Genomic DNA, 57,671 nt, shown 5'->3' on the forward strand with positions numbered 1-57,671 from the left:
GGGCTCGAAGGTAACGGTCGTCGAGTTGACCGATGGATTGCTGCCTGGAGCCGATCGAGATTTGGTGCGACCGTTGCATAGTCGCCTGGAAAAATTGTTTGCCTCAATTTTGCTGAGTACAAAAGTTGTTGCTCTGGTAGACAAGAAAGATTACATAGAAGTCCAACTGCAAAATGCTGATGGCAGCAAAGAACGGGTCGAATCATTCAGCCGTGTGCTGGTATCTGTCGGGCGGCGACCCAACAGTGACGGCATTGGCCTGGAGAATACCAAAGTTAAACTTGACAAACGTGGTTTTGCTCTGACCGACGAGTCGCAGCGCACCGACGATCCACATATTTTGGCTATTGGCGACGTGGCAGGTGAGCCAATGCTGGCGCACAAAGCTGCACATCAAGGCAAGGTTGCTGTCGAGGCATTGCACGATGAACCCGTGGTATTTGAACCCCGCGCCATTCCGGCGGTAGTATTTACCGATCCTGAAATCGCCTGGGCAGGGCTAACAGAAGAACAAGCGAAACGCGACGGTCGGCAAGTAGAAGTAGTGCGCTATCCTTGGGCGGCAAGTGGTCGCGCTGTTTCATTAGGCCGCACTGAAGGCCTGACGAAGTTTCTTATTGATTCCGAATCAGAGCGGTTGTTAGGCATTGGCATTGTTGGCGCTGGTGCCGGCGAATTAGTGGCTGAAGGGGTGTTGGCCATCGAGATGGGCTGTACTGCTAGAGACGTTGCGGAGTCCATTCATCCCCATCCCACATTGAGCGAAACCGTCGCCTTTGCCAGCGAGGCTTTTCTTGGCATCGCCACGGAAATCTACCGCCCGCATGCACTCGAACGCTGAACAACATGGTTCTTCTCCGGCTTCTCGGCGACGCTTGGAAGCATTTGTGGTTTCTGAAGCAGATCGAAATTTCTCTTACGCCAACCTGGGGGAGACTATTCGTCTGGCCTACCCGATGGTTCGGAAGGTACAGCGGCGTTTGGCGGTCCAATCGAAACCTGCGATGGTTAAGGCCGTGACTAATTGCATTCGACCGAGCATAGTATAATTAAGAATCGAAGTCGGGAGGCGCCTTGTAATGCGCGTGAACTTCCCCCTTTACGAATTTCCCTAAGTGCTAGATAATGTGGGAGATAAGTATAGGTGAAGCAAGTGGGTCTCAACTAGGAACTATTGGCTTATGGCCCAAGAAAAAATCGGATCGAATTCGGCAGGAAGCATTGTTGGGGACAACGGCTTTGAAAATGGCGCTTCTGACAAAAGTAGACCAAGTAACGGCGCTTCTAGTGGCGAAACCGGCTTACAAGCCGAGGAGAAGTGGCTGGACGATTCGGCCCAAGAAGCGTCGTCGTCAGTAGATGAAACCGAGGGATCGATTGCCGAAGAATCGCTAGCCGAAGCTCCCGCGGAGTTGCAGGGAGAACCACCATCGGTTAGCGCGGAGGTCGATTCCGACGTAGCAGAAACTCAAGAGTGGCTGGAATCGCTGCGCTATGTGCTGGAAAGCAAAGGTCCCGAGCGAGTTAGTTTTCTGTTGGCTAAACTTAACGAGGTGGCGCATCAGGGAGGAGTGGCACTGCCATTTAGCGCGACCACACCCTATGTAAACACCATTCCTGTCGATCGCCAGCCGCCATATCCTGGTAACCGCGAGATTGAGCGCCGAATTAAAAGCATTATTCGCTGGAATGCCATGGCGATGGTGGTACGGGCCAATCGCGAACATGATGGCATCGGCGGACACATTTCGACCTATGCTTCGGCAGCCACGCTTTACGAAGTAGCATTCAATCATTTCTTCAAAGGCCGCGGCGACGATTTCTCGGGCGACCAGGTTTACATTCAAGGGCACGCTGCTCCCGGAATTTATGCGCGGGCGTACCTGGAAGGACGCTTGACCGAAGATCAACTCACTAACTTCCGCCAAGAATTGCAGCCGGAAGGAGGACTCTCGAGCTACCCGCATCCGTGGCTCATGCCCAGCTTTTGGGAGTATCCGACGGTTTCGATGGGATTGGGTCCTATCATGGCAATTTATCAGGCTCGGTTCAACAAGTATCTGGAAGATCGTGGCATCAAAGACACACGCTTGCAGAAGGTGTGGTGCTTTGTCGGTGATGGCGAAAGTGACGAACCCGAAACGCTTGGCGCGCTAACGTTGGCCTCGCGTGAAAATCTGGACAACCTCATTTTTGTCGTGAATTGCAACTTGCAGCGGCTCGATGGCCCGGTGCGCGGCAACGGCAAAATCATTCAAGAATTGGAAGCAGTTTTCCGGGGTGCTGGCTGGAACGTTATTAAAGTCGTTTGGGGCGATGATTGGGACGCGCTGCTGGAAAAAGATGATAGTGGCTTGCTGATCAAACGCATGGGCGAAGTGGTCGACGGCGAATATCAAAAATACGTGGTCTCACCAGGCAGTTACATTCGCGAGCAATTTTTCGGGAAATATCCGGAATTGGCCAAGCTTGTCGAAAACATGTCGGATGAAAAGCTAGCCAAGCTTCGCCGTGGAGGCCACGACCCGGAGAAAGTGTATGCTGCATTCAAAGCGGCGGTCGAAACCACCGGGAGACCCACCGTCATTTTGGCCAAGACCATCAAAGGTTACGGCCTGGGTGAAGCCGGCGAAGGCCGGAATATTACGCACCAAGTGAAAAAGGTTAACGAACAAGAATTGCGTGAGTTCCGTTCGCGGTTCGGAATTCCAATTTCCGACGACGAGGTTGCCAAAGCTCCATTCTATAAGCCGGCTCCCGACACGCCGGAAATGAAGTATCTTCATGGTCGCCGGCAAGAATTAAGTGGCTATGTTCCCAGCCGGCCGACAAAGTTACCCACGATAAAAACCCCGTCCTTGGAAGAATACCGCCCGTTTATTGAAAAAAGCGTGGGACGCGAAGTTTCTACGACGTTGGGCGTCGTGACGCTGATGGCGGCACTCCTAAAAGACAAAGACATTGGCAAGTACATCGTACCCATTGTGCCCGATGAATCACGCACGTTTGGCATGGATCCGCTTTTCCGACAGTGCGGCATTTACGCTCATGCCGGCCAATTGTACGAGCCAGTCGATATGGACCAGGTGCTTTACTATCGTGAAGCCGTAGACGGCCAAATTCTCGAAGAAGGCATTACCGAAGCGGGGTCGATGTCGTCATTCATCGCCGCGGGCACCGCATATTCCGCTCACGGCGTGCCTATGATTCCGATGTTCATTTACTATTCGATGTTCGGCTTCCAGCGCATCGGCGATTTAATTTGGGCGGCCGGTGACATGCGCGCGCGGGGATTCATGTTCGGTGGCACTGCCGGTCGCACAACACTTAACGGGGAGGGCTTGCAGCATCAGGATGGCCACAGCCACTTATTTGCCATCGCTTATCCGACGGTGAAGGCCTACGATCCTGCATTCGTGTATGAAAGCACCGTTATCATTCTGGATGGCATGAGGCGGATGTATCAGGAAGGTGAAGACACGATCTATTATCTCACGATTCATAACGAAGGCTACGAAATGCCGGCGATGCCGCAAGGAGCAAAAAAGGGAGAGATTGAAGAGGGCATTATCCGCGGCATGTATAAATTCAAAACCGTAGAAGCCGGCGACAAGAAATTACACGTGCAATTGCTCGGTAGCGGGGCTATTTTACGCAGTGTGCTCCATGCACAAAAACTATTAGCTGAAAAGTTTGACGTGAGTAGTACGGTATGGAGCGTAACCAGCTACAAAGAACTACGGAAGCAGGCCCATGCCTGCCGCCGTTGGAACATGCTGCATCCCAATCAGCGGCCGAAGGTCAGCTACATCGAGCATTTGTTCGATGGCTTAAAAGGTCCATTTGTTGCCGCTTCCGACAACGTGCGAGCGGTCGCAGAACAAATCGATCCATGGGTTCCCAGTGGATTGTTCGCGCTCGGCACGGATGGTTTTGGCCGTAGTGAGACTCGGGCGAACTTGCGGAGACATTTTGAAGTCGACTCTCAATGCATTGCGGTTGCCGCGCTATATCGGCTTGCGGAAATGGAGCAGTTCGATCGAGCAAAAATCGCCGCTGCCATTGAAGAGTGGGGCATTAACCCGGAGAAAGTTGATCCGTTATTTGCGTGAGAAGCGGCGTGTGCTTGCCTACGGGCCTGGGAGCCTTACCGAGATTCGATTTTTGTGCGTTTTGATTCCTGATTCTAATTATTTTGGCCATTTCAGTCACAAATGTCCGACTTCAAACTACCCGATTTGGGCGAAAACATCGAATCCGGCGACATCGTTTCCGTGTTGGTTAACGAGGGAGACATTGTCAAAGCCCAGCAGGATGTTGTCGAAATTGAGACCGACAAAGCTGTTGTGTCGGTCCCGACCGATACGGCTGGCAAGGTGACGAAAATTCATGTTTCCAAAGGACAAACGGTGAAACCGGGGCAAGTAATTCTTTCCTTGGAAGCGTCGACTGAAGCTTCTGCGCGTACCAAGGACCCGGCCGCATCCGCAAAGGCGTCTTCAGCGCCTTCAAAAGCTCACGCTACGTCCTCCAAAGCCCCCACGCCATCGGCTAGGTCGACTTCCCAAAAACAACATGAGGCGACTCCAGCGGGCAGTCCTGCAAAACAGGCAACATCGCACAAGCCCAGCCGTACCTCCTCACCAGATGGCAATGGTTATTCACCATCGGCAGTGCCTGCTCCATCGACCAAACAGGTAGAAATTGCCCCCACGTCGGCCGCTGCTGATGAAGCCGATGGCCACGCCAGCCCAAGTTCAACGACTGCACCGGCGGGACCTGCCGTGCGTCGCTTGGCTCGCGAACTGGGTGTGGATTTAGACCGTGTGCAGGGGACCGGCGCCGATGGCCGCATCACTCGGGAAGATGTAATCACCGCGGTGCGGCATGCCAACGAGGTAGTTGCCACATCAGCTATGGCGACGGCATCCCCATCCGGTCCGATGGAACGCGACAATTACGGCGCCATTCGTCGTGAGACGATGACTAAAATCCGTAAGACGATTGCCGCCAATATGGCGCGCTCTGCGACGACCATTCCACACTTAACGAATTTTGATGATGCGGACATCTCGGAATTGGAGCGGCTTCGGAAAGAAAGCGCGGTGGCTTACTCTAGCTCAGGAATCAAACTCACCTCGCTGGCGTTTGTGCTGAAGGCAGTATCGCTGGCGTTGAAACAACATCCCGTGCTAAATGCTTCGCTCGATATGGAGACCGGAGAAATCATTTATAAGCAATACGTCAATTTGGGCGTGGCAGTCGATACCGATCGCGGGTTGATTGTGCCCGTGCTACGCAGTGTGGATGCTCTTTCCATACCGCAAATTGCGCAAGGCATTCAATTGCTGGCTGAAAAGGTGCGTCAAGGCCAGCAAACATTGGACGATTTGCGGGGAGGAACCTTTACGATTAGCAATTTGGGTGCTGTCGGGGGGCAGTATTCGACGCCGATTATCAATTATCCCGAAGTCGCAATTCTGCTGGCAGGTCGTTCTCGAAAAGTGCCGGTTGTAACCGCCGACGACAAAATCGAGCCCAGGCTAACAATGCCCCTGAGCTTGTCGTACGATCACCGCCTTGTCGACGGCGCCGCCGCCAGCCGATTCTTGAACGAGGTCATTGGCTATTTGGAATCATCTGGGCGATTACTATTGGCGCCTTGATTCGTCTGGGTGATAGGGCTTGGGTCTTTTACTGCAGCTTGTCTTTCGTGGACATGTGCCCAGCGCGGGTACATCATCACCACCACGGCCAAAATAATCAGCGCATATGCCGCCCAATCGGTCGCGCGTACAACATCTTTCAGCACCAGCGCGTTAAAAATCACAAATGCGGCGATTGTAATAACTTCCTGTATGATTTTGAGCTGCGGCGCGGAAAATTTAGCGTTCCAGGCGCTCTGCAGCCAACCGTCGCTGTCTGTGAGAGTTTGCTCGTTTCCATCTGCGTGTCCATAGCGATTAGCCGGTACTTGAAAGCAGTATTCGAAGAACGCGATCGACCAGCTCAGGAGAATTGCCACAAACAATGGAGTACTCCTGAATTTCAAATGGCCATACCAGGCGATCGTCATGAAGGTGTTGGAGCAAATCAGCAAGGCAATGGTCAGCATGGCGTCTCCCCTGGAAATTCCTTTAATTCGTTGCGGCAATAATTTGGTTGAATTTAAACAATTTGCAGCCTAAAAGCAGCAGCCGAGATTTAGGGCTTTTCGATGACGCTTATTCGCCCGGCTGCACGACAAAAATGTTGCAAAAACGAAACATTTCCGACGCATTGAGCGTGCCCAAATCAATGGAATTCGTATAATTGATGGGACGGGAAATAGTGCGAGCATTTCGGCATAGTAGATGCACTGGGAGGGGAAGATTTCCAAAATCCATCTTCTCTTCATCAGATACGCAACCGTTTGTCATCGGAAAGACAACATTTCTCGCCAAGGAGTCTTGTCATGAGGCCGCGGTTCCACCAGGCATTTTGTACGACACTGCTCTCAGTTGTCGCCTTCGCCTTTTCGTGGACTGTCGCTTGGTCCACTTCGTCGCACGGGCAGTTAGAAGCTGCATCAACCGTAGCCCAGGACAGCAACCCCGTCCCTGGCGATATCGTCGCTCCATCCTTGGCCCCGCCGCTGCCTGTGCCTACAGAAACCAATACCAATGCCGACGTGCCCGCCGGGACGGAAGTGCTTGCCCAAGGACCGGTGCATGAAGCATTTGCCAAGCCGATGGAATTAAACCCGCTGCCTGGTCCAGTTGTGAAAAGGCGGCCGCCCGATCCCATTCGGGAAATTCCTCCCGCGCAGCAGCCAGATGGCGAAAACATCGTCTGGATTCCCGGTTATTGGACCTGGGATGACGATAAGCAAGATTTTATTTGGGTAAGCGGCGTGTGGCGGAATGCCCCGCCCTATCAAACGTGGGTGCCAGGCTATTGGAGCGAAGTGGAAGGGGGCTACCAATGGACGCCCGGTTTATGGACGGCTGCCGCTCAACAGGAGGTTTCCTACCTGCCGGCGCCACCGGCAACTCAGGAAAACGGTCCGTCCAGCCCACAACCCGGTGCAGACCAATTTTGGATTCCCGGCACCTGGGTATATCAGAACACTGATTATGCGTGGCAACCCGGATATTGGACGGTCGCCCGGCCGAATTGGATTTGGGAGCCGGCCCATTATTGTTGGACACCTGGAGGGTATGTGTTTGTCGACGGTTATTGGGATTACGATCTAACGCACCGAGGCTGTTTGTTCGCGCCGGTTTATTTCGCGCAGCCGGTCTTCGCCCAACCGGCGTTTGTACACACTCCCGCCGTAGTGTTTAACGTGGGGTTATTCAACGATTGGTTATTCGTTCGGCCGAGATTCGGCGCGTATTATTTTGGAAATTATTTTGGCGCCTCTTACGTCAGCCTTGGTTTCTCACCATGGTTTGCCGTTGCCATTGGCGGCCGACCGCATTTCGATCCGCTGTTCTCTTACTACAACTGGCATAATTCACTTGCCGACCGCAATTGGTTAGTTCATACGCAGCAACATTACGAACTGCTTCGCCGAGATGCCGCGCTTCGGCCGCCGGGCACTTTTGCCGCCCAACAGCAGTGGTTGAAGAATAATCCGAATGCCGGCAATGCGGCGCTGGTCTCGCCGCTGCGGGAAGTTGCTAAAGATCCGGCGAAATCAGATTTCAAATTCCACACGGTGACAATGGCTGATCGTCAGGCTTTGGCGGTAAAGGGAAATGAACTGCAGCACTCGGCCGTGCAACGGTCCGATTTCGAACGCAAGACAGCAACGAACTCCTTCAATGCAAACAATACTGATTTGCAACCCAACAACCGCGGCAACTTGGGTTTTTCCAAGAACAACGTGGCAGGAGCAAATCCTAGAGAAACAACTGCTGGAAGCGAAAACGGAAACGCTACGACCACAACGAAGTTTAAGCTGCCCACTGCGGCTGCTTCGAAAATGACAACCGCCGGCAACGTGTCCAGTGGTGGTAATTCATCTTCGTACTCCCAGGGGTCAGAAAAATTTTCGCCAAACAACTTTGGAAACAATTTCTCAAACACAAACGATGGGCGTGGGCAGAAGCTCGACGGCGGCGAAAAAGCTTTTGGAAATCAGCAAGAGAAATCCGGCTCTACTTTTGGAAACAACAATCTATATGGTTCAGGTAGCACTAGCTCGTCAACAACGCAACGATTCAACCGGCCCAGTTTGATCCAACCGAGCAACGGGATGCAATCGGGGAATGTGAATTCCGGCGCTGGAAGCCAAAGCTCAGGCGCTGGCTCGAATCAGTACCAATTGGGAACTCAAACTTCGCAACGAATGCAGCTGTATCCTGGGGCCGGCGGGCCCGTCAACAATCCGACGAACGGCGCCGGAGCAAATCCCTCGGGCCGCGGCGCCAGCGGATCGGGGACGGGATCGGGTGGCGGATCGAACAACAAGGACGATTCCAGTAAAAAGAATAAAACTTCGGATACCACTTCCCCGTACCCACACACCGATTTTGAAGGCGCCAAGCCTTCGCTGGTTGATGTGCGCGACGTGCTGAAAAAGGATCGCGATCGCGTCCAAAATGCAATTGCGCCCGTCGACGACCCGACCAATCCGAAAAAGACAGATGATTTTGATGTGGCTGCTGATAGCCACAGTGGGGATCATAATTCGAGCGGAACTTCAAAAGATTCTGCCAGCGGGAAATCCAGCGGTCCGCAGCTTTACCATTTGCCCGAATTATTTCATCCCGCAAACGCCAAGGATTTCTTTCGTAGTCCTCTGCTCTCGGGCGCCCCGGAGAGTGAATCTGCGCCGGAAAGCGAATCCGGCACGCCAGACAGTAAAAATTCAGACCAGGGTACTTTGGGGAACGATCGGAATGTCGCCGGATACCCTCCCGGCGGTCCATCGCTTGGCACTGGCGTACCGCAGGGCCCCGCTGGGACGTCGACTGCAAAACAACATAGCGCACCGCCCACACGAAATCCAGGACTTGTAAAGTACGATTACCAAACCTTATCGGAACGTGGGCGAACGCTTAGCACCCCCGGCGTGCGAACCTCTTATGCAGCCACTTCCTCCGGCAGTCAGCCCTACGATGACACTGTCGGGCCATCGCCCCTTCAGCACAACATCGGCAGCCCCACAAATTCAATTGGCCCTGGCATGGAGAACCATGTGCTTTATGGTCCGCTTGGATCGCCGAGCTCATCGGCGGGATTGCCTGCTCCTTCTGGCATGCCGATGGGGCCATTAACGACCGGCAGCGGCAGCAATAGCAGCTCACCGTACAGTTCGGGCAGCTACATTCCCAGCAACACACTCCCCACAATGCAACATTTCGATTTGCACCTGCCTAAACCGACGAATAAAACTCCGCCTTCAGACGCCGGTCAACGAACGTACGACCCGGCCCACGGGGGTTACGGAGGCTAAGCGGTGCCTCCATCGGATTTTCTTGTAGCTTATTTTCAATAGCTCTGATTGCTCTTACCGATCAATCCCAGCCCACTGAGTAGCTGCGCAATCTTTCGTTCGATCTCCGGTCTTTCACACTGCTGCGTTTCGCTGAGAGGCTGTCGGCCCTGGCCTAGCTTAAATCCCCGCAATTGCACGCCAATGCGAAATCCGCCAGGAAAATCGGCCGCATTCACGAGAGCATCAAATAACTCCACTAAACGTAATTGCAGTGACCGGGCTGCATCAATTTGACCGGACTTCACTAAATCGTAAATCTTGCGAGTCACTTCCGGCGCTACGCCGCTGGTGGCATTTGTTCCTCCTTGGCAACCCATCATCAACATCGGCGCTAGCGCCGCTTCCCAGCCCGACAAAAACACAAAATCTGGCCGTGCTGGTTGCACTGCTGCCATCATGCGTAGCATTCCAGCCATGTCGCCCGAAGAATCTTTGATCCCTACAATGCGCGGGAACTCCGCCAGCCGTTGCAATGTAAGCACGTCAATTGGGCTGGCGAACATCGGAATGTTGTACAACGTGATGTCGATCGGCGTCTGCCGAGCAATCTCGCGGAAATAAGCATATACCGATTCCGCACTCAACTTGTAGTAATATGGCGCGACGATGGCCACGGCCCGCGCGCCGTATTGCAAATAAGTTTCGCAAGCGTGTATCGTTTCCCGCACATTAGCTTCCGCCGCGCCGGCCAGCACTATCGCTTTGCCTCGAGCTTGTTCGCACACGATTTGGACAATTCGCCGTCGCTCTCCCGGCGTGAACCGTGTGAATTCGCCGGTCGATCCGTTCGGGTACAGCCCATGCGCGCCGTGTTCAACCAGCCAATCAACGTACCGCCGCAGCTCCGCTTCGTTGATTTCGCCCGCATCGTCCAGTGGAACCATATTCGGCACAAACATGCCTTCGATCTTTTGGGGCTCGGCGTGTTTCGGCGTGACGCTAGTTGATGACATCATCGAATCTCCGCTTCCGGCTTAACAAAACCTGCGACTTCAGCTATGATTCCCAGCCCGTGCCAGGCATTGCCCACCGGCGCAACGAACGTTAGCTGCTCCTGCGTGACCGCTTGGGCAAACGACAACTGCCGAGCGTGCAACGCAATGGCCTGTAGGCGTAGATCTTCATATTGCAGGCCAAATGCAAGGCGGCTACCGTATTGAGCATCTCCTAGCACCGGATGTCCACGGCTGGCTGTTTGCACCCGCAGTTGATGCATGCGACCAGTTTTCAGTTCAATTTCCAGCCACGAACCATGTGGCGTGTTACCCAGCGTGCGGTAGTGCAATACCGCCCGTTGTCCCTCCGGGTGGTTTTCCTCTACGACTTCCACGCGCGCCTCGCCCGGAATTTTTCGGAGCCAATCGATCCACGTTCCCGCGGCTGGTTCCACAATTCCCTCCACGGCCGCCCAATAAAGCTTTTTGACCGATCGCTGTTCGAACTGCTTGGAAATTTTCCGCGCCCCTTTTTTGGTTTTCGCCATCACAATCACGCCCGACACTGGCCGATCTAGCCGATGTGGCACTCCCAAATAAACGGTCGGCGCTTGACCGCTTGGGTCGCATTGCCAGTACACCATATCGGCATTAACGCGTGCCTGGAGAAGAGTCCGCACCTGCAGTTCGAGCGAATCAATGCCGCGCGGCGCTTGCGTCGACAGTCCTGGTAACTTGTTGACCACCAGGCAATGATCGTCCTCAAACAGAATATCTAGTTCCGGCAACATGAATTACATTATCATCTGCGCGGCATCAAATAAAAAAGCCCACGGATTGTAATCTGTGGGCTTGAGTGTTTGCACTAGATGTACACGCGACTGACTAAACCAGCCAATTTCACACTTGCCCGGCCGCCGGTACTACAAAGGGAGCGCGGTAATCGCGGGTCCGCATTTGGTTGGCCTTGTCGTTGCCGACGAATTCCATAGTTTGCGGATTCATTTTCAGGAAATTACCGCATTGGAACATGGTTTTGTCGTCGATCGTCACGCCGTTTTCTTTCAAGTGTTCGACCACCCGATCCAGCGTGTCCTGAACGTTATCGTTCGATTTGACCGCCTTGAGCCGGTTGATGACTTCATCCTTCGCAACCTTTTCCCCCAGCCGATAACTGGTATTGCCCATGTGGACTAGGCAGGCGCTAAGCACGCCCTCTTCCACATCGCAGTGCAGGTCATCCTTGTTGCGGCTATGCACGGCCTTGATGAAGTTGACATGGTGCTGCGGATAGCTTCCGCCGCTGAAGGCCTTAATTTCCTTGCCGTCTTTGTCGAAGGCTTTGCCGTTGGTGTAGCTGGTCATGGCCACGTACCCATCGGTGCCTTCGAAAATAATGCCGATGTCAACTCCCTTCAGCGGCTTGAACTTTACGTTTGTCAGGCCGCGCGTCTCGAATTCCAACGTCTTTGGCCCGAAATCCAACAAAACGTTAATCGTGTTGGGTGTTTCGCCGGCGTCGATATACCCAAAGCGGCCACCATAAGCAATGACCCCATTGGCGATTTGATTTACTCCCAACCCCCACCGGGCGACATCCATTTCGTGAATGCCCTGGTTGCCCATGTCGCCATTGCCATAATCCCAGAACCAATGCCAGTTGTAGTGCACAGGTCCCTTTTCGGCGGTGTAATAGCGCGATTTTTCACGATAGGGTGCAGGGCCCGTCCACAAGTTGTAATCGATATTCTTGGGCACGTCGTGCTCGCCGGCGGGGCCTATGGACATGCGCGATTTATAGCAAATGCCGCGGGCCAAATTTACGTCTCCAATTTTGCCCGCTTTGATGAAGTTGATGGCGTCAATCGTGCCGGTCATCGATCGGCTTTGCGTGCCGATTTGGCAAATGCGGTTGTGCTTGCGGGCCGTTTCAATCATCCGCTGGCCTTCCGAAATGTTGTAGGCGGCGGGCTTTTCCGTGTAGACATCTTTGCCAGCCTGCATTGCCCAAATGGCCAGTAGTGCATGCCAGTGGTTGGGGACTGCGGCGGAAACACAGTCAATATCTTTATTGTCGAAAGCTTCGCGGCAATCTTTGTAGTATTTGGGCCGTGTGCCGCCAGTCTTCTTGGCAATTTCATCACAACGCTTGTTTCCAACACTTTCGTCGACGTCGCAAATGGCGACGATATCGGCCTGGCCTTTATTGGCTTCGTCTAGCAAGTTCTTAATATGCGAATCGCCTTGGCCGTTCACGCCGCAAATGACAAACCGCAGTTTTTCGTTCGGGCCTTTTTCGGTGATGGAAGTAGATGTATTTTCGGCCGCCAGCAATTTGCCGATGGGTCCGGCCGCGCCAGCAGCCGCTGCGGCAATCAACGAATCGTGAAAGAACTGACGTCGAGTAAGTTCCGACATAGCCGAGTGCTCCTTCCAAAATATTAATACGCTGTGACTCGCGTTCCCCCACGCAAGCGATAAATAAACGCCGCAGCCTGTGAGCTTGTAGCATAACTTGTATGGGCACGATTGGCTACTATTTGCGCAAAAACGTAGTGATCCTCGATCTTGGCAATGGGATGCCCGGTGGCCGGGCTGAGGCCCCTAGGCCCCCTAGAATTTTAGGCAAACCGCTTGAGAATGCGGTCGAACAGTTGGGGGACCCAATAAGCGCCCCGCACGAACCAGCGTGCCCTAAAACCGGGGATAATTTCCCGCTTGCCGTGCGCCATGCCGCGCACAATAGCCCGGGCCGTAACATCGGCCGTTAATGCTCCCTTCAACGACCAAGGCACTTCGCCTTGTTTGCCGACGAGGTTATTCCAGAATTCCGTGGCGGTTGAACCCGGACTTACCAGAAGAACATCGATTCCGAGCGGGGCTAACTCAATCCGCAATGCCTCGCTCCAGCCGCGCAAAGCAAATTTGCTGGCACAATAATCGCTATTTTGCGGCGTAGCCCGATGGCCGAGGATGGAACCAATGTTGACGACAATCGGTTGCCGTCCCGATTTCAGCAGCGGCAACGCCTCGCGAGTAAGCTCGACGGCTGCAAAGAAATTGGTTTCAAACACTTGCCGAGTGAATTGTGGATCGCCTGTGGCAAACCGCGCCAAGGTGCCGACGCCGGCGTTGTTCACCAGAATGTCCAACCCGCCAAATTTTTCCTGCATCGCCGCCAAGGCTGTAGTTCGCACCGCCGGATCAGTAACATCGCCCACCACAAATTCCGCTCTACCAACGCCGTTGCTCAGTTGTGAAATTTCTTGCGACACTTCGCGCAGCTTTTCTTCGCGACGAGCCAACAGCATCACGTTGGCGCCATGCCGTGCCAATTCCAAAGCAATCGCCCGCCCCAAACCACCTGATGCTCCGGTAACAAGTGCTCGAGCGCCAGAGATGGAACGGTGCATGGCGGAGCAAATCGAAAGGCGTTTAGCCGCGAGCCGAATGGGGAGGGCTGTGGCCGGAGGTGTGATTTAAATCGCCATTTCCGCCGACAATCGCATTCACGACGGCCTTTCCATTTCCATTCTTGTGCGGCCGAATTACCGCCGTGTCGTCATGCAGCCGACCCAAGTGACGTTGCGAAATGCGGCAGTGAACGACAACCCGCGAGTCGTTGTATCGTTGCGATAACACTTCGCCGTAAGCGGCTAAATACGCGAGGAGCTTTCCGTTCTCCACGCCGGTTTCCACATCGATATCGACGAATTCCCGGCTGAGCGATTGGCTAACGATCTCGGCCAAGCGGTCCAATCCAATCCTCCGTCTTGCGCTAATTGGTACCGCATTGGGATACCGGCTTAACAACATTTCCACTTGACCACGATCGGTGGCCGCATCGATTTTATTCAGCACCAAAATCGTGTCTTTCGCATGAATGCCCAACTCTTCTAGTACGCCATACACGGCGGTGATTTGTACGCGAGCCATGGGGCTACTGGCGTCAGCCACGTGTAATAACAAATCGGCCTGCCGCGCTTCTTCCAGCGTGGCTTTGAAGCTGGCGATCAAATGGTGGGGCAAATCGCGAATGAACCCCACGGTGTCGCTCAACAACACTGGGCCCCAGCCGGGTAATTGCCAGCGCTTGGTGCGCGTGTCGAGCGTTGCAAACAGCTTGTTGACGGCCAGCACGTTGGCTTCGGTCAATGCGTTCATCAGCGTGCTTTTGCCGGCATTCGTGTAACCGACCAGCGAAACCGTCATGCGATCAACCCGTGCCGCCACCTGCCGTTCTTTGCGGCGATGGATGGTCTGCAGTTCGGCGCTCAGATCGTGAACACGTTTTTCCACCAGCCGGCGGTCCACTTCCAATTGCTTTTCGCCAGGACCGCGCATGCCGATGCCGCCTTTGATTCGCTCCAAATGCGTCCACAATCGCTTCAATCGTGGCAACGAATATTGCAATTGCGCCAACTCCACGGCCAAGCGGGCTTCATACGTTTGAGCGCGGCCGGCGAAAATATCCAGAATTAGTTCCGTCCGATCCAGCACTTTCAGCCCGATAATTTGCTCCAGATTGCGCGTTTGACTAGGAGCTAAATCGTTATCGAAAATAACCACATCGGCATCGGCTGCGGCAGCCAGCCGCTGAAGTTCGTCAACCTTTCCCCGGCCCAAGTAAGTGGTTACATTCGGGGCCTCCCGCCGCTGCGTGAGTGTGCCAATCACGCGGGCTCCAGCCGTCATGGCGAGCCCTTCCAGTTCTTCCAACGGGTGTTCCTCGGTTGAGCGCCCATTCATTAAGACGCCGACGAGAAACGCTGCCTCGCTGGCAACGCTGTCCGTGCGAGTTAGTTCAATCACGCTTTGATTTGCCTCCAGGGTAAGATCGGAATCAAACCGCGAGGCAATCGCCTACTTGCACGAGATGAGGTGGATTTCGATCTTTGCATCGAGCCTCGCAGGAATAGTTTTAGGACAACATTTTCCGTCCAGGGTTCGGCAGGCGGGTGCTGTTGCCAGATCGCCTACCTCCTATTTATTTTAATCGGTTCGTTGGGCTGACAAGCCGCATTATATCGAGCCGACAACGAATTTTGGTCAAGAATTTTGAATAAAAGAAGCGATCTCGGCAATGATTTTATACCCCTGGGGGCAATCTAAGTGCTTTCATCTCCCTCAAACAGCAAGCAATAACTTTCATATCGCCGGACATCGAGCCATCCGTCGGCAACGGCATTTTTCACTGCACAATCGGCCTCGTGGCGATGCGTGCAATTGGGAAATTTGCAGTGGTTAATAAAGGGCCGCAGATCGCGGAAATAACCCGCCACTTCTGCGGGAATGACATCCCACAACTGAAATTGACGTATCCCAGGAGTATCGACCACATAGCCGGTACTGCCTGCCAGCCGCAGCAGTTGCGCGGCAGTGGTGGTGTGCTTGCCTTTTTGCGTTTCGGCACTCACGGCTGCCACACGCAAGTCCAAGCCGGGCTCAATCGCATTGAGTAGGGATGTTTTCCCTACCCCGCTTTGACCAACCACAACGCTGAACTTTCCGTCCAGTTCTTCCCGGAGTTGTTCGATGCCCAAGCTTTGTGTGGCCGAAACCATTAGCACCTGATATCCCATTCGACTGTAGACACCAATCAACGGTTGCAGAGAAGCCAGCTCAACCAGGTCGATTTTGTTAATGCACACCACCGGCCGGAATTTTCCTTTTTCCGCACAGATTAGAAAGCGATCGATCAACCCCGGCTTCATCCGTGGTTCGGCAGCACTGGTAACGATGAGCATTTGATCCACGTTCGTGGCGATCACGTGCTGTTTGCCGCGCACGGTCCGACTAAGCAAAGTCCGGCGGGGCTCAATTCGTTCGATGTTTCCGTCAGGCATTGTGCCTTCGGGTGCGGCGGCGCCCGATTTCGACAAATCTGCAGGACAAAATAGTACCCGGTCGCCGGCAGCGATCACGTGCCGCTGGTCGGTCGATAGAGTTCTCAGCAGCCGGCGGGTGGTACAACGGAAATAGGTGCCGTCTTCCGCCTCCACCATGCTCAGCAGGCCATGCACACTAAGAACACGGCCCGGCCGACAAGTTGCCAAATCGATTTCCGGATGCACGGTAAAGCCAGCGGTTTCTTCCTCGGCTTTTGAACCGACGACCGTACGCTTTCGGGAAAGCTCTCCCTTGCCGCTGATTCGTTCCTCGTGTGGCTCGTCGAGCTGGTCGTCGTAATCTTCGCGCTCGAAGCGGCGAGTTAAATCCGTGGAGCGCTGGCGAGGTGTGCGATTTTTCCGAAAATCAGCGCGGATTTTACGTTTAGACATGCAAAGCGATTAGCGGTTGGCAATCAGCAATTAGCCGGCAAGATATTATAGCGTTTGCTGGTTAGTCGCTGATTGCTAGCGGCTAACTGCTTTCTCACACCGGCTTGTTCTTGTCTTTGATTTGGCCCGCCGCATTGTTCATCACGTCGAATCGCTTATGCTCGTCTTCGTGCGAACGAATGGGGGTTTTAGCCAGTCCGGCCCGTTCCAACAACGATTTGCCGAAAATTTGCTGTGGGAGGTTGAAATCTTCCGCCGGCGGAGGGCCTTTGGCCCCCAATTCAACTGGTGAGTATTTGATTTCGTACTCGTGCTTGGCGATGGAAACTTTGTCGCCGGGGTCCAGTCGCTTTTCTTGATAGCGAGTGCCATTGACCTTGATGCCATTGCGGCTACCCAAATCTTTCACGTACCAATAACCATCGATCAAATTTAGCTGGCAATGATGGGCCGAAACATTGGGAAACCGCAGCACAATGTCGCAGCTTTCCCGCCGGCCAATCATTAGTTCGGCCTTAGCTAATGTTATGTCATCGCCGCCGCCGACGGGAATCAATTCTCCAAGCATGAAAACCTCTTGAATAAACCGGGATCGGCCCCTGTGCTTGATCCCTGTTTCTGGTACTCGGTAGGATACACCATGGTGATCTGGGACGCCTTGCCTAAAACTGTCGAACGACGCTGGGTTGGGCTTCCTTTGAATTTATTCACGCCTACCCGCAGCGGTCAACTGAAATGACGCTAGTCGACCCCAAAAAATTATCCAATTCGGTGCTGACATCGACTGCAAAGAGCGTGCCTGCAGAGGCTTGCGACGCTTCCTCCTCAACGATACAACCGGCATGGCGGCAAAGCGGCCTGAGGTACAACGCCTACAGTTACTTTCTTAAACAGAAATTTGGCGGGCGGGTGCAAAAAGTTAGCATCGATGCGGGTTTTACCTGCCCTAATGTCGATGGCACCGTGGCCCGGGGAGGCTGCACATTTTGCGATAATCGCAGTTTCAGCCCGAGTCGCCGGTCGCCGCGGATGTCGCCTCGCGATGTCCAGGGGCAAATCAGCGAGGGAATTCGGCGCCTGCGGTGGCGGTACGATGTCGATCGCTTCATCGCTTATTTTCAGCCGGCAACGAATACCTATGCCCCGGTGGAAGAGTTGCGGCCCCTGTATGAAGCGGCCCTGGAGCATCCGCTTGTCGTCGGCATGGCCATTGGCACTCGGCCAGATTGTGTCCCCGACGCTGTTTTAGAATTGCTCCAGGAGATTGCCACCCGCACGTATTTGTCAGTCGAATATGGCTTGCAAACCATTCATAACCGGTCATTGGACTGGATGAACCGCGGGCATCATTATGACGCGTTTTTGGATGCCATCGAACGCAGCCGTGGCCGCGGGTTCGAAATCTGCGCCCACCTCATTCTCGGCCTGCCGGGCGAATCGCACGATGACATGTTGGCCACAGCCCGCGAAGTGGCACGGCTACGGTTGGATTCCATTAAGTTGCACAATCTGTATGCGGTGAAAAATACGCCGCTGGCTGAACAAGTAGGGCGGGGAGAGGTTCGATTATTGGAACGCAATGAATACATTCAAATTCTCGTTGATGTTCTAGAAGTGCTGCCTCCGGAAATGATTGTGGAACGCATTAGCGGCGACGCGCCACCCGACTATTTCATCGGTCCCGCATGGTGCTTGGATAAATCGCTTCTGCGCACGGCGCTCGATGCCGAACTCGCCCGTCGCCACTCTTGGCAGGGAAAGCTTCACTGCGCGGTAAGCCGGTAGCTGGATTCATTCTGTTTACAAGGCCAAATGCTCTACTTGACGAGATGCTTGCCAGCGGCGACAGTGTTATTCCCGCGGCCGATAAATTCACTTAGGTCTGACAACATTTCGAATTGATTGAAGGTTGAGCATGAAATTAGCAACTCCGACCATTCGTGGTTCACTGATGGCTGTCGCGGTGCTGTTGTCGGCTGGCTGCAGCGATAAGTCCCCGCCGGTGAATGACGCGAAGACCCCGTCCAATAGCGGTTCGCAGCAGGATGATGCAACTACGAAGAATATACCTTCAGCAGCCGATAGCACGGCGTCAAACACGCCCGCACCGACCTCCAGCAGCCAGTCGGCTGATAATGCTTCCAACTCCCAAAACAGCGATACCCCTGAGGCAGCCTTCAAACGGTACAAAACCGCAATGGCGAGCAAGGACTACAAATCGGCTTACTCGCAAATGACTCCTGAATCGCAAGACATCATGCTGGGGGCCATGGCTATGACACTTAATATGATTGCCGCCATCGATCAGTCGAAAGAACCTGACATCCGCAAAATTCGCGAAAAGTACGGGCTAAAGAATTTGGATCTTTCCACCGTTGGCCCCAATACTGATCAAAACGCTATGTTCAAACAGCTAATCGCCGAGGTGAAAGACAAGCCTGCATGCTTGGCCGAAATTATTACCTGGATCGATAACAATGCGCACGATAAGGAACAAGCTGATCAGGCCGCCTTTGGATTGATCGGTGATGGCGAATTGATAAATGTTAAAATCGACGGCGAAAATGCCGCCGGAACCGTCCAATCAAAGACGGGGGGAACCGAGAAAGCTGATCAAGTGAAGTTCAAAAAAGCCGATGGCAAGTGGCTGATCGATGTCACTTACTTATTGCCCGCCGAACCACCAGCGGTGAAATGAACTGCCCCAGCCGCCGGTTCATCTTCCGGTGCCTGTCCGTGACCACCCTTCGAAAGGAATGTTTCCATGCGAATCATGTTTCGGGCGATCTATTATTCATGCGTGGCAGCGGCAGCTTTGTCGCTGGCAGGCTGCAGCGGCGGGGCTAACGGCAGCAGCGCAACACCGGAGGCCGCATTTGAAAATTTCATGTCCGCAATGAAAAACAAGGATTACAAATCGGCCTTTGCGCAAACCACTCCTGAGTCGCAGGATGTTATGATCGGTAGTTTTGCAATGTTTGTTCCGATGGCTGCCGCCGCCGATCCACAAAATGGACCCAAGTCGGCCGCAGAAATCAAAAAAATTCTGGATCAACATGGAGTCAAATCCATCGATTCCAGCCAGCTCAAGCCCACTCAGGATCCCCGGTCATTGTTCAAGCAAGCGACGATCGAGGTGAAAGACAAACCTGCTTGTTTGGCGGACATCATCAATTGGATTTCAACGCAAGATAAGAATCCCTCCCTGGGGTTCGATAAGTTCGGTACTGCCACGCTGGCGGATGTCAAAACCGAAGGAGAAACCGCCAGTGGGACGATGAAGTCCAGCACCGGCCCCGCATCACAATCGGAACCGATGAAATTCAAGCGAATTGACGGCGTCTGGCTGATCGACCTAGCTGCCATGATGCCATTCCCTCCGCCCAATGGTTCTTAATCGCCTTGAATTTGGCGAACTTGGCAACGCGGATGGTTGTCGGTATCGTACAATGGAACAGTTCGGTAGCGGACCGGGTAGTCGCCGGCCTAATAGCTGTAGGCGGTAGGCTGTCGGCGGTAGGCGCGGAAGTGAAATGCCGACCGCATGCTGCCTACTGCCTACATGCATAGGCGGGAGGAAAGTCCGGGCTCCACAGGACATGGTGGTGGGTAACGCCCACCAGTCGCAAGACTCGGGATAGTGCCACAGAAAGCAAACCGCCAGGCGGGAGCAATCCTGTCGGGTAAGGGTGAAACGGTGCGGTAAGAGCGCACCAGCAGGTCGGGTGACCGGCTTGGCTTGGCAAACCCCACCAGGAGTAAGGCCAAACAGGAAGTAGTCTTTCTCATTTCTCCCTCTCCTCTTGTGGAAGAGGGACGGGGTGAGGGGGAGCGGACCGGTCCGGTTCGGCATAACTTCCGGGTAGGCTGCTAAAGGTACGGGAGCCGAAAGGCACACGTGTCGCAGATTGCGAGCAATCGTAATCGTAGAGAAATGACTGCCACTGGCGCGGTGGGCTTCCATGCCCTACGCGCCAAGGACAAAACCCGGCTTACAGGTCCGCTCCGAACTGCTTTTAAGTCGGTTATTCATCGCCGGGCTACGGGTGGGCAAGCCCACCCGTGGCTCAGGCGACTCTCTGAACAACTGGCTGGATATCCAAGCCCGATGGTTTCATGTTGGCAGTGGTTTGGTCGGAACGACTGCCAGATCATCAACTGCGTCTGTTCACAGCCCCGCCGTGGCCGGCTCTTGGACAGGCTGGCGCACAACATGAGGTTTTGAATTGCCACTGGTTCCACCGGGTGCTGTCCCGGTCTTGGAGGCGGCCAAATCGCTATCAAGCCATTGGACCAGCTTCGAAATGCAAAGTTGGTTCATGCTGGTGCACTTCTCGTGGGCTTCCACCTGCAGGAACTCGTGCAGGCTTTTCGGCAGCCGAACGGTAATCACGCGGGTAGGCTCTTTGTCTTCGGGAACCGGCGGTCCTTCAACGCGGAGCTTGGCTAGCATCTGCTGGATTTCCGCATACTGGTCGGTCTTCTCGAACTCGGTCAGGGCTTCAGCCGTTGGGTACATCTGGCGGACGATGCCCCCCAGGCCAAGCACTTCGCGGAAGAAGGTCACCCAGTCGGGATTCTGGTGAAATAAAGTTTGGGCAATGCGAATCACTTCCTGCGGTTTGTTATCCATGTCGTCCTCCTCGGACACTTGCGGGTTTGAAAGACTCCGTTCTCCACGTCCACACTGGCGGGGATTTAACGGAATGATTCACTGCTGTCAAAGCCAATTGCCGATGTCATTGCATTGCTAGCACTTACGGCAATTCTAGCAGTGCTGCCGAAAGCCCAGGCATGCCTGCCCAAAAACGTGCAATGGAGTGATTGCACAAAAACTAAGCACTCCGGATTTTCCAGCACCGCAAAGTGTCTCGTCCGAAAACTGCAAATAACCGTTAAAGTAGGTGAACGGGGTGAGCCGGGTTTGCATTAATGTGGCTTAGGGGTGCCATTGGCTAACTCGGCGTTTATTTGGTGTCCGTACCCGCTCCATAACCTGACCATTGTCCGGACATCCAAAAAGTTGCTTGTGGAGCATCTAAAGCCACCCATATCTTTGGCAGTCACAAGTAACCACGATTTTTATCAATCTTGGACTACCGCAAGCTTTCGTCTGGCCGAGTAGTGGATTAGGATAATTTTTCTCGTCACCGCCCACTGCGCGTTATCAAAGGCTCATCCCGAACAACGCTATATCTGAGGTGCGTTCATGCTGTTGCGTGCAGCTAGTTTCCGTCCGGCATTCGCTGTTCTGCTATGCCTGGTTTGTTTGAGCAAGTTGGCCGAGGCCCAAACCGATGATTTGGCCAAGACCTTGAATCTCACTTCGAACTCGAAGTCGCTTCCCTTATGGAGCAAACCGGCAGCCGGAGCGATTGCTGATTTGACGCAAGTGGTTCATGGGGCGAACACGTCCATCTTTATTGTGGGCAAGCCTGACGAGGGTTTCGGCACGGCGTTTTTAATTTCCAAGGAGCACCGTTTGCTGGCCACCAACGCCCATGTGGCCGACATCATGAGCAAAGGCAACGGCGACATGATGGCCATCGAAAACGGCACTTCCCATGTGTTCAAGGTAGTGAAGGCGTATTACCATCCGGGCGTGCGCCGCAGCATGCGCGGCGTTACGCTGCGCTCGGTAGATCCAAACAAAGGGGAAGTCGATCCACGCTCGCCCGATGTCGCTGTTTTGCAATTGGCGTCCGGCGGCGAATTGCCTGACGAACTGGCCATGGCAACCCGCGACGAGTTGTACGAGCTTTTTGCACAGCCGGTCGGCATGCTGGGTTTTCCGGGTCACGACACAATCAGTTGGCCAGGCGTCGGTCAAAAGGCGGAGGCGACATTTCGGGAAGGAGTTGTCAGTCGCATTACCGATTTTCTGAACGACGTAAATGCACCGCTGGAGCGACAGCAATTTATTCAGCATTCCATGGCCAATTGGTTCGGCTTCAGTGGTTCGCCCATTTTTCTAACCAATGGGCATGTCGTGGCGCTGAACAATTCCGGCCGTACGGAAACTCAAAACGGAATGTCGACGGCGCTGGCATATGGCGTACGTGTCGATTGCTTATGGGAACTGTTGAAGTCGAACCATTTGCTTGATCAGGTGAACATCCCGCCCGAAGCAAAATTGGTCGACGTGGAGCGTTTTTCCGAACCCGATCCGACGGTCGAGTTGCTGAACAAGGTCAATCGCTTGCTGGACGATGCACGAATCGATTTAACGTATTCTCGTTACTTGCAAGCCGGAGAAAAGTGCAATCAAGCGGCGCATTTAATGCCGAATTACGCGCGAGTGTACCAAACGCGCGGCGGCGTGTACGCAGACTATTGTGCCGAAACGTATAAGTTCAAGGATCCGCAAGGATTGTACTACGATCAACTTGCCTTCAACGATGCTAGAAAAGCAGTCGAGCTTGATCCGGAGAATAGTGACGCATACCTCGATCTCGGCATGTTTACCAGCAATTTGGTGAATGCCAAAATCGCGGACGGGTATCATCATTTCGTTTCGGCGGTGGTCGAAATTGCCGATAAGATCATCGACGCGCCAGGCGTGCCTTCGTATACCAAGGCATACGCTTACACCGTTCGAGCAGAAGGAAGAGGTTACACGCCCGAGACGTTAAGTGATTTAAAAAAAGCGGACGCATTAGATCCGTATGACGACCAAATTTATTGGTCGGTCAACAATTACTACCAAAATAACGACGATGACGCCCAGGCCGAGAAGTTCAAAGATCTCAGTCGTAAGTTGCAGGAAGCCCGCGCCAAAAATCTAGAGGCCTGGCGATTGGCAACCAGCTCCGACGATTCCAAGCGCGACGGCAAGAAAGCAATTCAACTGGCCACGGAAGCATGCACCGTAACGAATTTTAATCGGTACGATTATCTGGCATCGTTAGCGGCCGCATATGCCGAATCCGGAGATTACGATCATGCCGTCGAGTATCAACAAAAGGCGCTGAAATTGGCGCCCGAAGATTATCGCGGCGAACACGCCAAGCGGCTGAAATACTTTCAAGATCACAACACGTTGCGACAAATGTAGCACTAAGCGGCGAAGCACACCCTGTCCAACGGGCTTGCAGGCGGCGGAGCACCCCCTTCGATTTGAAGTCGGCAGAATTCAACCAACTAGCCGTTAGGGGAGCACAGCATTCGATTCGCCACCTTCGGCACTGGATAATGCGCGCCAAATATTGGGGTCGATGGTATCGGTGGCGAAATGCGTGGAACCGTCACAAAAACTAACATTGACCCCGCCCTGGTGTTTACTGCGCGCCGCAAAAAATTGGCCGTCAACATTGACTCGATTTGCCGGATCGCCTCCTAAGCAATTGCAGGGCGGAACGCCATCCAACTCTTGGACAGTGAGTATCGCATAGGTTCCAGCCCCCGTTCCTCCGGTGCAGGGCATACGGTTGTCGGTGTCTCCCCTGGGATCGTTTGGCAACAGTATGCCTTCAAATGTTTGTCCGCCGAGCGCAGTTTCAATTTCACTAATCGGCCCTCCCCAAATGCTAGAGGAATTTGGTTCGCGCTTGATTGTGCGTATTTCTGCCATCAGCAGCGTGTGGCTGGTGCCGTCAGAGATTTTTGCAAGCGGCCTACTTCCGGGAAGATTCTGCCCAGCTTGATTCTTTTTACCGCGGAGGATGGAAGGCCCGAATGGCGCCCCTTTAAACGTGGCCGCCGGAATCAGCGGCAGTGAGGGTGTGGCTGGAATGATCGCTTGATTGGTTTGACCGTAATTTGTGTTTCCGAAGTTTACTGCATAGTTGCCTCGCCAGCGGGCAAATAACATAAAATTCGCGGGCGTCGCTCCTTCGTCCAGAATCATTCCGTCCGAGGGGCATTCGAATAATGGAACCTTAACGGTTCGCGCCGTGTAATTCGACGCATCAGTAAAAGACTTGTCTGTATGAATGGCTTGCGCGAGGGCTTTTTCTTCAATGAACGGGCAGAGATAGGAATACCAACCGTGGTCATCCCACCAAGAAGACCCCGCCCCTTGCACCGGATCAGTCCCAGCAGGCTGACCCGGCGGTTCATCACCCCACCAAAATTTTGTCCCCGGCGGTAATTTCTTTTTTGCGTTGTCGTAATTCGTCATCGCCAAGGCAGACTGCTTGAGATTATTAGAGCATTGCGATCGCCGGGCGGCTTCGCGCGCGGCCTGCACGGCAGGCAGCAATAGCGCAATCAGAATGCCGATGATGGCAATCACCACCAACAGTTCGACTAATGTAAACCCGCGATCGGCATTTCGCTGCATGATGTTCCCCGTAGCAATCCATCGTTTGCGGCAGTTAAATTAGTAACGGCAAATACGTTGTGGCGATAAGGTTTAACGCAGTCGCCCCTGGCTGATTTTCTGCCAAACGATTTCCCAAAAGACCCAGAAATCGACGAATGAATGTGCGATTCTGGCCAACGAGCATCCCCTAACCAGTTTCAGTGTAATAAAAAAGTGCGAAGCAAAGCAATGATTTTTTACACCATCGAGCATTCGTTTTTTTCCAGCCGATGAGGATCGCCCAATGGTAATTCCGGCTAAAAGGCCTATCCAGGATGCGGTCCGTTAATTGACAGTCGGCTATGTCGCCAGTACTCTAAATATATAGTAGGCAAAGCCTTTTCGCCCTGTGGGAGGATTTGACGATTGGCGAATGGGCCAGCTTTTCAGCGCCTGCAGGGAGAACCCGGAACGCTGCCTGCTGTTCACGGCGCATCGGTTTAACTAGGCTAAGGCGTTTGCAGCTTAAATGGCTCAATCAGCGCAGGGCAATGCGCCCGCAATCGCACAGCCAAGTCAAGTTCCTCACGGTTTTTCCGGACAGGTTCGGTTCGGTCTATTAAGTGCGGTAACGGAAAGATTATCCCCAGAAACTGATCGTAAGCATGCCAAATTTTGCTGAAATCCTGATTCGCAAGCGGGTCATCAGCCAGGAACAATTGGCTGAAGCCAAAAAGCTCGCCAAGGAATCGCGCAAAAGCGTGGGGGAAGAGCTGATTCGCCTGGGTTATGCCAGCGGCGACGACGTGATGCGCGCCATGGCCCAGGAGCATGGCTTAGATTTCGTCAATTTAAACGAGGTGGTAATCCCGCCATCGGTTGTCGAATTGGTGCCCGAATCGGTCGCCCGCGAAAATGCTGTGTTGCCGCTGGCCGAGGATGACGGGACGCTCAAAGTCATCATGAGTGATCCCTTGGATTACGATACGCGGGAAAAACTGCGATTCATTCTGAACCGCAACATCGAAATTGCCCTCGCGCCCCGCGATATGATTTTGGAAGCTATTAACAAGCATTATGGCCAAATCGACGGTGAAAGCGCCGACTCGATGCTGCAGGAATTCACCGATACGGCCATCGATTTCACCGAAACTGCCCAAGAATCGGGCGCTGCCGGGGCCGAAGAAGTTGTTGACGAGGCCAGTGCCCCGATCGTGCGGCTCGTGCAATTGGTTATCAGCGAAGCAGTGCAGTTACGGGCCTCGGACATTCACATTGAGCCGTTTGAAGATCGGCTGCGAATTCGCTACCGAATTGACGGCGTTTTGGTCGAACGGGACAGCCCCCCTAAAAGATTAGCAGCCGCTTTGCTTTCTCGGTTGAAAATTCTCTCAAAATTGGATATTGCCGAGCGGCGGCGGCCCCAAGACGGACGCATCAAAATTACTGCCGGCCAAAAGGAAGTCGATTTGCGCGTTAGTGTGCTACCGACGAACCATGGCCAGTCCGTGGTGATGCGGATTTTGGACAAGGATAACATCCGGGTTGGCGTGCGGCAGTTGGGCTTGTCGGAAGAAGATTTTCGGCAGTTCAAAGGACTCATTAAACGCCCTAACGGCATTATTTTGGTTACCGGACCAACTGGTTCGGGAAAGACCACTACTCTGTATGCCGCCTTGAACGAGCTGAATCGGCCCGACACCAAAATTATCACTGCCGAGGACCCGGTGGAGTATTACCTGCCGGGAATTAACCAGGTCGAGGTGCGGCACAACATTGGATTGGATTTCGCCAAGATCATTCGGGCGATGCTGCGTCAGGCCCCTAATATCATTTTGGTTGGCGAAATGCGCGATGCTGAGACAGCACAGATGGGAATTCAGGCATCTTTGACGGGACACTTGGTTTTCAGTACACTGCATACGAACGATGCGCCCGGTGCTATTACACGTATGATCGACATGGGCGTTCCGGCTTATCTTGTTTCCAGCAGTATCATTGCCGTGTTAGCGCAACGCTTGGTGCGGGTCATTTGTCCAAAGTGCAAACAACCATTCAAACCATCTGAATCGGTGTTAAAGCAGTCTGGAGTCACGCCGGAAATGGCTGCTACGGCAACATTTATGAAGGGAAAGGGTTGCAATAACTGTCAGCAAAGCGGCTATCGAGGGCGATTAGGGATTTACGAATTGATGTTGATGTCTTCAAAAATCCGCGAACTGGCGTTTGAAGGGGCTGCTACCCAGGTGATTCGTAAGACCGCGATTAGCCTAGGGATGACAACCCTTTACAACGATGGGCTAAACAAGGTGATGAAAGGGATTACGACCCTGGAAGAATTGACCCGAACTGCCAAGCAACATGAGATCTAGCACAGTGGTTCGTAAAGTTGTGAACTGGGTATTTTCGATCTTTTCTCGACGCATCCGAATCTTGCAATCGCGGTAGTAAATCAGCTGCCAAAGGCCCGTAAGTTCAACGATAGAAACGGTTTTCGGCGGGTGTTCATCAATAAACATTTATTAACTACACATCCACGACCATCAGGAATTGTGTTTCGGAACAGGTGATCATTGAGCTGGCTTGTTGAATCATAATCGCCATTTGCCGCAGCCATTCCCGTGCTATGCAGCAAGTTGCGAAATTTGAGTTCGACAGCAACCAGGCGAATAATCTTGCTGGCAGTCTGACCGGACGGTGCTTTCCCCGAACCTTATCATGCGCAGTGGGCCTGCGAGCCAATGGGGGAAGCCAGTCCACAGGTGGGGGCTTGGCGGACGGTTAGGTCGGAAAAGCGGACGGACCTAGAAGAGCTGTCTTTCGGTGCCGCAAAGTTATCGCCTTTAGAGTGCTGCGAAGCTTAGCCTTTGGCGCTGTTATGACGCGGTCTTTTGGGCCCGGAGCCGCGCCAGTCGTCATGTTCCCAATCTGGCGCAATCACTTTTCTCGACCATGAATCCCTTGGAGCTGCCATGGGCACACTGTTAATTGACAAACTATTACATGCCGTCGTCAAGCAAGGCGCCAGCGATTTGCACATCGCGGTGGGGCAGCCCCCTGTGCTCAGGTTGCACGGCCGGATGAGGAAGCTGGAAACCAAGGTGCTGGAGCCGGACGATACGGTGGCCTTGATGAAAAGCATTGCGCCCGACCGCTGCCAACAAGAACTGGCGGAAGTAGGCGGGTCCGATTTCGGCATGGCCTTTGGCGACTACTGCCGCTTCCGTTGCTCCATTTTCAAGCAGCGCGGCAATGTCGGCATGGTGCTACGGCAAATTCCCAATAAGCTCCTGAACTTTGAACAATTGGGCACGCCGCCGGTCATTAAGTCGCTGTGCCATCGGCCGCGTGGTTTATTTCTAGTAACGGGACCGACGGGTTCGGGCAAAAGCACCACGCTGGCCAGCATGGTGGATTACATCAACGACAATATCGATCACCACATTATCACCATCGAAGACCCGATCGAGTTCTATCACTATCACAAAAAGTCGACGGTCAACCAGCGTGAAGTGGGTGTGGATGTGCCAAGTTTTTCGGAGGCGATTCGTCGCGCCCTGCGGCAAGATCCGGACGTTATTTTGGTCGGCGAAATGCGCGATTTGGCGACCATCGAAGCCGCCATTACCGCGGCCGAAACCGGGCACTTGGTGTTTGGCACGCTACACACCACGGGCGCTCAGGGAACTGTGAACCGCATTATCGACGTGTTTCCGACCAATCAGCAGGAACAAATTCGCGTGCAATTGTCGACCGCCATCATTGGCGTATTGTCGCAAGCGCTGTTGCCCAAAATTGGCGGGGGACGAATTGCCGCATACGAAATGTTGGTCGTCGATGCCGCCATTGGCAACCTGATTCGCGAAAACAAAACATTTCGCATCAATTCGGCCATTCAAACCGGCGCCAAGTTGGGGATGCAGTTGCTGGACGATCACTTATTCAAACTGTGGCATGAGGGGAAAGTCGTCGAGGAAGAAATCATGGCCAAAGCCCATAACCTGGACGAGTTAGTCAAACGCATCGCCAATGCCAAGCGAGGATTGTTCGATGACGAGCAAGATGTAGAAGGCCGGACATAGCAATCGGATATCAGAAAGGTGAGTATCGTCTGTAGAATCGCACACACCGGAGAAGTCCACGCGGTCAAAAAAACGAATTGAACACTTCATTCCCCAACCTTGGAACTTTCACCCCAGAATAATCTCTCATGGCCATTCGCCGCATCGGTCAAATTTTTGTCGATCTCGGCATGATAACCGACGATCAATTGGAAACGCTGCTGGAAGAACAAAAGCGGCGGCCGGGGGAGTTATTGGGCAAAGTTGCCGAATCGCTTGGTTATATTACCGAGGAGCAGTTGGCCCAAGCGCTGGGTGAGCAAATGGGCATGCGCGTGGTCAACCTCGGCGAGCTAAATATTGAGCCTGATGTGCTGGCAAAAGTCACCGAGCCGATGGCGCAACTCTACCGCATTGTGCCCATCGAGTTTGAAGACGATACGCTCACCATCGCCATGTGCGATCCGCAAAAGCTCACCATTCGGGACGAGCTGCGTACGCTCCTGGGCTTCGATATTAAAGCGCGTGTGGCGACCGAGCGTGACGTGCTCAAGACGCTTGAAAAATTTTACGCCTCCGGCAGCGAGAGCGTCGAAAGCCTGGTGGCAGACCTGGAAGACGATGAAGATTTAAGGAAAGCCGCCGATGGCGCGGCCGATGGGCCGTTGGATTTGACGAGCGTGGAAGCCATGGCCGACAGCGCGCCGGTTCGCAAGCTGCTAAACATGGTGCTGCTAATGGCCATTCGTGACCATGCCAGCGACTTGCACTTCGAACCCTTTGAAGATGAATTCCGCATTCGCATCAAAGCCGACGGTGTGCTATACGAAATGGTTCCTCCACCACGGCACTTGGCATTTGCCATTACCACGCGGCTGAAAGTCATGGCCGATCTCGACATTGCCGAACGCCGCCTGCCGCAAGATGGCCGCATCGAGTTGCAGGTAGGCGGGCATCCGGTCGATATGCGCGTCAGCGTGTTGCCCACCATGTTCGGCGAAAGCGTGGTGCTGCGGGTGCTCGATCGCTCGGTGGTTCAATTGAACTTGAATAAAGTCGGCATGGACAGCAAAACCGTGAGTGAATTCCGAGCCGCCATTAATAAGCCCAACGGCATTGTGCTGGTGACGGGTCCTACCGGTTCGGGAAAAACCACCACCTTGTATGCGGCTCTGAGCGAGCTGAATACGGTCGAAGATAAACTCATTACGACCGAAGATCCTGTGGAATACGACATCGACGGCCTGGTGCAAGTGCCCATTGATGCCTCCATTGGAAACACCTTTGCCAACTGCCTGCGAGCGATTTTGCGGCAAGACCCCGACACCATTTTGGTCGGTGAAATTCGCGATGTGGAGACGGCCGAAATTGCCGTGCAAGCATCGCTGACCGGCCACATGGTGTTCAGCACGCTGCACACGAACGATGCTCCCAGCACGATTACTCGGCTGCGCGACATGGGGGTGCCGCCGTTTTTGATTACCGCCACATTGGAAGCGGTGTTGGCGCAGCGTCTCGTGCGGCGAATTTGCGCCCAGTGCAAAGAGGAAGTGGCTCCCACTCCCGATGTATTGGCCGAACTGGGCCTGAAGCCCGCCGATGTAGTCGGCAAAAAATTCCATCGCGGCAAAGGTTGCGATGCTTGCAATCGCAGCGGTTATCGCGGCCGAGTGGGGCTGTTCGAAATGATGAACTTGAACGACGACATGCGCGACATGATCATGCGCAACGCCTCCACCGACGAATTGCGGAACGCCGCCCGGGGTAACGGCATGGTCACCTTGCGCGACGCGGGCGTTCAAGCCATTTATGAAGGCACGACCACTGCCGAGGAAGTCATCCGTGAAACCATTGTAGAAGCGTAACTTTTCGAGCCCATACACCTGAACTCCAACGACTGCAACTCTTTCTTCCCGGTGCCTTATGCCCACTTTTCAATTTGAGGCGATGGATTCGAGCGGGCAAGAAATTAAGGACATGATTGAAGCCCCAACCGAGGCCGAGGCTCAGGCCACGATTCGGCAAATGGGCTATTTCGTCACCCGAATTGCGGTGAAGAAGGAACGGAAGCAGAAGGCTGAAAAAAGGGAGGGGAAAAAGAAACGCGGCTTCGCCATTGGCGGGGTAAGCAGCAAGCTGCTATCCACCTTTACCCGTCAACTTTCCATCTTGCAGGACGCCGGTTTACCGATTTTGAGAAGCCTCCGCATTCTGGAGGGCCAACAAAAATCGGGACGCATGAAAAACAGCTTGATGGATGTCTGCGACGAAATTGAAGCTGGCGCCACGCTCAGCGAGGCCATGGGCAAAAGCCCCAAGGCCTTTGATCGCTTGTACGTGAATATGATCAAAGCCGGCGAGGCCGGCGGTGCGCTCGAAGTCATTTTGCGCCGCTTGGCGGAATTTCAGGAACGGTCGCAATCGCTGAAGCGAAAAGTCAAAGGCGCCATGGTCTACCCGATTGTGGTCGTGACCGTGGCGGTGCTGATTTTGGTATTCATCATGATCAAAATCGTGCCGGCGTTTCAAAAAATCTTTGAAGATTTCAAAACGACGCTGCCCACGCCGACCATTCTGCTGATCAAAATTTCTTACGCCACGGTTCACTTTTGGTATTTGATTCCGCTCATTCCAGTCAGCGTTTGGCTGACGGTCAAGCTGATCCGGAAATTCAGCTACGGACGCGTCGGCTGGGATTTGTTCACGCTCAAAGCGCCGGTATTCGGGCAACTGGTGGAAAAGAACATTATGGCCCGCACCACGCGCACCTTGGGAACCCTGGTGGCCAGCGGCGTGCCGATTTTGGAAGCCATGAACATTACCCGCGAAACCGCCGGCAATGCCATGTTCGAGCGGCTGTACGGGAAAGTCATCGAATCGATCCGCGAGGGAGAAAGCATCGCCAAGCCGTTGCGCGAGCATTCCACGCCGCCGTTTAATTTCATCACCGTGTTATTTTGGTTCGCGTTTGTGGGCGGGCCCATCGGCGTGCTGCTGTACCTCACGAAGGTGAAGCAGCGCGTGGTCGATGACTTGGTCGTGAACATGGTCGACGTGGGCGAAGAAACGGGCGAATTGGACACCATGCTATACAAGGTGGCCGACACCTACGACGAAGAAGTGGCGGTCCTCACCGAAAGCTTGGTTAGTTTGTTGGAACCCCTCTTGATTGTGTTCCTAGGATGTATGGTCGGTTTCATTGTGGTGTCGTTGTTCCTGCCGTTGGTCAAATTGATTACCGATTTGTCGAGCGGCGGCGGCAAAAAACACTAAAAGTAGTGAGGTTGGAGGATCGAACATTTAGCCCCGGCGGCCACGCCGGGACAAAGAGATTTAGCCCCGGCGGACACGCCGGAAAAAAGAATGCAAACTCAGGGCGCAACAGTCGATTTTCAAATGCCAGATCAACTCTGGAACGAAGAACTCGAAAGGACGGCACTTATGTCAACGTGCCACAAACTCGCTAGGCAGCGTGCGAAAGGCAGCGGTTTTACGCTGACCGAAATGCTGATTGTGATTTCCATCATCGGCATCTTGGCCTCGTTGATTTCGGTGGCCGCGTATCAGGCGTTGCAGGCGGCCAAGCGCGCTCGCACACAGACGGAAATCAGCAACATGGCCAGCGCCATCGAGCAGTTCAAGCAAAAGTTCGGCGATTATCCGCCGTCGTATTTGGACCACCGTGATCAAAACGCCCTAGCCCTGATGAAGCGCTTTTTGGCCAAGGCGTTTCCGCGCTGTAATCCGAGCGTCGAGGCCGCTTACATTCCCTGGCAAAATGCTAATACGGTTTCGCCCAGCCCGGTGTTGTATCCGTTTTTGGATAATACGGGAGCGCTTAATTTGTGGGACCCCGGTTTAAACACCAGTCATGTTGTTAGCGCAGCCGATCATCCGATGACTGCCCCACAATCGTTCGTGTTTTGGCTGACGAGCATAACCAAAGACCCGGTTCATCCACTGTCGGCGCCGACGACCGATCGGCAAGCGTTTTTCGATTTCGATACGGCTCGGCTGTCGCGCGTTTCAGCCACCGCGCCAGTCTGGAACGTGCTGACGCTGACCGGGCCGCCAGCGGCGAACATTGCCCTGGTCAATAATTCCCTATGCCCAGTTTACAATCCTGGCGTGTACTTTCCGCGCGATGGCAACCAACAAGCCTATGTGTACTTTGAAGCCCGTTGCTATTTATTTCATGCGTTATTTCAGCCATCTAACTATCCACCTCCTTCTCCTCCGGCGCCTGCGCCGCCGCTGAATAATCCGCCGGTGCCGTATTTATCGCAAACGGCGCCTTGGGACTTGAACGCCAACGGCAAGTTAGATGTTGGCGTTCCCGCGACCAGTTTCACGCCGGAAGTTACTACCGATGCGTCTTTCAACATTCTGTCGGGAATCAACGATTCCAATAAATCGTTCACCGACTTTCAAAAACTGTGCGTGAATCCCAATTCATTCCAAATTATTTCCGCGGGTGCGGATAACGATTTCGGCACGGTGAATGTCGCCAATTCGGCCGGCTCCGCGCCGGGGGTGCCCGCCACGCCGGCCGCCGTTAATTACACCATCAGTTCTTCTGCCACCGGCCCTGGCGCATATTTGATTTACTACAAGTCGTACCCGGATGGCCAAGGTTACGACACCACGTTTAACGCCGATGACGACAACATGACGAACTTCACCGAAAAAACGCTGGGACAAGCGAAGCCCTAGCGAGGGCGCAGCATGCAGAGATTAGGATGCAGCAGCAGAGAGTGAACCATGCAGGCAACAAATCACAAACTGTTATGCCGAAAACTCCGACGCCGTCGGGTTTTTTCAGCACTGCCCCCTGCGCCCTACTCCCTGTGCCCTACTTCCTGCGCCCCGCGCCCCGCTTTCACCCTCGTAGAGCTACTGGTGGCCATTACGATTATGGCCATCTTAGCGTCGATGGCGCTGTTTGCGCTGGCCAGTGCTTCGGAAGCCGCCAAAGGGGCCAAAACCCGCGCCCTCATCGCCAAGCTGGATGTCTTGGTCATGGCGAAATACGAATCATATCGCACTCGGCGCGTGCCGGTGGACGTGCAGCAAGTAGCGGCCTTTCGGAATTACACGCCGTCGATTGTCGGCTGGGCTCAAGCCCGGCTGGATGTCATTCGCGAACTGATGCGCATGGAATTGCCCGATCGGTTTACCGACATTACTGATGCTCCGGTCACGAAAATGAAAGACAGTAGCGGTAATGTCACCACCATGGCTCGGTCCTCGGCCAGTGTTGCGTATTTGGCGACGATGCCCACTGCGCCCTCGCGAACCTACGAAAGCGCCAAGTGCTTGTATCTGTTTGTGGCCAAAGGCACCGACGATCCGGACGTCATGCAGCAGTTTTCGCCGGAAGATATTGCCACTGACACCGACGGCATGAACTACTTTGTGGACGCTTGGGGCGAGCCTATTTTCCTGCTTCGCTGGGCGCCCGGTTTTCAATCGCCGCTGCAGCCGTGGAATGTCAATTCCACCGACGCGCTAGGCCATTCCAACACCAACAAAACCTATCCCACGGTGAGCGATCCCATCGATCCCATGCAAGTTTATAAACCGGGAGCGGGAGATTTGTTTAACAACCCCAATGCAACCACCGCCGGGCAGATTTATCCGCCGCTGTTCCCGCTGATATTTTCCAACGGGCCCGACAAAATTGGCGACATTTTTCTGACGGGCGCCAGCCCGCCGTTTCAATATTCCACGACGTCACCGCCGAATAATCCGTTCGCTTTGGTGAGCGGTGGATTGTTGGGCGCGCCGACCGACTTGCCCAGCGACTTCACCCCGGTTGGCGTGAACACCGGCGACGGCGTCGACAATTCGGTCGACAACATTTCCAACCACGATTTAACGGAAAACCAGTAAAACGCTGTTTGCGAAACATGAATCAGGCTCGAAAACAGTGGTCTGTCGCAGGCAATCAGCAGTCGCTGGACCGCTTTGGGCCGGCGTGTTCTCCGATCGCAAATCACCCACCGCAGTCCGCTGCTCGTGGTTTTACCCTGACCGAGCTTTTAATCGTGGTAGCGATTATCGTCACGGTATCAGTCGCCACCGTGCCGCTCGTGAAGCCATCGCTCGATAGCCGGCGCATTCGGGAATCGGGCCGGATGGCAAGCACGCAATTTGCCTCCGCGCAAAGCGAAGCGTTGGCCAATGGCCGCTCGGCCGGCGTGTGGCTGGAGCGCATGTTGAACGAGCCGACGGCCTGCATGGATATGTTTCTGTGCGAAGTGCCGCTGCCTTATGCCGGCGATTCAGAAACATCGAAGGCCACGATTACGGCCCTCGGCCCAACCAACGCCTCTGTAAAATTCCAAAGCTCCGCCAGCAGCGATATCGGCTGGTATGGCTTATTGAAGCCCGGCGATTTAATCCGCTTCAACTACAGCGGACCGTATTACCAGCTGGGTGGTCCCACGCAGCAAGATCCGCCCGGAAACGTCGTGTTGAAGGAGTTGAATACCACGGCCTTTACGCTCACTTCCACCAACGCCGCCGATATGACGATCCATGTTCCTCCCTCAGTTTCTGGGAGTTGGGAAACGCCATATCAGGTGTACCGCCAGCCCGTGAAGGCCTCGCACACGCCGGTGCAATTGCCCGCCGGCGATGTCATCGATTTGTACTACTCAGGTATGTCAGGCATGGCCATCTCAGGCGTCAGCGATTCGTTCGGCAACAGCTTGTCGAGCAACGCCTCACTGCCGGTGATTGTTACGTTCGATCAAACCGGCGAATTAGAAAGTTTGTACTACAACGGCACCAAGCACAGTATTACCGGGCCGCTGTATTTTCTGGTCGGCAAGCGCGACAAGTTAGCTTCGCTACAGACCGACACGTCGAACGACAACTTGACCGACATGGAAAATCTGTGGGTGGCAATTAACCCACAAACGGGCTTGGTCACCACTGCGGAAGTGGCATCGTCAGCCTCCAGCGTGCAGGGGTCGCGAGCCTTTGCCACGTCGGCCCAATCCATGGGAGGCAGATGAAATGCAAAAGGCAAAAGGCAGAAAGCAGAATGTGCAAAATAGTATGCCCGACGTGTGCAGTTTGCCGACTGCAACACGGTCCGCTGGCCGATTGCGTTTTCTGCCTTCTGCCTTTTGCATTCTGCCTTCGCGGCCCTGCCGCGGCATCAGCCTGATGGAAGTGCTCATTTCCATCGGCATTATGGCGGTGGGATTGTTAAGCATTGCTTCCTTGATTCCCGTGGGCGGCGTCCAGGCGAATCGGGCGAACATTGAAGAACGCAAAGCCACGCTGGGACAAAACGCTTACCGCGAATTCCAAATTCGCGGCATGGCCAACCCGCAAAATTGGGTGCGTTTTACCGGCGCAAACTGGGGCAGCTATTTGCCGCTGAATAATATCCAGCAAACAGGGTTCGCAGATTTTGCCTCGCTGCCGCCGCTGGTCATCGATCCGCTAATGCTGGCCGCCGGACACGCAGCGACACTGGCCTCATTTCCCGCAATGTATCAGGCCTATGGAGGCAATCTTCCCGGTCCGCGCATCTCGCGGATCGGCGTCAGTTCCACCGAGGCTGCAGATACCAGTGGCGCCATTTCGCCCAGCCGCCCGTTGGCCGAAGGCATGTTGACCGCGGCTGACGATGTGCTGGTCAATCGCACCAACGACAACAGCCAGCCGGGCACCAGCGCGATGATCTATGCTGATCCTCCGACGAACTCTCTGCCGCTCAAGCGCGATTACGGCGGCTTGTTTACCTGGCTGGCCGTGCTGACGCCAAATCTGCCCTATACCACGCTGCCCGGTTCAAGTCCATCTGGCAGCATCAACATTCACTCGCCGCAAGCCATGGACGAGTTGCTGCTGTCGATTGTGATTTTCAATCGCCGCATAGTAACTGCTGCCCCCGCACCGGCGACGAACGAGCAAGGTCAGGAAGAAATGGTGGCGGTTCACTGGGGACAATCCGCGACGCTCGATTCCACGCAGCAAATTGGCGGCGGCGAATTCACGCTGACCGACAACAATGCCACGGGCAACGCCACGGGCCGGCTAGGCATGGTCCAGCCGAATCAGTGGATTATGCTTTGCCGGTATTTGCCATATACGTTCACTTACACCGATAGCTCCTCAGGCCTGACCCAGTCAAAGAATTACCCCTGGCTTCAGGCCAAGTGGTATCGAGTGGTGGCGGCGGGAGATACGCTTGCGCCGACATCGGCGGGGAGCCCGTACACTCGGCAAGTAACCTTGACCGGGCCGGACTGGGAAGCCGATCCAACCGCGGCCAACAATGTGACTGCATCGCTGCAATATGTTTCGCCGTCACAGGTGAGCTGGCCCTCGGCAATTCCCAGCAACTCACAGAATTTCACCACGTATGCCATTATTTTGGACGGAGCCGTGGGAGTATATCAGCGCGTAATTCACTTGGAGGGCGCATCCGCGTGGAGTCAATGAAGTTCGAATTTGGATTACGAAGTCCCGGCCAGCGCACCGGGCAAATTACGGTTCCAGGGCCGAGTTTCCGTTTGCCAGATTGAGGGGCTGCGAGAAGTTGCCAAAGGTTTTTCCCATGATCAGCCAGCACGCAAACCGCAATCCTCGTTTAACCCTGGGAAGTTCTATTTCCTGCGCTTCCAGGCAGAAAGTTAGCCCGGCCGTTTCGCTGGCCGCTTACCGCTTACCGCCTGCGGCCATGCATCGCCGCGGCGTGCTGTTGTTGGTGGTGCTCATTTTGCTCGTCATGTTTGTATTGATGGCGGTTACCTACGTGTTGGTGACCACGCGGGAACTGTCCTCGAACAAGGCCCTGGCCATCAAAGATGCTTCCACCACCGCAGACGCCCCGCAGCAACAGCTGGACGAAGCCATGCGGCAACTGCGGAGCGGTTCGACAAACACTCGTTCCGTCATCTACCCGCACAGTTTGCTCGAGCACATGTACGGGCCGTACGGAATTACCGGCACGGTGAACGCAGTTGATGCCAATGGCAACGCCACGCGCACCAAGCCGTCGGACCCGTCGACCGACGAAATTGTGGAGTTCACAGCGACCAATCCGCTGCCCACCGACTCGAGTTTTTATATCTCCGCGCAACAATTGACGGCCCTGCAAAATCAATCGCTACTGACCGACGGCTATTTTGACGGCTGCGTCATCACCATGACCAGCGGGCAAGCCAGCGGCTTAAGTTCCCGCATTGTGCGTTACGACGCATCCAATTCCAGCAATCCCGTGTTCCATGTGTTGGCGTTCAAAGGCAATAACGGAAATGTCGCGCCGGCGAGCAAAGACACGTTTGTCATCAATGGCCGCGCGTTTTCCGGCACGGGGCGTGGCCTTAATCCCACGACCGGCGTGCTCGATGCCGCGGACAGCAATCTCCGCCCATTTGCTTTGCTGCCCAATCCCGTGTTCTACCAAGCCAGCGGCACGTACAGTTCGTCAACGCCATTCGGCGGCATCGGCGGCGCGAACACCGATTACGAAGCGCCCGATTACCAGCACATGTACCTGTCGTTTATAGTGCAAAACACTAATGGCTTGCCGCAAACTATTCTGCCATCGTTCCACCGGCCCGATTTAATCAACTATTGGAAGAACCAAGCGAATCCGCCGCCGCTGCGACAATACATGCTACGGCCCAACTCCATCGACCATCCTAACTTCACCGGCAGCAATCCCACATTCGACGCCGTGAATGGCCCCTGGGATGTCGATAACGATGGCGACGGCGTGGCCGATAGCGTGTGGTTGGACCTGGGCGACCCGGTGCTTACCACTTTCGATGGCCGGCTATACAAGCGGCTGTACGCTATTTTGTGCGTCGATTTGGATGGCCGGCTGAACCTGAACGCCGCCGGCACCAGCGAGCAAACCGCCGGCACGCACACCCAGCAAATTACCGGACCATACGCCGGCGGTTCCGGCACGGTCACACTCCCGCGCGGCGAAGGAAATGGCCCGGCAGATATTGATTTATCCGCCGCCGGCTTCAATTCCGCGGACCTCAGCAACCTGTTGCATGGCGGGTCGGTCAGCGGCCAACCGTATCCGGGCCGCTACGGCGTTTCCAACGAATCGATAAGCTCTGAATCCGTGGGCACGGCGGAGGCCGGGCAAACCGGCAGCAAAAATCCGCTGGCGCTGGTCGAGCATTTCCAATGGACCGACGATTTAAGCCAGCCGCCGTTTTCTGCCTTTGGCAGCCCCAGCGATTTGTGGGGCCGTATGGCCGTAGCGCTCGATTTCCGCGGCCAGCCGATATACTGGAAGCCCGCTTGGACAAACGAGGCGTTCACCAATTGCCCCTACAACATCAATTTATCGATCGAGGGTTCCAATTTCGATGCGCCATTTACGGTGCACGAGTTGGAGCGCGTGCTGCGGCCCAACGACATCGACAGCGTCGATTTGCCCCAACGGCTGTGGCAGCTTTCCGGCACCGCTTCGCTGGCTTCTGGTCCGTCTCCCACTGCTGCATTGGTGCGCGAACACGCCATTACCATCGACAGTTGGGACCCGCCCAGTCCCGGCGTGATTGCGCCGGATTATTTGCGGACTACGCTATCCACCCTGTACGGTCGCAAATTTGCCACCAACATTATCGAATTGCTCACGGCACGGTTGAAAAAAGAAAATCCGTCGATGACCACGGCGCAAATCAACTTCAATATTCGGCGGTTGCTGTCGCCGGAGTTGATTGCCGGGCTGCGAATGAACGTGAATCGTTCGTTGGGGGACGGCCGCGACGGGGACAACAACGGCGTAGTCGACGAGCCCACGCAATCGGAAGTGAGTACCGAAGGCAAAGCGAATGCCTGGGCCTGGCTCGATCCTGCGCTAGCCGGCTACCTGCCCGCCCCACCGACGCTCGATTTAGTCAACGGCATCGACGTGAACGGCGACGGCGTGGTCGATCAAAAAGATCAACTACTGGCCCGACAACTTTACGCCCGGCACCTGTATGTGCTGGCGCGATTGATGATTGACGACAATGCGCTGAATTCTAACGATTGGTTTTCCGATCCCCGCTTCAATCCCACCGATCAGGATGTGCAGGAACTCGGTATTCGTCGGATCGCACAATGGGCGACCAATGTGGTCGATTTTATGGATCCCGACAACATTATGACCCCGTTCGAATATGACATGTTCCCATTTTCGGCAACGGACCGCAACACAGGGCAGACCAAGGATAGTACTAATCCGACGAGCGGAAGAACGTGGTGTGTTGACGGCATCATCGACGATGGTACCGGCGCCTTGAGTCCGGATGACAACCAATTGACATACACATGGCGGCGCATGGTCTGGGGTTGCGAGCGGCCCGAGCTGCTGTTGACCGAAACCATGGCATTTCACGACCGTCGCGTGAAAGATTCAACATTTGACAACAACAAGGGAACTACCACACAGGACACGACAAATCCCGACCCTACGTTGGATCAAGTGCGCATTCCGCAAGGTTCGGCCTTCTTCGAGCTGTACTCTACTGGAAATCCCAATCAGTTGCAGCAACCGAGCGGAAGTCCCAATCAGCCGCAGCAATCGAAAGATCTGTACGACAATAGCACCGGCCAGTGGATGCTAGATTTAGGCAAAATGGCGCCGGCCGATTCCAGCAGCGCGGCATATCCGGTGTGGCGATTGGCGATCACCGGTCCCGATGCGAACCAAACAACCGACTCAGACGGCGACACTCCCAACGACGTGCAATCACAAAGCAGCAAATATACAGACTTTTATTCGTACGATACCGGCGACACCGTCAATACCCCAGCCAGCTTGGTATACCACGAAGATAAAGCGGCGGGTGGTACCGGTACCGTTAGCGTTAAACCACCCAAGATTGATCGGGTCGTATGGTTTACCAAAAATCCGCCACCGAACGGAACATATGATGTAAATGCCAATCAAATTTATTATAGGCAAGGCGGCGGCAACAATTGTTTTCTCGGTTTAGGCCAGTACGCCGTTGTGGGTCCGCGAGAAGTCACTCGCATCGGCTGGAGCACAAACGCCAGCACCGATGCCACCAGCATGTATTCCGCTCCGGGCGATGAACCAGTCGGCGCGAAAATTGTGCTGCAGCCCGGTTATGGTGGGGTGCAGTTTACCGATCATAAACTCAGCGGCAGCGATTCCAGCTCGGTCTCCAACTACCCCGATTCCAACTCTATCCAACCGCCGCTAGCAATCATTGCCGCGGCAGATTTGTCCGGCACCACAGGCACACCGTGGGACAGCGGCTGGAGCAGCAATACATCGCAGGCCGCCCGGCTCGATACCATTAATCCCAGTTCTTTGAATCTTTTTGGCGTCGGCATCAGCATTTCTGAGCCCTTGCCGGGCGCAAGCTACTATCAGGAGCCTAAGGTGCAGCGCCCGAAGTTCGACAACGAGGCTGCCGTCACGGATTGCTATGCTCCGCTGAATGAAACAGACCCCAGCGCGACCGGACAACGGTTCCTCGACCAGCCGGAGGACAGCGATACCACTAAGGACCGACTGACAAAACATATGCCGCCGTCAGCGAACAACAAGCTGCCTTCGGGAACGTATCCCAATTACAAAACCGTGCTGTTGCAACGGCTGGCCAATCCGCTGGCGCCTTATAACGCCTACAACAATCCCTATTTGACTGTCGACTGGATGCCAATCGATTTGACAGTGTTCAATGGCCAGGCGAAACCAGTTGATTCCGGCGGCAATGCCATCTCCGATCCCGACGATCCTAATGCGACGGCGCCCACAGTTAATTTCGCCGCTCGGCAACGTGGTGGCAAACTGACTGGATCCAGCCCGGCTTATACTTCCGACTTCAACATCTGGCTGCAGCAGGAGGCGGCAAATCAGGCAGTTGACAATCCGCCGCCAACAGCAGCCAACGACAGCACCAGCACGATGGTGTTCCCGCATCAATTGAAATATTACAAAGACGGTTCCAGCCCCGCGCCTTCCGCAGCGGCGCTCGCAAATCCCAACGCTGATAATACGCCTGGCGCAGGTTTGCATACCTTCGGCTTTGTGAACAGTTATTTTCAGCAGTCGGCCGGTCAGGGAGCACTTACGGGAACGTTCGGACCACTGACTTTGGGCGAAGTGAACAGCTTTACAACGCATGTCGGCGATCCACGGCAGCCTTTCCCCTGGCTCACTTGGAATAACCGTCCGTATGCCAACATTGCCGAGTTAATGATGGTGCCCGCTACCCATCCCGGCCGATTGTTGCACGAGTTCAGCTTGGCTTCGACATCCGCCAATCCATACAAAAGCAGCGACCGGGCAGAATGGTACGCTCCGTATGGGCATCTGTTGAACTTTTTCAGCTCAGATAAGAATACTGTCACGTCGCCCAATCTATCGCTGATGTTCGAATACTTGCGCGTCCCCTCGCCGTTTGTGGGCACCGACACAGTACTCGATCCGGCCATGTTTGCCTGGAATGGCGGCACGCCGGGCGAGTCTGGCTCCTTACCCAGCGGCAGCGAACCTGCCGGCACCGCCGGCTTGCATCCGCCGTTTTCCACCATTTCCAATTACCGCGATCCGGGCCGCGTAAACATCAACACGATTGCCGGCGGTATAGATTCGACGACAGGCATGCCCGTTCCCAAAAGCCACGTTTGGAATGCGCTCATAGGCGGCGACCTCAACGCGGCAGGTGCCGTAGCGCCAGGTCCGACCTTTACCGATTTGGTTGCCAGCCGCCGCGGTTATCCCGTCTTAACGACGAATTCTCCGTACAGCTTCGACAGCGCTCATCCATCGATTTTTTTCAATCCCTTCCGTTCCGCCGCCGGTTACAACATGGTGCCGCTCACCGCACTGTCGTTGAGCAAGCCCACCAATGCCACTTTGTTCCGAACCGGTATGGATGTTAATGGCCGTAGCATCACCGATAACAATATCGAAGGAGGCACGGCCGGATTGGGCGACCCGTCATCTATTGATAATACAAAGAATGTCCTTCCTCTCATGGCCAACAAGCCGGCGCTGAATGTGCAAATATCGTCCGGAGCGCCGCCGGCGTATATCGATGCCACAAGAAATCCGTACTTCATGTATCAGGGGCTCGGGCACTTAACCAACAAGCTTACTACCCGCAGCAATGTGTTTGCGGTTTGGATTACGGTCGGGTATTTTGAAGTGACACCGTGGTATGGCACCAACGGGTCGGGCACGGCCAATACCAGCGGGCCGCAAGTTTTCGATACCGCCCATCCCGATGGTTACCAGCTGGGCCAGGAATTGAAGGCCGATACCGGCGAAATCGAGCGGCACCGCGCGTTTTACATGATCGACCGCAGCATTCCCGTCGGCTTCGAGCGCGGGCAGGAGCTGAACGACGACAAAGCGGTGGTGCTAAAGCGGTTCATCGAGTGAAAATAGATTCCCGCCTGATCGAGGCAAACACATAAAGAGGGCGGTTGCAAGCACAGAATCGCTCATGGTGATGGGGCATGGCCGACCGCAGTTCTACTCGACGTTATATTCCGCCTGCACCAGGGGCACCTCCACCAGCGGATTCTTCCTCCGCTCGTTTGAAGCCGGCGACGGAAAGCTCGGCTGCGTCTTCCTCCAAGGCCGCGCTCCCCCCGCGGGCAGATTCGCCGCTACCTTCGTCAGTGCCTTCGACTGTCGACGCCGCGCCGCCACTGGAAGGCCAGGTGCATTTGGAAACTCAGCCCACGGTCATTACCAAATCGCCAGTGTTGGCGCACTATCCGCTGGCCGGGCTGCACCCGCGCGACATGGGCCGGCTGCTGGAAGGGGAAAGCCTAGGGCACTTCGAGCTGTTGGAATACGTCGGCGGCGGCATGGGGGCGGTGTTCAAAGCGCTAGATACCATGCTCAACCGCACCGTGGCGGTGAAGGTGCTGTCGCAGGAGCAATCGAGCGATGAAGAAATGCTGCGGCGGTTTCAGAACGAGGCCCAATCGGCGGCCCGGCTCGATCACGAAAATATCAGCCGCGTGCATTACGTGGGGGAAGATCGCGGCTGGCATTACATTGTGTTCGAGTTCATCGAAGGGGCCAATGTTCGCGATCAAGTGAACGAGCAGGGCCCCCTGCCGCTGGCCGAAGCCGTCAGCTACACCTTGCAAATTGCCGATGCCTTGGCGCACGCCAGCAGCCGCGATGTCGTGCATCGTGACATCAAGCCTTCCAACGTGCTCATTACCCCGGACGGCCGAGCCAAGCTGGTCGATATGGGCCTGGCCCGGCTGCATCACGTGGAGACCGAAGGAGACGACCTAACCGCCAGCGGCGTAACGCTCGGCACGTTCGATTACATTTCGCCGGAGCAAGCCCGCGACCCACGCAATGCCGATGTGCGCAGCGATATTTATTCGCTGGGCTGCACGCTGTACTTCATGCTCACCGGTCGCCCGCCGTTTCCTCAGGGAACCGTGTTGCAAAAGTTGCTGCAGCACCAGGGAGACGAGCCTCCCGATCCGCGGCAGTTCCGGCCCGAGTTGCCCGACGACTTATTGCGAATCCTCGACCGCATGCTGGCCAAAGCGCCGGAGAAGCGATTTGCCAGCCCGGCGGAGCTTGTGGCCGAATTGGCGGCGTTCGCCCAGCGGCATGGTTTTCCAGCGACCGTCACCAGCAGCGTGGTGTGGTTGTCTCCCGAGGAAACGCCGCCCCGGCTGTGGGAACGGCATTTGCCTTGGGCGTTGCCGGTGGCGGTGCTCGTCGTTTTGGCGCTGGTGTTGAATGTGCTTTGGTCGCATGAAGCCAGCCATGCAGCTTTTCCGCCGCTGCACGCGTCAACGGCCATTGGCAATGGGCCTGAAGGTGCTGATTCAGCAAAATCGTCGGAGAAAGCAGCGCCAATATCGAATTCGCCCACTGCCCCCGGCACAATTATTCCCAATACCTCCACGCCGGGCATCGCTCCATCGTCGAATGTTCCGCGGGACGAATCGAAAGGAGCCGCCCCGACAGAACCTGTTCTCCCCGCTAAGTCTGCGGTCGACGAGAACTCGCCCTAAGGCCAAGCTTGATAGCGGGCCGTTATGTTCTGCCCAGGCCGCAAAGTTCTCCATCTGTGCTGGAATCTGCTTGACAGCTGACGGTCGCATATCTTTATAATTGACCGGTCGTTGGAATCGAACGCAGATTCGCCGGCGACATTGCATTTTCGCATGCCAGAGAAATGTTTCCCGCCGCGGTGGGCCGCAGCAATTGCGGCTCTGCTTTCGTAGTTGCTGTCGGTCGTAGCAAATTTCCCTCCCTCGGTTTTTCATTTTGCACCAGGAGAAGTTGAGCATGAAAAAGCTCGTGATGACGCTGTTCGCGGTTGTCGTGGCCGGTTCCACCCTGCTGGGCTTGTACGTCGGCACGGCGCAATCTCGCCCGCAGTATATGAAGGCCTTTAACACCATGTACGTGAAATCCGATGGCACGCCCGAACAAAAAGCATTGGATGACGCAATCAAGGGTCTCGGCGAGAGAAAGGGCTGTTTAGTGTGTCACGAAGGCGAGAAAAAGAGCAACCGCAATGCCTACGGCAAAGAGTTGGCTAAAATTCTGAAGCCGGCCGATGCCCCTCCGGAGTTTCGCGGTGAAACCGACAAAGGGAAAATTGAAGATGCACTCAAGAAGGTGGCCGACATCCACACAGATCCCAAAGACGATAAATCGCCCACCTATGGCGATCTGATCAAAGCCGGCAAGCTCCCCGGCGGCGAGCCCAAGGCGGGCAAGTAACCACGGCAGCTAATCACTCACCGCAGAAGCTGCGCTGCGGCGCAAAAAATTCGGCCGTCCTTCGGGACGGCCGCTTTTATGCGCGGCAGCGTCATTCGAACATTCCCTCGGGCAATCCCTCCACGTTGCGCACAATCACGCGCTGCACCGTGTTCCACGCGACAATCGTCATGGTCACAGTGCCATCGGCGGCCTGTGCGGCAAACAGCCCGTGCGAATGTCGCGAGTTTTTGCTATCGAACCAATCGGCCAGGAGCATCGTGCCTCCTTCGAGGTGTAACTCGATGATGGCCCCCCGCTCGCGCTCTTCCCAGAGCTTCTGTAAGAGCTTGCACAGCGGATGGATGCGACCGGTCGCCGGCGGCGGCACGTCTTCCATGGTTTGCAGCGGGGGATCGTCGTCGTCGGGCAAGTCGGTTAAATCGACTTCTTCCACCTGCTCCATCTCGGACAGCACAGGCACTAAAAATCGTGCGCCGCAGTGCGGGCATTGCCCGGCCTGGCCTTGCATGCGCGATGGTCCGTGTAAGCGGTGTCCGTTGGGACACAGGAAAGCGATCTCGTCCGGCGTACCCGCTAGGGGCATGTTGGCTCCGGCAGCGGCAATCGCGGCGGCTGCCGGGCCGGCGGTTGGCGTCGACGCGGTAGAATTCCCGACCGCTTTGGCGGTGGCGCCGCTGGCATTGGGCACCCGCAGCGCAATACCGCATCGCGGGCACTTGGCATCTCGCCCAGCCCGATCTTCAGGACAAGAAATGCGATGACCGTTGGGGCAAAAAAAGTCGAGCGCCATTTACGCACCGGCAATTAAAAAGCGCTAGCCGAAGCCAATCTACAGAAAAGACGCCGCCGCCGAAATGTACCCTATCAATCGTATCCCAAGCGGTGTGTTCGTACAACAAAAGCGAGGGTTTTGCCCCCATTGGCACGGTCGGGCGATGGGCAAATTGTCCCGCTACCACCCGCCTGCTTGACTTGCTAAAACCTGAAGTCGACACTAAAGATTGCCACACTTCTGCGCTATTTATTGGTCGTCCGCTTTATGGCGATTGTCGTTGTTTGCCCGAATTGCCTGAAGCGATTTCAGGTGAAGGAAAAATACGCCGGCCAGCAAGGCAAGTGCCCCAAGTGCCAATCGGTGATTACGGTGCCGACCGTCGAAGAAATTGTCAAAATCCCGGAGCCGGAAGCTGAAGAGGATGGAGAGCCGGGAACATCCCAGCGAAAAAAGCTCGCAGATTTCAAGCCGTTGGCTCGAGTGGAAACCCAGGTGCAGCCGGTGACGGCCGTCGGCATTGTCGTGGCGATCGTTTTGTCGATTGCCGTGGCTTTTGTATTGCGGGGCAGCGAGTTTAAATCGTCAGGGCTGCTATTAGCATTAGGGGCGCTGTTGTTGGCGCCTCCTTTGGTCTGGGGTGGTTATACCTTCCTGCGAGATCAGGAATTGGAGCCCTATGGGGGCCGGGAGCTGGTCGTTCGCGGCGCAATTTGTGCCTGCGTGTACGCGATTTTGTGGGCGCTGCTTTGGGGCTTGAAAAATTGGTTCGTGCCCGGCGGCGAGTCGTTGGAAAGCTGGAACATCTTGTTTTTGGTTTGCCCGCCGCTGGCCATTGGGACAGCGACCGCCGTTTTAAGCTTGGATTTAGATGCGGGCAACGGATTTTTTCATTACTGTTTGTACTTTGGCGTGTGCGTGCTGTTGCGGTTAATCATGGGTTTGTCCGCGCTATAACCACTGACCACTTACCCGATTGTGCCATCCATCCGTGACATCCCTGAACTGGCCGGCCTTTCTGCCCGGCGATCGCTGGTGCGCATTCCGCCGGAATTGGATGTGCCGCTGACCGATCGCGTGCGGCACCTCATCGATACGCCCGAATTTCGCCGCTTGGGGCAAGTCAGCCAGGTGGGATTGGTCGGCCAAGTATATCCGGCGGCGCGGCATACACGCTTCGAGCATTCGCTGGGCGTGTATCGGTTGGCGCTGTTGTATTTGCAGCAGTTGTCGTACGACGAGCGCTTTACCGCCGCCATTTCTCCCATGGATGCCGAATTGTTCCTGGTGGCGGCGCTGTTGCACGATTTGGGGCATTGGCCGTTTTGCCACTTGATTGAAGACTTGCGATTACCCAGCGTGCCGCACCACGAAATGTTCGCCAACAGTTTTTTGCTCGAAGGGGAAATTGCCGACGTGCTGCGCGACGAGTGGAATATTAACCCGCGCGACATTGTCGCCTTGCTGTCGGAAAAGCCGCGCGATCAGCGCTCGCGCATTTTGACGAGCCTGCTGTCGGGCCCTATCGACATTGACAAAATGGATTATCTGCAGCGCGACAGCCTACACGCCGGCGTGCCTTATGGCCGGCACTTCGACCAGCAGCGGCTGATTGCCAGCTTATGCTTGAACGAGGCCGGTGACGGGCTGGCGCTCACCGATAAAGGCAAAACCGCGGCCGAAATGCTCATTTTCGCCCGCTACATTATGTTCAGCGAAGTGTACTGGCATCATGCGGTGCGGTCGGCCACGGCCATGTTCCAACGGGCCTTTTTCCTGTTGCACGGCATGCTCGATTTAGATGCCCTATTTCGTCTCACCGACGTGCGCCTGATTGAAGAGCTGCAACGCGTGGGAAGCGGCGGCCCGGGAGGGGAATTATTAGACAGCTTGTTCGGCTCCGCCCGCCGGCTGTACAAGCGGTTGGCGCAATATAGCTATTTCCAGGAACGCCGCCTGTACGACCAATTGGCGCGGCGGCCGTATCCGTGGCTGGCGCAATGCACAGAGCAATTTGCGGCGGCGGCGAGCACGGCCCTGGGCCGGCGAATTGCGCCGCATGAAGTGTTGTTCGATGCCCCGCCGATGAAGCCCGAAATTGAGTTTCACGTTGAAATCTACTTCGCCAAGGAGCGGCGCTACCGTCCGCTGGCGGAAGTGTCGCCGGTGGTGCAAACCCTGACGACGAGCCAGTTCGACGATTACGTGAAACGGGTGCGAATTTTCGTGCATCCGAGCTTGGCTGCCGATCTCCGCCAATTGCCGAACATTGCCGAGTTGGTGCAAACGGCGATCGGCAAAATGGAGTGAGGGACGAATATTAAGCCGAGCGGTGCCGGAGTTGATCGATTGTCACCGCCGCCACGATAATCACGCCCAAAATAATGTCTTGCACCGGATTGCGCAAATCCAATAGCGTGCAGCCGCTGGCGATTACGCCCATGATGGCCGTTCCAGCCAGCGTTCCCAGCACGGAACCGCGGCCTCCGTTCAAACTGCCGCCGCCAATTACCACGGCTGCAATAAATTTCAGCTCCAAGCCTGTTCCCGACGTCGGATTGCCCGAGTTCAAACGCACGAAGAAGCAAATCGATGCAATGCCCACCAGCAGCCCGGCAATGGTATACACGGCAATTTTCACCAGCGGCACGTTAATGCCGCACAGCCGGGCAGTCGATTCGTTGGAACCCAGCGCGAACACATACCGCCCGAATACCGTGTAGCGCAAAATGCACGCCATGATCGCGGCCAAAATTAGCGCCAACCACACCCCTTTGGAAACTTGCAGCCAGGCAGGATCGGGCCGGACCGCGGAAAGTTCACCCAGCCACTGCGGAACTTGGGCCGTGCTGGGCCGCACGGCGGTTTCGTCGGCTACCAGCTTGGCCAGCCCTAAGTAAATGGTCATGGTGCCTAAGGTGGCGATGAATGGGACCACGCGTAAGACCACAACCAAAATGCCGTTCAGCAGGCCGCACAGCATTCCGCATCCTAGGCCCATCAAGAGCGCCAGCCAGGAAGAACCGGCCGCGTTAGGCAGCACGTTTAGCCAAGCGGGATCAGCTTCGACCGGCGCGTTTGCATCGTTGATGCTTGCCAAAGCCGCTTTCGCTTCAGCAAGTTGCTTGTCCAATTCCGCTCGTTGCGATTCGTCGGCGCCGGAAAGCTGCTGCTGCAATTGATCGACCTTAATTTGCAACAACTCCGCCACTTGGCTGCGGCGATGGTCGAGTTGCGCTTGAGCGGCCGCTACTTGGGCCGCATCGTTTTTCCGCTGCGCCGTTTTTAATGCATCGTCGGCGGTTTTCAAATTTCGCGCCGCCCAGGCCACATTTTCGCCATGGGCGATTAAAAACCCCACGTCTTCGCGCATGCCCCAAGCCACCACGGTGGCGCACAAAGCCAGCGCCACGCCGGCAGAAAGATCGATGCCGCCGGCGATCATAATTAGCAACATGCCCAGCGAGCAAATTGCCACAAACGCATTCTGCACGGAAATGGTTTGCAGATTTTGCTTCGTCCAAAACGTGGCGTCCTTGCCGTGCAAGGCCACGTCGACCAAGGCAAACAGCGCGATGACGCAGGCCACCGCCGCCAGCGCCCGCACCAAGGCCAACAGCCCGTGATACCAGCGGCGCCGGGAAGCGGCCGCAATTCTGACCCTGGAATCGTTCAATTTGGGCGTGGGTTGGCTCATGTGGTTACAGGTTCCTCTTCTCCAATGGCGCAGGTCAACACGGCTTCTTCGGTCCACTGGCTGACAGGGCGAATTTCGCGCAGCCGGCCACGCGACATCACGCCGATGGAGTCGCAGGTGGCCATCAGCTCCGGCAAATACGAACTGACGAAAATCACCGCCTTTCCCGCCGCCGCCGCTTCACCGATCAGCCGATATATTTCGGCTTTTGTGCCCACGTCAATGCCGCGGGTGGGCTCGTCCAACAGCAGCACGTCGGCCTGCTGATGCAGCACGCGGGCAATCGCCACTTTTTGCTGTGTGCCGCCGGAAAGCTCGGCGATGGCTTGATCTGGCCCGCGAGTTTTAATTTGCATGCGGGTAATCCAATCGCTTACCACGGCATCGCGGCGGCGGAGGTTAAGCCAACCCCATCGGCTGTAGGGAGACAGCCGACTGTAAGTGAGATTATCGGCCACCGAGCGGCTTTGAGCCAATCCTTCCCCTTTGCGATCTTCGCTCACCATGCCCAGCCCCGCCTGAATGCGCGCCCGGGGCGTCGCTGCTGGCGTGAATGCGCCGATACGCACTTTGCCCGAGCGAACCGGATCCAGCGCGAACAACGTGCGCAGCAATTCCGTGCGGCCCGCGCCTACCAGGCCGGCAATTCCCAAAATTTCGCCGCGGCGCAGTTGCAACGAAACATTCCGCGGAATGCGGCGGCCGCTCAGGCCGTCGAGAGACAAAATCGGTTCACCCGGCTGGTGCGGCACTTGCGGGAATAAATCGGCGACGCTGCGTCCGACCATCAGCGAGACAATTTGAGCATCGGTCGTGCCGGCAACTTCTCCCGTGCCCACGGAAGCCCCATCGCGCAGCACGGCAAAGCGATCGCAAATTTGGCGAATTTCCTCCAGGAAATGGCTAATGTACACAATTGCCAAGCCCGCGCCGCGCAAACTGCGAATGGTGTTAAACAATTGCTGCACGTCTTGCCGCGTTAAGGAGCTGGTCGGCTCGTCGAAGATAATCACTTTGGCTTGCGAAGCCAGCGCCCGCGCAATTTCCACAACCTGTTGCATACCGACCGAAAGCCGATCGACCGGAGTTTGCGGATCGAGTTGGGCATGCCCCAGCCGGGCCAGCGCCTCGCGGGCGATTTTCCTTCCCAGGCGGCGATCGAGCAAGCCGAGGCGGCGGCGCTCCTGGCCCAGTAAAATGTTGTCTTCCACGCTCAGCTGCGGCGCCAGGTTCAGCTCCTGGTAAATCATGGCCACGCCGGTTAGCCGGGCTTGATGCGGACCTCGGGGAGCATAAGGCCGATCGAGCAGCGTCATGCTTCCTTCATCGGGCAAGTGCGCGCCGCTGAGAACTTTCATCAGCGTGCTTTTGCCGGCCCCATTTTCACCGATCAGGGCCAGCACTTCGCCGGAGCGCGCTTCCAAATTCACACTTCGCAAAGCTTGCGTGGCGCCGAAACGCTTGGAGACGTTCGCCATTTTCAGAACGGTGGCAGGCCCAGGCGACATTACGACGATTGGTGGAAGAAAAGTGAGAAGCGAAGCAAAGCCGATGGGGGATTTTCGATTGAGAATTTCCGCCGTTGCGCAACATTCGCCCCGGCAAAGCCTAATTCCTAAATCCGCAATCGATTTTTGCTAGAACTGTTCGGGGTTCAACAACTTGTGCATGTGCGGGTTGTCCATGTTTTCCTTCGTAGCCACTGCTTCCCCCGTCGAAACGCGCTTTTCGACCGGTTGCCCGGTCAGTTGCGCAACGATCGCCTTCACGGCCTGGTACCCCATGTTCACCGGATCTTGTAGAACGACGCCTTGCATGTCGCCATCGCGCAAGGCTTTGACAATGCGGTTGCTGGAATCGAAGCCTAAATACACGACCTTTCCGGTTAAGCCAGCTTCTTTTAGCGCCTGCAACATGCCGGCGGCGCTGCTTTCGTTGACGGCAAAAATGCCATTGACCTCTTTGCCGTATTTCAGCAAGAGCTGCTGGCTTTTATCGAGCGCGGTTTGTTCCGACGTTCCGGCATATTGATCGGACGACAAAATTTTGATGTCCGGAAACTCCTTCTTAATGGTTTCCAAAAAGCCGCGCTCCCGGTTTTCCGTGCTTTCGCTTCCCGAGCTGTAGCGGAGCAAAAGGACATTGCCTTTGCCATTCAGCTGCCTTCCCATTTCGCGAGCCGCCAGCCGGCCGCCGTTCTCGTTGTCGGTGGCCACATAACTGACGTACAGGCTGGGATCGTTCAAGCCGCTGTCGAAAATGACCAAGGGAATGTTGGCCGCTTTCACGTCTTTGGCCACATTCACCAACGCTTGAGAATCGATCGGGGCCAGGCAGATGCCATTGACGCCGCGGGTCACGAAATTTTCCACCAAATCGATTTGCTGGTTTCGATTGTCATCTTCTGCCGGCGCTTTCCAAATGATTTCGACGTTGCCTAATTCGCTGGCCGCATCTTCCGCTCCCGCGTGAACCGATTTCCAAAACTCGTGGGTGGCGGCCTTCGGCACTACGGCAATTTGATATTTTTTTCCGTTTCCCCCCATGGCTACCGATGCTCCTTGTCCGCCGGGACCGGCAGCCTCGTCCGAGCAGCCGACCAAAATGGCCAACGACAAGAGCACCAGTAAATTCCGCCACATAAACCACTCCCTCCTGCGCGCCGGGCGCAATGATCATATTGAATGAAAACGACGGACTGGAAGCATAACCACGGCTTGCTTCCTGCCAGCCAATTTTCATTGAGCCGCTGCGAAATCGCAAGGGGCGGAGCGCCATTGCTGCCGCGGGGAATTATGCCCCTAGCTGCGGCAAACCGGCCACATCGTACAAAAGCCGACGCCGCTTAATTTAAGAAACGCCGTGGCGATTGGGCCGCTGGCAGCCTAGGCCTGCAAATCCAATAGTGTTTGTAGGCTGAGCGGAAGATTATCGAAACCGCCGCTGTGCATTTCGGCGATTCCGGAAACAAGCGGTTGCATTTAGTCAACATGCTGGGTCGATCGTTTTCTGCCAAAGTGGCTGAGAACTCGCTCGCATATCTCACAACTGGCAAACCATTTACGGTGCTCGTGCTGGTGCGAATTGGACGACGCTTGGCTTCCCGGCATTGACTTTGCGACGTCTCACAAGATTCTGCGACCGATTCGGCTCCAGCACCAGGAATTGCACGATGTCCGCCTGCTTTACCGTTGAACGATGCGCGCCAGCCAATGACCCAACCACCGTCCCGCTGCCTCCGGTCACTGGCACAGTGAATCGCATTAAATCGCGCCGTTACGAATCACTGGATATGTGGCGCGGCCTGTGTTGCTTAATGCTGGTTGTGTTTCACACCACGATGCAACAAGCACGATATTACTTCGTGGGGCAATCCGGAAGCGTAAACAGCCTGGATTCACTGGGAATATGGCTTGCCGCCCGAGCGTGGATTGGCGTGCCGATTTTCTTTGTGATTAGTGGATACTGCATCATGGCCACGCTGCATGCGCGGCGGGACAAAGGCGTTGTGGAATTCGCCAAGCGCCGATTTTGGCGCATCTATCCACCGTATTGGACGGCGATCGGGTTGTCCGCGGTCATCATCTTAGCTTTGAACGCACGCTGGCCCGGGCTGGTTCATGACGGTATTTTCACCGTTCCCAATCCAGACAAAATGAGCGTCTGGGAATGGCTGGGCAATCTTACGCTGACGGAATCGTGGCGGCACACGGTATTCGGCGGCAACGCCACGCATTTGTTGCCCAACACCTGGACGCTGTGTTATGAGGAACAGTTTTACGTCGTAGCGGCTTTGATTTTGTTATTCGCTTCGCGCCGCATCTTCACGGCCGCGGTGGTAGTGACCGTCATCATCCTTGTGGGGAAGACCATCACTTGGAGGGCTGGCTGGGAAGTAAAAGGTTCGCTCTTCGATGGTGGTTGGTTCCAAATCGCCGCGGGAATTCTTCTGTACTATCGCGTGAATCGGGCAACACCGGCCCAGATTCGTTGGATTCACGCCGCGCTCGTTTTAGGCATCATCGTGTCGCTGCGCAATCCAAGCCATTTATTGGAGTTTTACCCGAATCATGACACCGAACGGTTCGTGGCGTACACTTTTGCACTGGCAATGTCCTTCCTGTATCCCTACGACAAACGCTTGCAGAAAGCGGCTCTGTTACGTCCCTTCCGGCGAGTTGGCGGCATGAGCTACAGCGTTTATTTGTGCCACCCGCTGATCGCCAAGGGAATCAGCTTCGCGTTGTTTAGTGCGGGCATCCGCGGCAATGCCGTTACCTTGTTGGGCATCTTGCCCTTAATCATCTGTTTGTCGTTGGCGGTAGCCTACTTATTCCACCGTCTGATTGAACGTCATTTTATCCCTCGTGCCAGTTCAGCGCGCGTGTCAGCTCCAACCGTCCCCATCGTAGCGCTCAATGGCTCGGTGGCGTCCGTAGCTTAAACCCTGTACCGCCAGGCTTGATGGAATTCTTGATTATCATCGCCGGTGTCTGTGGATTGGTTTGGGCCACCTGGTTCATTCTGCGCGGCTCTTTGGTGGGTGGTTGCCTGGGTCTCATCCTGATTGCCAACGTGTTCGGTTATTGGTTTTGGCATAATGATGGTGGAATTCCGGTCACCGTGGACCGTGCGCTTCTGGTGTTGTTGTTTGTCGCCTACGGGCTGCGTAAACGATTCGGTGCTACCGAACCCAAGCCGTTGATTCGCGCGGATTGTGTTTTATTCGCGCTGCTTGTGGTTCTAACCTTCAGTACCTTCACCCACGACTGGAGTTTTGAAAAAGGGGAGCCGCTCACGCACCTGGTGATCTACTGGATCATTCCGGGATCGATCTATTGGATTGCCCGCCAATCCCCCTTGAGCGAACAAAACATTCGGGGAATCTTTATCGCCTTGGCATTGTTCGGCGCTTATCTGACTGTGACGGGCCTGCTGGAGGCTCTAGGCCAATGGTCGCTGGTGTTTCCTCAATATATTGCCTCGCCCAAGCATCAATATTTTGGTCGCGTTCGAGGACCATTCCTCAACCCCGTCGCCATGGGAATTTACCTTGCCACGGCAATTGCGGCCGCACTGATGCTTTGGCCGCGCCTGGGCCGTTTTGGGCAATTGTCGTTACTGTTGTTTTCATCCATCGCGGGCGCGGCATTCCTGGCGACGCTCACTCGAAGCGTGTGGTTAGGCGGTGCGCTGGCGAGCGCCATTTTCTTGGCCCTGATCACGCCCCGTCCGTGGCGCTTTTTGCTGTTCGGAGTTGGCTCCGTGCTGCTGGCGGCCGTATTCATGATGAAAACCGACAGCATCTGGAACATCAAGCGTGATGAGAACCTGGGCGCTGCTGCAGCGGCTGAGTCCGCGGAATTGCGACCCATTCTGGCGAACGTCGCATGGAACATGTTTCAAGATCGCCCGCTGCTAGGCTTCGGCTTCGGTCAATACGATCGTGAAAGGCTGCCGTATTTAGCGGATCGATCCAGCGAGCTGCCGCTGGATAAATCGAGACCCTACGTGCAGCACAATGCATTCCTGGCACTGTTAACGGACACCGGATTGGCCGGCACGAGCTTGTTCGCCTTGCTGCTGATCTTGTGGATTTCCAATGCTCGGAAGCTGTGGACCAATCCATCTGCCCCGTTAGTCTTCCGACAAGTCGGGCTCGTCTTTATGGTGATTATGGGAGTGTACCTGCCCAACGCCATGTTCCATGACACGAGCATCATTGACGGCTTAAATCTCTTGATCTTTTTCATGGCGGGCTTGACGTCCGGTCTCGTCGCCAAAATTGCTGACCACACTTCAGCCAACGAGCCAGGCGTTCAGAATCGTCGCTTTCAGCTCGCCTGCTGAATGCCTGGCCGGTCACTTGTTTGCTGACCGTATTCCCGAGGCGCTGTTCATTTGCGATTACGATTCTGTGCAGCCACGGCAAAATCGCAAGGGGAGTGAAATGCGATTTGGGTGCGCGGGGATTACTCGCGCAGTTCCGGCAGCCCAAACACATCCAGTTCCAAGGGTTGCCCGGCGGGTGTTGTCAGCAAGAAGGCTTCGTTGCAGCCGGGACAGATTCCGCAAGACAGCTCAATTTTTTGGCCAGTCTCGCGCGATTGAATGTAGAAGCGATCGCCTTGGTCAATTGCATCACAGACTTCGGCCGCCGTCCAAATTCGCGTGTGATAGGATGCCGTTCCGGAACCTACCAGGTTCACATGAAACCGCCCCGCCGCACTGTGACATGGCTCCCGCTTGGCGCAAACAACTCGGTATTCCGCCATGGCCGCACCACCCTTTCCCCGGCCCGTCTGGCATCCGTAGGGGGGTGCGAATTCTATGCCGTGGAACACCAGCCCAAATTCAGGATCAATTGATGAGGGAATTCTGGTTGTGATGCATTTTGAAGTGAACTGCATTGGGTGGCCGGGGTCGAGTGCCGCCGAGCCCCCGGAATGCTGCCTGCTGGGGGGCTCCCTTCGGTCGACCCCCAGCCACCCTGCGGAAGCAAAGTGCATCACTACCGGAATTCTGGTCTCCGGCGCGTCAGGCTGGCAGCCTGCTGCGCGCTTATGCATAACCTATAAAACTTCCGGCAATTTCGTATAGCGGTCCTGTCTGGCGACAACGCACTACTTTTAGCACGACGCGCAAATGTTCCCCTTTGCCGCTGTTGCCGGTCATCTCCAGCCGCAAAAAACTTGCTTCGACCGGCTCCAGGTGATACATGCACAAACCGCCCACGGAAATATCGCGCGTCACGCCCAAGAACGCTTCGCCATCGGGATGATATTGATCGTCGAGCGGCGTCGCCCGGACCGGCATGGTCACCGGATACCGCAAATTCGAGCGGCGTTCCGAGCCCTCAAAGAATTTTTCGCCGCGGATCACGCGGCGTATGAAATTCACCACCCGTTCCGGCGGCAACTTGTTCGGTTTTTCTTGCACAACGGCGGAATGATCATGGAAGATTTTGTCCATTGCACTGCCCCTTCTCGAAAATAGTTCCTGACAAAAGTGATCACGCAGCTCGCGGTGGCGCGCAAAATCATCGGTGCGCGCCAGCTGCGCATGCGCTTCTAATCAATTGGAGATCACTGTCGGCGGAAAACGAATTCCCGCCGATCCTGACTCGCGGCCTGCGGCAACCCGTAACGTTAGAATCCCCCTAATTGATAAACTACGTTTTGTAATTTTCGAGGGGAGTGCGATTGCTGCGCGATCGGGTGGATGAAAGACAGCCACGATGACCGCCCGCAAGCCGTCCGAATGATTTCCCGCTAGCAAAACCTGGGGAGATTCGCACCTATCAAGAAGGCGTCGCAATTTCCATGCCCCCCAAAACGGCGAAGGATATCGCACAAGACAGGTCCGTACACGACTTCGGGAAATAACGATTTTTCCTGAACAAATCGAGAGTTATTTGCGCCCGCGCCCAGCCCCAATTCCTGTTTCGTCATCCGTTCCGGAAGA

At 55.2% G+C, this 57,671-nt stretch carries 39 protein-coding genes and 1 other RNA gene; 24 read left to right on the top strand and 16 right to left on the bottom strand.

The genetic code is table 11. The features are described 5' to 3' along the window. The 3 genes from VFE46_09865 to VFE46_09875 form a co-directional block, all read left to right on the top strand. Positions 1-841 (top strand): NAD(P)/FAD-dependent oxidoreductase (locus VFE46_09865; GenBank protein HZZ28294.1); only part of this gene is annotated, 841 nt, incomplete at its 5' end. 340 nt (positions 842-1,181) lie between these two features. Then, positions 1,182-4,112: a pyruvate dehydrogenase (acetyl-transferring), homodimeric type gene (gene aceE / locus VFE46_09870; protein HZZ28295.1), complete on the top strand. Its 2,931-nt coding sequence runs from the start codon at positions 1,182-1,184 to the stop codon at positions 4,110-4,112. Between the two features lie 102 nt (positions 4,113-4,214). Beyond that, entirely contained in the window at positions 4,215-5,666 is a 1,452-nt protein-coding gene (locus VFE46_09875; GenBank protein HZZ28296.1) for a 2-oxo acid dehydrogenase subunit E2, read from the top strand. Here the strand turns inward: VFE46_09875 and VFE46_09880 are convergent. Beyond that, positions 5,627-6,115, bottom strand: a complete 489-nt coding sequence (locus tag VFE46_09880; GenBank protein ID HZZ28297.1) for a DMT family protein — start codon at positions 6,113-6,115, stop codon at positions 5,627-5,629. The two genes, VFE46_09875 and VFE46_09880, sit on opposite strands and share 40 nt — an antisense overlap. Positions 6,116-6,454: 339 nt before the next feature. Between VFE46_09880 and VFE46_09885 the strand changes: the two genes are divergently transcribed. Further along, positions 6,455-9,445: a hypothetical protein gene (locus VFE46_09885; GenBank protein ID HZZ28298.1), complete on the top strand. Its 2,991-nt coding sequence runs from the start codon at positions 6,455-6,457 to the stop codon at positions 9,443-9,445. Positions 9,446-9,480: 35 nt separating this feature from the next. Here VFE46_09885 and VFE46_09890 read toward each other — a convergent pair whose 3' ends face one another. From VFE46_09890 to VFE46_09920, 7 genes are all read right to left on the bottom strand, one after another. Then, a complete protein-coding gene (locus VFE46_09890) occupies positions 9,481-10,443 on the bottom strand; it encodes a dihydrodipicolinate synthase family protein (protein ID HZZ28299.1) in 963 nt (320 codons plus the stop codon). Continuing rightward, positions 10,440-11,213, bottom strand: a complete 774-nt coding sequence (locus VFE46_09895) for an RluA family pseudouridine synthase (protein HZZ28300.1) — start codon at positions 11,211-11,213, stop codon at positions 10,440-10,442. Before VFE46_09895 ends, VFE46_09890 begins: the two co-directional genes overlap by 4 nt. A 109-nt stretch (positions 11,214-11,322) precedes the next feature. Beyond that, the gene (locus tag VFE46_09900; protein HZZ28301.1) at positions 11,323-12,840 is read right to left on the bottom strand and encodes a Gfo/Idh/MocA family oxidoreductase; all 1,518 of its coding nucleotides are present in this window, start codon (positions 12,838-12,840) and stop codon (positions 11,323-11,325) included. Between the two features lie 203 nt (positions 12,841-13,043). After that, positions 13,044-13,835, bottom strand: a complete 792-nt coding sequence (locus tag VFE46_09905; protein ID HZZ28302.1) for an SDR family NAD(P)-dependent oxidoreductase — start codon at positions 13,833-13,835, stop codon at positions 13,044-13,046. 22 nt (positions 13,836-13,857) lie between these two features. Beyond that, positions 13,858-15,234 carry a GTPase HflX gene (gene hflX, locus VFE46_09910; GenBank protein ID HZZ28303.1) on the bottom strand — a complete coding sequence of 459 codons (1,377 nt, stop codon included), beginning with the start codon at positions 15,232-15,234 and terminating at the stop codon, positions 13,858-13,860. Between the two features lie 296 nt (positions 15,235-15,530). Next, positions 15,531-16,703: a ribosome small subunit-dependent GTPase A gene (rsgA, locus tag VFE46_09915; GenBank protein HZZ28304.1), complete on the bottom strand. Its 1,173-nt coding sequence runs from the start codon at positions 16,701-16,703 to the stop codon at positions 15,531-15,533. A gap of 94 nt (positions 16,704-16,797) precedes the next feature. Next, positions 16,798-17,271, bottom strand: a complete 474-nt coding sequence (locus tag VFE46_09920) for an FHA domain-containing protein (protein HZZ28305.1) — start codon at positions 17,269-17,271, stop codon at positions 16,798-16,800. A gap of 167 nt (positions 17,272-17,438) precedes the next feature. On the opposite strand from VFE46_09920, the gene VFE46_09925 reads away from it, so the two are divergent. From VFE46_09925 to rnpB, 4 genes are all read left to right on the top strand, one after another. Then, positions 17,439-18,488, top strand: a complete 1,050-nt coding sequence (locus VFE46_09925; GenBank protein ID HZZ28306.1) for a TIGR01212 family radical SAM protein — start codon at positions 17,439-17,441, stop codon at positions 18,486-18,488. A gap of 130 nt (positions 18,489-18,618) precedes the next feature. Beyond that, positions 18,619-19,401 (top strand): hypothetical protein, encoded by a 783-nt coding sequence (locus tag VFE46_09930; protein HZZ28307.1) that lies wholly within the window; start codon positions 18,619-18,621, stop codon positions 19,399-19,401. Positions 19,402-19,467: 66 nt separating this feature from the next. Next, entirely contained in the window at positions 19,468-20,100 is a 633-nt protein-coding gene (locus tag VFE46_09935; protein ID HZZ28308.1) for a hypothetical protein, read from the top strand. A gap of 65 nt (positions 20,101-20,165) precedes the next feature. Beyond that, positions 20,166-20,714, top strand: an RNA gene (rnpB, locus tag VFE46_09940) — RNase P RNA component class A. Between the two features lie 157 nt (positions 20,715-20,871). Here the strand turns inward: rnpB and VFE46_09945 are convergent. Next, the gene (locus VFE46_09945) at positions 20,872-21,336 is read right to left on the bottom strand and encodes a toxin-antitoxin system HicB family antitoxin (GenBank protein ID HZZ28309.1); all 465 of its coding nucleotides are present in this window, start codon (positions 21,334-21,336) and stop codon (positions 20,872-20,874) included. 576 nt (positions 21,337-21,912) lie between these two features. Here VFE46_09945 and VFE46_09950 point away from each other — a divergent pair. Beyond that, positions 21,913-23,757: a tetratricopeptide repeat-containing serine protease family protein gene (locus tag VFE46_09950; GenBank protein HZZ28310.1), complete on the top strand. Its 1,845-nt coding sequence runs from the start codon at positions 21,913-21,915 to the stop codon at positions 23,755-23,757. Positions 23,758-23,850: 93 nt separating this feature from the next. Here the strand turns inward: VFE46_09950 and VFE46_09955 are convergent, their stop codons facing one another. Continuing rightward, the gene (locus tag VFE46_09955) at positions 23,851-24,984 is read right to left on the bottom strand and encodes a DUF1559 domain-containing protein (protein HZZ28311.1); all 1,134 of its coding nucleotides are present in this window, start codon (positions 24,982-24,984) and stop codon (positions 23,851-23,853) included. Between the two features lie 626 nt (positions 24,985-25,610). On the opposite strand from VFE46_09955, the gene VFE46_09960 reads away from it, so the two are divergent. The 11 genes from VFE46_09960 (at position 25,611) to VFE46_10010 (ending at position 45,735) form a co-directional block, all read left to right on the top strand. Further along, positions 25,611-27,317 carry an ATPase, T2SS/T4P/T4SS family gene (locus VFE46_09960; protein HZZ28312.1) on the top strand — a complete coding sequence of 569 codons (1,707 nt, stop codon included), beginning with the start codon at positions 25,611-25,613 and terminating at the stop codon, positions 27,315-27,317. Between the two features lie 600 nt (positions 27,318-27,917). Further along, on the top strand, positions 27,918-29,027 hold the full coding sequence (locus VFE46_09965; protein HZZ28313.1) for a type IV pilus twitching motility protein PilT: 1,110 nt from the start codon (positions 27,918-27,920) through the stop codon (positions 29,025-29,027). A 128-nt stretch (positions 29,028-29,155) separates the two neighbouring features. Next, entirely contained in the window at positions 29,156-30,871 is a 1,716-nt protein-coding gene (locus tag VFE46_09970) for an ATPase, T2SS/T4P/T4SS family (protein HZZ28314.1), read from the top strand. Positions 30,872-30,929: 58 nt separating this feature from the next. After that, on the top strand, positions 30,930-32,279 hold the full coding sequence (locus tag VFE46_09975; protein ID HZZ28315.1) for a type II secretion system F family protein: 1,350 nt from the start codon (positions 30,930-30,932) through the stop codon (positions 32,277-32,279). A 168-nt stretch (positions 32,280-32,447) separates the two neighbouring features. Next, positions 32,448-33,719 carry a type II secretion system protein gene (locus VFE46_09980; GenBank protein HZZ28316.1) on the top strand — a complete coding sequence of 424 codons (1,272 nt, stop codon included), beginning with the start codon at positions 32,448-32,450 and terminating at the stop codon, positions 33,717-33,719. Positions 33,720-33,767: 48 nt separating this feature from the next. Beyond that, positions 33,768-34,898, top strand: coding sequence for a type II secretion system protein (locus VFE46_09985; GenBank protein HZZ28317.1), 1,131 nt, complete (start codon positions 33,768-33,770; stop codon positions 34,896-34,898). Positions 34,899-34,915: 17 nt separating this feature from the next. Further along, positions 34,916-36,028, top strand: coding sequence for a prepilin-type N-terminal cleavage/methylation domain-containing protein (locus tag VFE46_09990; protein ID HZZ28318.1), 1,113 nt, complete (start codon positions 34,916-34,918; stop codon positions 36,026-36,028). A 1-nt stretch (position 36,029) separates the two neighbouring features. Beyond that, positions 36,030-37,469 (top strand): hypothetical protein, encoded by a 1,440-nt coding sequence (locus VFE46_09995; GenBank protein HZZ28319.1) that lies wholly within the window; start codon positions 36,030-36,032, stop codon positions 37,467-37,469. A 115-nt stretch (positions 37,470-37,584) separates the two neighbouring features. After that, on the top strand, positions 37,585-43,401 hold the full coding sequence (locus VFE46_10000) for a hypothetical protein (protein HZZ28320.1): 5,817 nt from the start codon (positions 37,585-37,587) through the stop codon (positions 43,399-43,401). 77 nt (positions 43,402-43,478) lie between these two features. Further along, a complete protein-coding gene (locus VFE46_10005) occupies positions 43,479-45,017 on the top strand; it encodes a serine/threonine-protein kinase (GenBank protein ID HZZ28321.1) in 1,539 nt (512 codons plus the stop codon). A 271-nt stretch (positions 45,018-45,288) separates the two neighbouring features. Continuing rightward, a complete protein-coding gene (locus VFE46_10010; GenBank protein HZZ28322.1) occupies positions 45,289-45,735 on the top strand; it encodes a hypothetical protein in 447 nt (148 codons plus the stop codon). Between the two features lie 91 nt (positions 45,736-45,826). Here the strand turns inward: VFE46_10010 and VFE46_10015 are convergent, their stop codons facing one another. Continuing rightward, positions 45,827-46,528 (bottom strand): hypothetical protein, encoded by a 702-nt coding sequence (locus tag VFE46_10015; protein ID HZZ28323.1) that lies wholly within the window; start codon positions 46,526-46,528, stop codon positions 45,827-45,829. Positions 46,529-46,777: 249 nt separating this feature from the next. On the opposite strand from VFE46_10015, the gene VFE46_10020 reads away from it, so the two are divergent. Next, entirely contained in the window at positions 46,778-47,467 is a 690-nt protein-coding gene (locus VFE46_10020) for a hypothetical protein (GenBank protein HZZ28324.1), read from the top strand. A 21-nt stretch (positions 47,468-47,488) separates the two neighbouring features. Beyond that, positions 47,489-48,820: an HD domain-containing protein gene (locus VFE46_10025; GenBank protein ID HZZ28325.1), complete on the top strand. Its 1,332-nt coding sequence runs from the start codon at positions 47,489-47,491 to the stop codon at positions 48,818-48,820. 10 nt (positions 48,821-48,830) lie between these two features. Here VFE46_10025 and VFE46_10030 read toward each other — a convergent pair whose 3' ends face one another. From VFE46_10030 to VFE46_10040, 3 genes are all read right to left on the bottom strand, one after another. Beyond that, on the bottom strand, positions 48,831-50,207 hold the full coding sequence (locus tag VFE46_10030) for an ABC transporter permease (protein HZZ28326.1): 1,377 nt from the start codon (positions 50,205-50,207) through the stop codon (positions 48,831-48,833). Further along, on the bottom strand, positions 50,204-51,685 hold the full coding sequence (locus tag VFE46_10035) for a sugar ABC transporter ATP-binding protein (GenBank protein ID HZZ28327.1): 1,482 nt from the start codon (positions 51,683-51,685) through the stop codon (positions 50,204-50,206). The genes VFE46_10030 and VFE46_10035 overlap by 4 nt, the downstream gene beginning before the upstream one ends. A gap of 159 nt (positions 51,686-51,844) precedes the next feature. Next, the gene (locus tag VFE46_10040; protein ID HZZ28328.1) at positions 51,845-52,849 is read right to left on the bottom strand and encodes a substrate-binding domain-containing protein; all 1,005 of its coding nucleotides are present in this window, start codon (positions 52,847-52,849) and stop codon (positions 51,845-51,847) included. A gap of 530 nt (positions 52,850-53,379) precedes the next feature. Between VFE46_10040 and VFE46_10045 the strand changes: the two genes are divergently transcribed. Further along, the gene (locus VFE46_10045) at positions 53,380-54,651 is read left to right on the top strand and encodes an acyltransferase (GenBank protein ID HZZ28329.1); all 1,272 of its coding nucleotides are present in this window, start codon (positions 53,380-53,382) and stop codon (positions 54,649-54,651) included. Between the two features lie 20 nt (positions 54,652-54,671). Then, the gene (locus tag VFE46_10050) at positions 54,672-56,057 is read left to right on the top strand and encodes an O-antigen ligase family protein (GenBank protein ID HZZ28330.1); all 1,386 of its coding nucleotides are present in this window, start codon (positions 54,672-54,674) and stop codon (positions 56,055-56,057) included. 122 nt (positions 56,058-56,179) lie between these two features. Here the strand turns inward: VFE46_10050 and VFE46_10055 are convergent, their stop codons facing one another. Further along, entirely contained in the window at positions 56,180-56,482 is a 303-nt protein-coding gene (locus VFE46_10055) for a hypothetical protein (GenBank protein HZZ28331.1), read from the bottom strand. 286 nt (positions 56,483-56,768) lie between these two features. Further along, positions 56,769-57,179, bottom strand: coding sequence for a PilZ domain-containing protein (locus VFE46_10060; GenBank protein ID HZZ28332.1), 411 nt, complete (start codon positions 57,177-57,179; stop codon positions 56,769-56,771). Positions 57,180-57,671: the final 492 nt, after the last annotated feature.

This window comes from Pirellulales bacterium (genome assembly GCA_035656635.1).
GTDB lineage: Bacteria > Planctomycetota > Planctomycetia > Pirellulales > JADZDJ01 > DATJYL01.

What these genes read in the sequence shown, in the direction of transcription:
- aceE (HZZ28295.1), top strand. Translation starts at nt 1,182, where the DNA reads ATGGCCCAAGAAAAAATCGGATCGAATTCGGCAGGAAGCATTGTTGGG.
- VFE46_09875 (HZZ28296.1), top strand. Translation starts at nt 4,215, where the DNA reads ATGTCCGACTTCAAACTACCCGATTTGGGCGAAAACATCGAATCCGGC.
- VFE46_09880 (HZZ28297.1), bottom strand. Translation starts at nt 6,115, where the DNA reads ATGCTGACCATTGCCTTGCTGATTTGCTCCAACACCTTCATGACGATC.
- VFE46_09885 (HZZ28298.1), top strand. Translation starts at nt 6,455, where the DNA reads ATGAGGCCGCGGTTCCACCAGGCATTTTGTACGACACTGCTCTCAGTT.
- VFE46_09890 (HZZ28299.1), bottom strand. Translation starts at nt 10,443, where the DNA reads ATGATGTCATCAACTAGCGTCACGCCGAAACACGCCGAGCCCCAAAAG.
- VFE46_09895 (HZZ28300.1), bottom strand. Translation starts at nt 11,213, where the DNA reads ATGTTGCCGGAACTAGATATTCTGTTTGAGGACGATCATTGCCTGGTG.
- VFE46_09900 (HZZ28301.1), bottom strand. Translation starts at nt 12,840, where the DNA reads ATGTCGGAACTTACTCGACGTCAGTTCTTTCACGATTCGTTGATTGCC.
- VFE46_09905 (HZZ28302.1), bottom strand. Translation starts at nt 13,835, where the DNA reads ATGCACCGTTCCATCTCTGGCGCTCGAGCACTTGTTACCGGAGCATCA.
- rsgA (HZZ28304.1), bottom strand. Translation starts at nt 16,703, where the DNA reads ATGTCTAAACGTAAAATCCGCGCTGATTTTCGGAAAAATCGCACACCT.
- VFE46_09920 (HZZ28305.1), bottom strand. Translation starts at nt 17,271, where the DNA reads ATGCTTGGAGAATTGATTCCCGTCGGCGGCGGCGATGACATAACATTA.
- VFE46_09925 (HZZ28306.1), top strand. Translation starts at nt 17,439, where the DNA reads ATGACGCTAGTCGACCCCAAAAAATTATCCAATTCGGTGCTGACATCG.
- VFE46_09930 (HZZ28307.1), top strand. Translation starts at nt 18,619, where the DNA reads ATGAAATTAGCAACTCCGACCATTCGTGGTTCACTGATGGCTGTCGCG.
- VFE46_09935 (HZZ28308.1), top strand. Translation starts at nt 19,468, where the DNA reads ATGCGAATCATGTTTCGGGCGATCTATTATTCATGCGTGGCAGCGGCA.
- VFE46_09945 (HZZ28309.1), bottom strand. Translation starts at nt 21,336, where the DNA reads ATGGATAACAAACCGCAGGAAGTGATTCGCATTGCCCAAACTTTATTT.
- VFE46_09950 (HZZ28310.1), top strand. Translation starts at nt 21,913, where the DNA reads ATGCTGTTGCGTGCAGCTAGTTTCCGTCCGGCATTCGCTGTTCTGCTA.
- VFE46_09955 (HZZ28311.1), bottom strand. Translation starts at nt 24,984, where the DNA reads ATGCAGCGAAATGCCGATCGCGGGTTTACATTAGTCGAACTGTTGGTG.
- VFE46_09960 (HZZ28312.1), top strand. Translation starts at nt 25,611, where the DNA reads ATGCCAAATTTTGCTGAAATCCTGATTCGCAAGCGGGTCATCAGCCAG.
- VFE46_09965 (HZZ28313.1), top strand. Translation starts at nt 27,918, where the DNA reads ATGGGCACACTGTTAATTGACAAACTATTACATGCCGTCGTCAAGCAA.
- VFE46_09970 (HZZ28314.1), top strand. Translation starts at nt 29,156, where the DNA reads ATGGCCATTCGCCGCATCGGTCAAATTTTTGTCGATCTCGGCATGATA.
- VFE46_09975 (HZZ28315.1), top strand. Translation starts at nt 30,930, where the DNA reads ATGCCCACTTTTCAATTTGAGGCGATGGATTCGAGCGGGCAAGAAATT.
- VFE46_09980 (HZZ28316.1), top strand. Translation starts at nt 32,448, where the DNA reads ATGTCAACGTGCCACAAACTCGCTAGGCAGCGTGCGAAAGGCAGCGGT.
- VFE46_09985 (HZZ28317.1), top strand. Translation starts at nt 33,768, where the DNA reads ATGCAGGCAACAAATCACAAACTGTTATGCCGAAAACTCCGACGCCGT.
- VFE46_09990 (HZZ28318.1), top strand. Translation starts at nt 34,916, where the DNA reads ATGAATCAGGCTCGAAAACAGTGGTCTGTCGCAGGCAATCAGCAGTCG.
- VFE46_09995 (HZZ28319.1), top strand. Translation starts at nt 36,030, where the DNA reads ATGCAAAAGGCAAAAGGCAGAAAGCAGAATGTGCAAAATAGTATGCCC.
- VFE46_10000 (HZZ28320.1), top strand. Translation starts at nt 37,585, where the DNA reads ATGATCAGCCAGCACGCAAACCGCAATCCTCGTTTAACCCTGGGAAGT.
- VFE46_10005 (HZZ28321.1), top strand. Translation starts at nt 43,479, where the DNA reads ATGGCCGACCGCAGTTCTACTCGACGTTATATTCCGCCTGCACCAGGG.
- VFE46_10015 (HZZ28323.1), bottom strand. Translation starts at nt 46,528, where the DNA reads ATGGCGCTCGACTTTTTTTGCCCCAACGGTCATCGCATTTCTTGTCCT.
- VFE46_10020 (HZZ28324.1), top strand. Translation starts at nt 46,778, where the DNA reads ATGGCGATTGTCGTTGTTTGCCCGAATTGCCTGAAGCGATTTCAGGTG.
- VFE46_10030 (HZZ28326.1), bottom strand. Translation starts at nt 50,207, where the DNA reads ATGAGCCAACCCACGCCCAAATTGAACGATTCCAGGGTCAGAATTGCG.
- VFE46_10035 (HZZ28327.1), bottom strand. Translation starts at nt 51,685, where the DNA reads ATGGCGAACGTCTCCAAGCGTTTCGGCGCCACGCAAGCTTTGCGAAGT.
- VFE46_10040 (HZZ28328.1), bottom strand. Translation starts at nt 52,849, where the DNA reads ATGTGGCGGAATTTACTGGTGCTCTTGTCGTTGGCCATTTTGGTCGGC.
- VFE46_10045 (HZZ28329.1), top strand. Translation starts at nt 53,380, where the DNA reads ATGTCCGCCTGCTTTACCGTTGAACGATGCGCGCCAGCCAATGACCCA.
- VFE46_10050 (HZZ28330.1), top strand. Translation starts at nt 54,672, where the DNA reads ATGGAATTCTTGATTATCATCGCCGGTGTCTGTGGATTGGTTTGGGCC.
- VFE46_10055 (HZZ28331.1), bottom strand. Translation starts at nt 56,482, where the DNA reads ATGGCGGAATACCGAGTTGTTTGCGCCAAGCGGGAGCCATGTCACAGT.
- VFE46_10060 (HZZ28332.1), bottom strand. Translation starts at nt 57,179, where the DNA reads ATGGACAAAATCTTCCATGATCATTCCGCCGTTGTGCAAGAAAAACCG.